We start from the raw sequence: 53856 nt of genomic DNA on the forward strand, positions 1-53856 counted from the left end.
ACCACCATGGTCGTGCCGCCCGCAAGACCGGCGCGGGTGCCGCTTTCGAAATCATCGGCCGAATAGGTGCCCATGAACGGCATTTCGAGGTGGACATGCGGGTCGATGCCACCCGGCATGACGAAGCAGCCTTCGGCGTCGAGGATCTCGTCACCGGAAAGGTCAGGGCCGATCTCGACGATCGTGCCGCCTTCGATCTTCACATCAGACTTATATGTCAGGTCAGCGGTGACAATTGTCCCGCCCTTGATCACTGTGCTCATTACTGTTCCCTTTTAAATTTCCAACGGGCGGTTTTCCGCTTCTCGTTCTTCAAATCATCAGGACCATCGCCAGTTTCTCGGCGGTGGTGTGTTTGCTGGTGTCGGTGCCGCCTGTGACGACGCTGTCACCTGAATGCTGCCGTGGCTTTTGCCCGGGCCGGCGGATTGGTTTGCCTTGACGTCAGATGCAACGGTCGAGGCTGGTCTGGCTCCGATATAGCCGATCGAGCGCAGCCCGGCTTTAGCGTCTTTCGTCGTGCTTTTCACGATGCCACCCTTTGCTTCACGGGCTCCGGTGATGTCGCGCCCGCCGTCATATCCCTGGTCATGAACAGGCTGTAGGGGTTGTCTTCATAATCGGCGAAGGGACCGCACTGGGAAAAGCCGCGCGTGCGATACATCTGCACGGCCTCGGTGTTGAGCGGTCCCGTTTCAAGAAAGAGGTGTCTTACGTTTCTATCTCTCGCCAGCGTTTCGAGAAAATCCATGATACGGCCACCGAGACCACGACCGCGCGCATCTTCAGCAACGAAGATGCGCTTCAGCTCGGCCGTGCCATCGGCAAGCCACTTGATTGCGCCACAACCCGCCGCGCGGCCATCAAGCCTGGCCACCACGAAGCTGATATCATCCTGCATCAATGCGTGGAGGTCGACGGCAAAATTGCCTTCCGGCGGGTAGAGCGTCGCCATATAGGCATCCGAACAGTCGAGAAGTGCTGTCACTTCCGCCTGATCGGGGCTTTCTATGGCGAGGACCAAGCTCACTCCACAATCTCCGCAGTTTTCAATACGGCCCTGAGCAGCACATCGGCGCCCGCCGCCGCCCATTCCTTGGAAATGTCTTCCGCCTCGTTGTGGGACAGGCCGTCAACGCAGGGGCACATGACCATGGTGGTCGGCGCCAGCTTGGCTGCCCAGCAGGCATCATGACCCGCACCGGAGACGATGTCCATATGGCTGTAGCCGAGCTCAATGGCGGACTGGCGGACATTCTCGACAAGCTCAGGCGTGAAGGTGACCGGATCGAAATGCCCGACCGCCTCGACCGCGCAGCCAACGCCGAGTTCCTCGCAGATGGCTGCGGCCTGAGTCTCGATCTTGGCGCGCATTGTGTCGAGCTTCTCCTGGTCGACCGTGCGGATATCGACCGTGAAGGTCACCGTTCCGGGCAGAACATTGCGCGAATTGGGCGAGAAAAACATCTGGCCGACGCCGCCAACGGCATTGGGCTGGCTTTCCATCGCCACTTTCTGCACCATTTCCAGGATCCGGGCCATGGCAAGCCCGGCATTGACGCGCATCGCCATTGGTGTCGAGCCGGTATGGGCCTCCTTGCCGGAAAGCGTGAATTCCAGCCACCAGAGACCCTGACAGTGCGTGACGACGCCGATCTGCTTGTTTTCGGCCTCGAGGATCGGGCCCTGTTCGATGTGGTATTCGAAATAGGCATGCATCTTGCGCGCGCCGACTTCTTCATCGCCAACCCAGCCGATCCGCTTCAGCTCGTCGCCATAGGTCAGGCCTTCAGGATCCTTGCGGCCATAGGCATAGTCCATGGTGTGAACGCCAGCGAAAACGCCGGAGGCCAGCATGGCGGGCGCAAAGCGCGCGCCTTCTTCATTGGCCCAGTTGGTGACAACGATCGGATGCTTTGTCTTGATATCAAGGTCGTTCATGGTGCGCACCAGCTCAAGCGCCGAAAGCACGCCGAGTACGCCATCATATTTGCCGCCGGTCGGCTGTGTGTCGAGATGGCTTCCGACATAGACGGGAAGCGCGTCGGGGTCGGTGCCGGGGCGGGTCATGAACATCGTGCCCATCTTGTCGACACCCATGGTGAGGCCCGCATCCTCACACCATGTCTGGAACAGCTTGCGGCCTTCAGCATCGGCGTCCGTCAGGGTCTGGCGATTATTGCCGCCGGCAATGCCGGGGCCGATCTTCGCCATGTCCATCAGGGCGTCCCAAAGGCGGTCGCCATTGATCCGCATATTCTCACCAAGTGCTGCAACCATTACGCTGCTCCCCAATTCTCTGCTTTCGGCGTTTGTTATCAGTCGTTTGATCTGTCGTTTTTAGAAATTTCAAGTTGGCCGATGCTACGCCATTGCTATTCTCGTGAAAACCGGCAAGGATTTTGACCGGTTGGTAAACTTTACAACTTCCCCGCTGTCACTCAAGAGTGGAAAGTCAATTTCAGGCGACATTTTTATAAAAAATAGCCTAAAGATTGGGCGTGATTTGTTTTTGTGCACATTGGTGCGGGTAATTGGAAAGCGAGGCGAAGGCATGACGACAGCGAGGGCGGCCAGAACACAGCGGCGGACCCGGATACAGGAGGCCAAGGAGGAAGTGATTCTCGAAGCCGCACTCGATGTCTTTTCTGCCAATGGTTTCAAAGGGTCGACGGTGGATCAGATTGCTGAGGCCGCGGGCATGTCGAAACCGAATGTGCTTTATTATTTCCGCACCAAGGAAGCGATGTTCTCAACGCTGATCGAGCGGGTCATGGAGGTGTGGCTGGCACCGCTGCGTTTCTTTGACGCAGGCTCCGATCCCGAAAGCGAAATCCGCTCCTATATCCGCCGCAAGCTGGAAATGGCACGGGATTTTCCGCGGGAGAGCCGGCTCTTTGCCAATGAGGTGCTGCAGGGTGCTCCCAATGTCGAGCCTATGCTGAAAGGCCCGCTGAAAGATCTGGTGGATGAAAAGGCCAAGGTGATCCGCACCTGGCAAAAGGCTGGAAAGCTGAGAAAGGTCGATCCCTATCACCTGATCTTCTCGATATGGGCAACGACGCAGCATTACGCCGATTTCGACGTCCAGATCCGCGCCGTTCTCGGTGACGGGCTTTATGGCGAGGGACGTTATGAAGATGCAGCCCGCTATCTCGAAACACTCTTCGTCAAAGGGCTGGTGATTGACGGCCAGTCCGGTTGAGTCGCGGTGAGGGCGCGGCCCGGTTGCGCCAGGCATCGAAGTGAAAAAGGCCGGCGGAGCGATCCGCCGGCCTCTCGTCAATATCAGATCACGGAGGAATGAGGCTTTAGTTCGCCTTCTCGTCCGTCTTTGTGTCGTCTGTCTTGCTGTCCGTTGTTGCGGCCGCCTGGGTCTGCTGCTCTTCGCTCTGCAGCTCTTGTACTGCCTTGTTCGGGTCAGCAGGGTAGGACGGATCGGTTTTCGTGCCTTCGATGAGATCGATGGCATATTGCAACTGGACATCATCCTTCGGATCTTGTGGCACATAAGCAACCGAACCGGAGCCGGAATCCGTCTCATCGGCACCCTGAATGTGGCCGCGCAGGCTCGATTCGCCTTCCGGCACGACGAGATCCTTGATGTCGTCGGGAAGCTTCTGCTGGACGATAATGTCGGGCTCAATACCTGTGCCCTGGATCGATGTACCCGACGGCGTGTAGTAAAGCGCCGTCGTCAGGCGCAGCGAGCCCTCATTGCCGAGCGGCACGATGGTCTGGACGGACCCCTTGCCGAAGCTGCGGGTGCCGACAAGCGTTGCGCGCTTGAGGTCATGCAGCGCACCGGCAACGATCTCAGATGCCGAAGCCGAGCCGCCATTGATCAGCACGATCAGCGGTTTGCCGTTGGTCAGATCGCCCGGACCGGCATCGAAGCGGCGGGTTTCCTGCGGGTTGCGCCCGCGTGTGGAGACCACCTCGCCACCGGTAAGGAACGTATCGGATACGGCCACAGCCTGGTTCAGGAAGCCGCCCGGATTGAGGCGCAGGTCGAGGATATAGCCCTTCAGCTTGTCTTCCGGCACCTCGGACTGGATCTTCTCGATTGCATCCTTGAGGTTTTCGTCAAGCTTCTCGTTCATGAAGGTCGAGATGCGGATATAGCCGACATCGTCGTTTTCGACACGGGCCTTGACCGAATTCATCGGGATCACGCCGCGTACGATCGTCATGTCGATCGGCTTGTCGACCCCGTCGCGCATAATGGTGACATCAATCGGCTCGCCGACATTGCCACGCATCAAGTCCACAGCGTCGTTGAGCGACATGCCCCGCACGCTTTGATGATCGATCTCGATGATCTTGTCGCCTGCCATGACACCGGCCTTGGCAGCCGGTGTGTCGTCGATCGGGGCGACAACCTTGACGACTTCGTCTTCCATTGTGACTTCGATGCCGAGGCCGCCGAACTCACCCTTGGATTCGTCACGCATTTCCTCCGATTCTTCGGCGGTCATGTAGCTCGAATGCGGGTCAAGGCCGCTCAGCATGCCGTTAATGGCATCTTCGATCATTTTCTGCTCGTCGGGCGGCGTCACATACTGGGCGCGCACGCGTTCGAACACGTCTCCAAACAGCGACATTTCCTTATAAGTGGAATCGTCGCCCGCTGCGCGTGCTGGGATGTCGGCCGAGAAAATGACCCCCGTTACCGAAGCGCCAATCGCGACGCCAGCCAACAGAAGCGTAGCTCTACGTATCATTGCGTGCCTTTCCATTTTTGTCTTCCGCCCACCAGGATTGCGAATCGACCGGTTTTCCGTCATGCCGGAACTCAATGTAGAGTGTCGGCTTCTCCGTTTCCAGCGCTAGCGTTGCTGCACTTGCAACCCGTGTTGCGCCCATGGCCGCCAGGGGTTCGCCCGAGAAAATGAAGTCGCCCTGCCTTACCTTTAAACCATCCATGCCCGTCATGACGATATGGTAGCCGTCGCCGACATTGAGAATGACCATCTCACCATAGCTGCGAAAACGACCTGCATAGACCACTGTACCATCGGCGGGTGCCGTTACCAGAGCACCGGGGCGTGTTTCGACTGTTATACCTGTCGCATTATGCCCGGTTCCATCCGGATCGCCGTAAGAGCGGAGGATTTTGCCGTCGACAGGCAGAATGAGACGATCTTTTAGATCAGAAAACGGATATGCGGGCGTAATGCGGTTTTTATCGGGCGGAATTGAGAGCGCCCGTTCGCGGGCCGCGTTTTTCTGCGCTTCCGTCATGCTGGATTGACGGGCTGCTTCTTCCGCCGCCAGCTTGGAGGCGTTTCGCGCGGAAGAGATCTCCGTCTCCAGCGAGGCGATCAGGCTGTTGAGGTCGGTGGCTTTGGCCGCAAGTGCTTCAGCCTGGCTTTGCTCTGCGGCGAGCGTATCTGCACTTTGCTGGCGCGAACGGTCGTTCTCCGCCATCAACAGGTCCATGCGCTTTTCCTCCTCGGCAATGGCGTCGAGGGATTGTGCCAGGCCATCACGCTCGCTGACCAGCTCCGTCTTGACCGATTGCAGCGCCTTCAGATCTGCCAGTACACCATCCAGCTTGTCGCGCAGTTCCGGCACGACGCCGTTCAAAAGGATGGCGGAGCGTACCGAGGCGAGCGCATCGCCCGGCGAAACCAGAAGGGCTGGCGGTGGATCACGCCCCATGCGCTGCAACGCCGCCAGCACATCGGCCAGCACATCGCGCTCGGCGTTGAGCGACTGGTGAAGGGCGTCTTCCTTTGTCGTCAGGTCCGCTATCTTCTGCTCGCTGTCGCCGATTTTTTCCTCAAGCGCGCGCCGCCGGGCGGCCGAATCCACCAGGGCCTGTTTCAGGCTGGCATTGTCACCAGCGAATTTGTCGATCTCGGCCTGTAGCTGACTGATCCTGCCGGATGAAAGGGTGATGTTCTGCTGCAGCTTGTCAAGCTCGACCTGCTTTTCGTCGCGCTCGTCGGAGAGCTTGCTCACCAGCGCCTCGGCATCGCTGGTTTCCGTTCCTGCCGCATCGTCCGCCATGGCCGGAAGCTGGGGCAGGAGTGGCAGGCAGAAAACGGACAGCAAGGCGAGCGAAAGCAAGCGCTGCTGCGCTGCCCTGCCGATCCTGCCTGGCCATCTCATCTTCATCGCCGCTCTTCTACCGATTTTCGGGTCGAGCTTTGACGGATAGCGGTTAATGAAGACTAAACCAAGCCATTCCTGCCTGCTCAACAATGTGTGAGAGTTTCAGGCGCGGTGATAGGGATGACCGGCCATGAGTGTTACAGAGCGGTAGAGCTGTTCGGCCAGAAGGATGCGCACGATCTGGTGCGGCCAGGTCATGGCGCCGAAATTCACCGTCATACTGGCGCGTTCCCGCAGCGAAGGATCGAGACCATCGGCGCCGCCAATGGCGAAGATGACTTCGCGCTTGCCGGAATCGCGGATCTTCTCGATGGCTCCGGCAAAACTTTCACTGTCATGCGATTTACCATGTTCATCCAGAAGGATCAGCACCGTGTCGGGTGCAAGGCTGCGCAGCAGAACATCCGCTTCTTCGCGCTTGCGCGTGTCGGCATTGCCGGCACGGCTCTCGCTCACTTCGTTGACGCGTGTAAACTCAATGCCGTGAGCGCGTCCCATCTTGGATAGCCGGTCGAGATAGCGTGCAACGAGCTCTTTTTCCGGGCCGGATTTCAGCCGCCCGACGGCGAATATACCGATCTGCATAATGTTCAGTCTTTTCTGTTCCGGCTGCAATGCGACCCGACTGCGGGAGAAAACCGGTGTCGCCCGCTTCGTGCCGCGTCCTGCCCTTGCACAATCGCTCCGGCGAGAAAACGGTCTCGCGTTCCGCGCCGATGCGTCCCGGCAGGCTTTGGCCCATTCCGCTCTAGGCCGACAAAGAGGCTGATGCCCTACCGGCACACGCAAACCGTTGGACCGTCAAGCCAGACGGCCCCGATACATTGTTAACCTTGGCGCAAACAGCCTTCTCTGCCCGTCGCAAAACGATGCGATGCAGTTACATGCCCATCGTCGCGCCGGGCGCTGACGGCCTAATGCAGTCTTCCTTCGCCCATTTCCGGTGCCGACCACATCCGCTCGATATTGTAGAACTCGCGGACTTCGGGACGGAAGACGTGGACGATGATGTCACCGGTGTCGATCAGAACCCAATCACCGGCATCTGCGCCTTCGACGCGCGCCGGACCAAGACCGGCATCCTTGATGTCGCGGACCAGATGATCGCAGATCGCCACGACATGACGGTTCGAGCGGCCCGAAACCACGACCATATGGTCGCCGAGCGCCGATTTGCCAGCAATGTCGATGGTGACAATATCTTCTGCTTTCGAATCCTCGAGGCTGTCGAGGACGACGGAGAGAGCCGCGTTGGCGGACTGTGTGCCGCTGTTGGCGCTCTTCGGACCGGCTTTGTCAGCCTTGTCCTTGGCGTGCAATGTTGTCAGGGGTCTTCCTTTCTTCAATGACCGGAACAAGCACGAAACACGACTCGTGTGCCAGAGCGAGCCGTGAAGGTAGAATACCTGCCAAATGGCCTGTCTTGCAAGATGTGTGGCGCATTGTGCTGATATCTGCGTCGGCGCTATTTGGCTTTCACCTTGTTATTCAAGTGCAAATAATACCGCTGTGGCATCGTCGGAAACCTTGAAACGGGGGAATTTCTGCCCGTCCGGGTCGACCGTGCGCTCGATATCGCGCAACGCGTTGATGAGTGGCAACAGGCCGTGGGAGCGTGCGGCGGAGACAAGACTGCCGGGATCAAACAGATCATAGGCATCGCAAAGTGCGGCAAAACCATCTGAGCAGACCAGTCCATAGGCGGGCAGGGCAATGGCGATCTCCGTGCTGACAATATGGTCGGCAGCATCCGGCACCAGGCCAAGGGTCCAGATTCGTCCACCTTCGGTATTGTGTTTTTCCCGGCCCGCTCTCAGGCTTGCAAGTGTTTCGGGATCACGGTTGAGCCTGCCGAGACCGGCCAACCCGCCGACGCGCTCGATATGGGCGGCGGCCGAGGCGGTTTCCCGTTCGCGATTGTCTTCAAGAGCGCTTGCCTGAAAGATGTTTTTATTGGCATCAAGAAGAAACAGACGACAGTCGCCCAGCCCGTGAGTGACCAGCCGGTTGCCCTCGATCCTGAGCATCTGAAAGGCCGCTGCCGGCCAGCCATGACGCGGTGCCGCTTCGCCCTCTGCTGCATGGCTGAACTGCTGTCCGGCCCGTTCATTCAGCGCCCGCACGGTATCGGTGAGCGCCATGCCGTCAGCCTTCTCGAAAAATTCCGTGGCCAGATGGGCAAGCCAGGCAGCGTCGCTGCCATGTCCCGCCATATATTGCCGGTCAGCAAGACCCGTTGCGCCATCGATAACGAAGACGCTTTCTTCCGTCCAGCCGCAACTGTCATCATTGGTGCCGCCGGCTGTTCCAGGGTCAGTGATATGGTCGATAATCGTCAGGCGCGTCATTCGGTATCCCGGCGGTCGTCTGCGCGGTTCAGGCCGATGCGCAGAGCGGTTGAACTCAATGGCGATCGCGGGCCGTGGATGAAGGTCCAGGCTGGCGGCTGTCTGAGGTGGAGCGTGGCGGCATTGCGCTCATGCACGCGATAACGCGCGAAGGTGCGCGCTGTCTTTGATGACAGATGGGCCAGACTTGATCCGGGCCGGTCGATGACGGCCATCGGCACCATCCGGGCAATCGCCTTCCATTGCTGCCAGCGATGAAAATCGGCCAGATTGTCGGCGCCCATGATCCAGATGAAGTGGACACCGGGGTGGCGCGCCTTGATGATGCGGATGGTTTTGGCGGTGTAGCTGGTCGCAAGTCCCTTCTCCAGCGCCGTCACCTTGATGTGCGGATCGCGCGCAAGGCGGCGGCTCTCGCCAAGGCGTTCAGCAAGGGGCGCACTGCCCGTCTTCAAGGGGTTGCCGGGGGTGACCATCCACCAGAGCTGGTCGAGGCCAAGGCGCTGGATGGCAAGCTTTGCCACCAGCAGATGCCCCTCATGCGGCGGGTTGAACGAACCGCCGAAAAGCCCGATCACCATGCCCCGTTCGCAATGGGGCATGGTCAGATAACGGCGCTCGATCGTCGTTTCGCCCACGCCTTACGCCCTTGTCTGGCCAGTGCCGTGAACGCGATATTTGAACGAGGTCAGCTGTTCCACACCGACCGGGCCGCGCGCATGCATCTTGCCGGTTGCGATGCCGATCTCCGCTCCCATGCCGAACTCGCCGCCATCGGCAAATTGCGTCGAGGCGTTGTGCAGCAGGATGGCGCTGTCGATTTCGTTGAAGAAACGGGCAACGACAGCGGGATCTTCGGCGATCACGGCCTCGGTGTGATGCGAGGAATAATGTTCGATATGGTCGATGGCGCCGGAAATGCCGTCGACCAGCTTCACCGAGATGATGGCATCGAGATATTCGGTGTACCAGTCATCCTCGGTGGCTTCGGGCCGGCCGGGCAGGCTGCTCGAAAGCGTAGGGTCGACACGGACCTCGCAGCCGGCCTTTTCCAGCGCTTCCACCAGCGGCAGCAAAAGACGCTCGGCGCCGGCGCGGTCAACCAGCAGCGTTTCGGCTGCACCGCAAATGCCGGTGCGGCGCATCTTGGCGTTGACGACAATCTTTTCCGCCATGGCGAGATCAGCGGACTTGTCGACATAGACATGGCAGAGCCCTTCCAGATGGGCAAAGACCGGTACGCGTGCCTCGCGCTGAACACGGCCGACAAGGCTCTTGCCGCCACGCGGCACAATCACGTCAATGGCGCCATCAAGACCGGCGAGCATGGCGCCGACAGCGGCACGGTCGGTGGTCGGCACGATCTGGATTGCATCTTCCGGCAATCCAGCCTGACGCAGCCCCGCTTTCATTGCTTCATGAATGGCGCGGGCCGAGCGGGCCGAATCCGAACCGCCGCGCAGGATCACGGCATTACCGGCCTTCAGCGTCAGTGCACCGGCGTCGGCCGTCACATTGGGGCGGCTTTCATAAATCACGCCGATGACGCCAAGCGGCGTGCGAACGCGCTCGATCTTCAGGCCGTTGGGCCGGTCCCATGCGGCCATCAGGTCGCCGACCGGATCTTTCAGCGCCGCGACAGCACGCAAGCCTTCCGCCATGGCAGCAACGCGTTTCTCATCCAGTTGCAGCCGGTCCATGAAGGAGCCTGTCAGCCCGTTCTTGCGGCCATCGGCAACATCGTCTGCATTGGCTTTGAGAATATCGGCCATATGCGCCTCGATCTGGTCCGCCATGGCCAGAAGGGCGGCATTTTTCTGTTCCGTTGGCGCAATCGCAAGCGCATGGGATGCGGCCTTTGCCCGTCTGCCCATGTCGAGCATCAGGGTGCCTACGTCACTCATCGTTGCGATATTCTCAAGCATGGGTTCCATCCTTGTTGCCTGCCATTTCATGCAGGGTCATGACCAGATCGTCGCGGTGTACCATCGCCGCCCGTGCTGGATAGCCCAAAATGGCCTCGATGCCACCCGTTTTCTGCCCGGCAATCAATCTGGCCTCGTCGCTGTCATAGCCGGACAGGCCTCGGGCGATCTCGCCGCCGAAGCGGTTGACGATGGCAACGGTGTCGCCGCGGGAGAAATGCCCGTCAACGGCGCTGACGCCTGCCGGCAGCAGCGAATTGCCGCGCTTCAGCGCCGCAACCGCGCCATCATCGATATGGATCGTCCCGGCAGGCAGAAGCTGACCGGCAATCCAGGTCTTGCGGGCATTGACCGGGCTATGCGAGGCATGAAACATCGAATGGCGCGCGCCGTCTTCGACTGACCTTAGCGGATGATCGATCTTGCCGGAAGCGATGATCATGGCGCAGCCGGCCGTGGTGGCGATCTTGCCCGCCTCGATCTTGGTATGCATGCCGCCGCGCGAAAGCTCAGAGGCCGCACCACCGGCCATCGCCTCGATCTCGGGGGTGATGACGGGAATTTCCGCCAGGAATTTCGCGCTCGGGTCCAGATGCGGCGGCGCTGAATAAAGCCCGTCAATATCTGAGAGCAGGATCAGCAGATCGGCGCCGATCATGGTGGCGACGCGGGCGGCCAGCCGGTCATTGTCGCCATAACGGATTTCCGACGTGGCGATCGTGTCGTTTTCATTGACGATCGGTACCGCGCCGGCCTTCAGAAGCTGGCGGATCGTCGCGCGGGCATTGAGATATTGCCGGCGTTCCTCTGTGTTCTGCAGCGTCAGCAGGATCTGTCCGGCGAGAATATCATGCGCCTTCAGGGCTTCCGTCCATGCACCGGCAAGGCCGATCTGGCCGACAGCCGCCGCCGCCTGGGCTTCTTCCAGTTTCAGGGCGCCCGGATGGGTGTGCAGCACGGTGCGACCGAGGGCGACAGCGCCGGAGGAAACCACCAGCACCTCTACGCCCTTTTCCTTCAGCACGGCGATGTCATCGCAAAGCCGTCTCAACCAGTCGCGCTTCAACCCGTTTCCACGCTCGACCAGAAGGGCCGAGCCAATCTTGATGACGATCCGGTGATAATGGGCGAGCGCCCGTTTTGCCCCGTGGGTCATTTCAGGGTTCCCACTTGTCGTGCCGACCCTTGTCCCCGCTGCTTGGTTTTGCGGCAATGCCAAGCCGGCTTTCTTCTGCCGTGATGACCGAGAGAAGCTGGCGCAGCGCCTCCGGCACACCCTTGCCTGCGACGGAGGAAAGGGTCAGGATCTTCGTCCCGCACGCCTTTTCCAGCGCCGCCTTCTTTTCGGCAAGGGTCTCGTCATCGAGAATATCGATTTGCGACAGGGCGACGATTTCCGGTTTTTCGGCGATCTCATTGCCATAGGCCTCAAGCTCGCCGCGTATGGTCGTATAGGCCTTGGCGACGTCTTCCTCCTGGGCGGAGATCAGATGCAGCAGCACGCGGGTGCGTTCGACATGGCCGAGGAAACGGTCACCGATGCCCACACCTTCATGTGCGCCTTCGATCAGGCCGGGAATATCGGCCAGGATGAATTCGCGCGTATCAACCGTTGCGACACCGAGATTTGGATGCAGCGTGGTGAAGGGGTAATTGGCAATCTTCGGCCGGGCACGCGTCACTGCTGCCAGAAAGGTCGACTTTCCGGCATTGGGCAGTCCTACCAGACCGGCATCGGCAATCAGCTTCAGCCTGAGCCAGACCGTTTTCTCCTCGCCCTCAAGGCCGGGATTGGCCCAGTGCGGTGCCTGATTGGTAGAGGTCTTGAAATGGGCATTGCCAAAGCCGCCATTGCCGCCGGCGGCAAGGCGGAAGCGCTGGCCTTCCTCGGTAATGTCGCAGATCAGGGTTTCATTGTCTTCCTCGAAGACCTGCGTTCCCACCGGCACTTTCAGCGTCACATCGGCACCATTGGCGCCGTTTCGGTTGCGGCCCATGCCGTGAATGCCGGTTGAAGCCTTGAAATGCTGCTGGAAACGGAAGTCGATCAGCGTGTTGAGACCATTGACGGCCTCAACCCAGACATCGCCGCCGCGGCCGCCATCGCCGCCATCCGGGCCGCCGAATTCGATATATTTCTCGCGTCGGAACGACACGCTGCCGGCGCCGCCGTCGCCCGAGCGGATATAGACTTTTGCCTCATCGAGAAATTTCATGTTTCTTTCACTTGTGTTCGTCAGTCGGCGGTTGCAAAACCAGCCGCATCGTTATCGTTCAGTCGGGCGGAGGTCAAAGGGTATCATGCGTATCGCGAGCTATAATATCCAGTTTGGGACCGGTTTGGACCTCAAATATGATCTTGCGCGCATTGCCGCAAGTCTTGAAGGCGCGGATCTGATCGCGCTGCAGGAGGTGACCCGCGGTTTCCCGAAGAATGGCGAGCGCGATATGGTTGAAGAAATCGCAGCGCTTTTCCCGGATTTCTTCCTGGCTTATGGTCCGGGCTGCGATATCCATCTTGATCATTCCCGTCAAGATGGGCGCATTGTCGAGCGGCGGCTGCAATTTGGCAATATGATCCTGTCGCGCTTTCCGCTGCTTGCAACCCGCCATCTGCTTTTGCCGCGCAGCCGCACCTATGAGCGGATCAATTATCAGCGTTCAGCGCTTGAGGCCGTCATCGACACGCCGGTGGGGCCGTTGCGCTTTTATTCCGTTCATCTCGACCATGTCTCGCCGCGTGAGCGGATTTCCCAACTGCGTTTCCTGAAAGATCGCCTGTTCGGCTTTGTCCATGAGGGCGGTGCGGTGACGGGGTCGATGGAATTCGGCCTTGCCGATCCGCCCATGCCGGAAAATTTCCTGATCATGGGCGACTTCAACATGGAGCCGGAAACGCCTGAATATCTGGAGATGGTGGGCGAAAGGGACACGGGCGGCTGGCGGAGCTTGCGCGATGGCGTCGCCGTCGATCTGCTCGACCGGCTGAAGACACGGGATGAGAAAAGCATCACCTGGACGCATCAAAGCCTGGCGGAAGGCGAGGGCATGTATCTCGATTACGCCTTTGCCCATCCCGGCCTCGTGCCGCTGGTGAAATCCGGCCATGTCGATCTCGCCGCCAAAGGCTCCGATCACTTCCCCGTATGGGTGGAGCTGCAAATTTAGTGGTTGAGCGCCGCGCCTGCCATCAGCATAGGGCTTCAAAGGCCTGCCTTTAGGCGCGTAAGCCCCGGTTCGTTTGCGCTTTTTGACTGCAAAATTCACGTAATCGCTCCGGCTCCCTGCCCGTGTTGTCACTGGCAACAAGGATAAGCCTCACGTTGCGGGTGGGGATAAAGGGGGATGAAAAAGGCCGGATATGGGGGCGTTTCAGTCCGGTTTGTGGAAGGCAAGTAATTTTGTGCCGCAATACCGGGTTTCCCCCCAGTGGCCCTCCTGAAGCCAATAATAGATGCCATAGAGATTAGTCATGAACAGGCTTTCCCCCAATGGGTGACTCGGACTGTTCCACCCTTCGTTGGAAATGATCGGCATGATCTTTCGTCCGTCCATGGACATTTCGCCACCATAATAGCGCATGACGATCTGGCCCGGGTCGGTGGGGTGCCGGTATATCTCGATGCCGGGGGTGCCTGTCAGAACCAGTTGTCCGTCCGGCGCTAGCCGCCGCATCTCGGTTTCATGGCCGTCATAGAACTGGAACATCGCGACCCGTCCCAACAGATAGCCATTGGGGAGGACAATGCAGGAGGCGCGCTGATTGAGGATCGTCAATGCGAGGATGACGACATAGACGACGATTGCGGAAAACAGCATTTTGAGGGCGATGACCACCATACGCATCAGCAGGCGGAGCGTTGCCCTAAGGCTTCTTATAAAAAAAGCGGCTGTTGCTGCGATCAATCAGGATCCTCCCGCTATGCCGTTTCGAAGATGCGATAGTAGCGTTTGTGACTGGGATATGCAGTTTATGCGCGCTTTCGGTCGCGCCTTTCTGAAGGCCTGACAGGCTTGCATGTCCCATATTGACGCCTGAAGACTTGGCATCAATCCGGCTTGTGTAAGGCGAAAAGCGGGGTAGGGCAGCTTCCTGCCGGGTATTTTCCACTGTTCAGCAGCCGGTCATGAATGAGGTTGGTGCCGACAAGCCCGTAGTCAGTTCGGTCTGGATCGCCGCGCTGCTGCCAGGCTTTCGTGACGAAGCCAAGCGCGAGTGCGTCGACGAAATCCGCACCTGGAATGGAGACTATATTTACGAGCAGGATGTTGTCCGGCTGTTTCGGGTCTTTCATGAGCCGTTGAAGGCCGCTTGAATCTGCAATCAGCGTACTGCCAGGGCGCTTCAGGACAATATTCAACCCATCATCGCGGTGAGTGAGAAGGATGGCTCTGTAGCCAATCATGCTGCCGTCAGGCAGAATAATGCAGCGTTCCCGCGTCAGATAGGTTCCGAGTGCGAGGAAGGCGGTGGCAAAAACGACGATTGGTGCTGAAACCTTGAAAATCGCAATCGCAGTGGGTTTCATTGCCGGTCCTTGGCTTCAGCATAACGGCTCGTGCTCGCGTCGGCCAGTATACGCGCTGAAAAGGTTGCTTCCCATATTTCAGTTATACCATAGGGTGAGCTGAAGGGAACCTCGACCGGTATATACGAGAGCAGCGCCCGAGACCTGTTCCGGCTGTCGTTCAAAGCGCTTACGGCCATCGCGAATACATAATTGTAGAGAGACGGACCGGGATTGCCTAATGTCTGCGAAATTTCAGCTGCGATTTCTGATGCGTCTTCCAGGCCGCTGGCGATCAATTTTACGATACGGTCGCCAATCATATTGTCGTAGGTCAAAATTCGATCTTCGAGTTCAAAAGGGTCACGGAACATGTCTTCGAACGTGAAATCTATGCTTCCGCTGAGGTCTATCATTGGGCCTTTCTGTCGACGTGTCCCGTGAATTTCTCCGCGGATTGATGAGTTGCCGAGGCTGTAGGAAACATTTTTCATCGGATAGTAATTGTCAAAACCGTCACCAAAGGATCCATCTTTTGTCGTCCGCGCTTTGGTTGCAATCTGGCCCGGAAGTCGGTGGGGATTATCGATTGCAATAGCTCTGAATTGATTGGCCACCGCCTGTAGAAGGCCTGCTTTCTCAAGGGAAACTGTTTCGTCATTGCCGAAAAGATAATGGCCTACGAAATTCCACCAAGGCCATTTTGAGGTGGTTTGCGGAATGTTCTCGAAGCGGATATCGAAATACTCCTCCGTTGAGGCGTCATAGGGCTCGGCGATGCAGCGGCAGCCATAGGCATCGCCGGGATTGCCGGTCGCAGGCGGGTTGTCAAAGGCGTAGATATTGCCCTCATTGGCGGCATGGGACGGGCGGACCTTCGCATCGCGGCGGGTGCGCCAGATGCCAAGCGTTTCCAGGAAAAGTGGCCGCCGGTTTTCCGTCCGGAAACGCTTAAGAAGACAATGTGGGACGCCGGGCTTGGCCCGTCCTTGGTTTCAAGCCTGATCGGCGTGCCATAGCGCAGATAGGCCTCGAAGGCCCTGCGATAGGCTTTTGTCGACCGGTCGGTGGTTTTTCCGCAGAACCCGCACATGACTCTCGCCCCTTTTTCCGTTGTGACCCGCAAAGGATAGGGGTGCTGGCTGTTGCGGAGACCGGTGGGGAGAGGAAAGGACCGCCCCCGCTTCGTCATGGTCATAGAAAACGGCAGGCGCCCGTTTCGAGAAGAAGAAATCACTGTTCCTCCACCTCATCGGGGCGGGTGAAAGGCAAATAGTTTTGTTCCGCAATGTCGGGATTTTCCCCAGTGAGCCTCCTGGAGTCGAAAGTAGATGCTGTAAAAATCCGTCCCGAACAGATGCACTCCCAGCGGCTCATTCGGGCTGTTCCACCCCTCGTTGAACATGTTGCCGGCGATGATCGGCATGATCTGTCGCCCGTCCATGGCCATCTCCCCGCCCGGATACCGGATCACTATCTGTTGCGGGTCGGTGGAATGCCGGTATAGCTCGATATTGGGGGTGCCCGTCAAAACCAGTTGTCCATTCGGAGTGATCAGGCGTATCGAGGTATAAATGCTGTCATCAAGCTCGAACATGGCGAGGCGTCCCAGACAATAGCCATTCGGGAGAATAACGCAGGAGGCGCGCCGATCGAGGATTGCCAATGCGAGGATGACAACATTGACGACGATCGCTGAAAACAGCATCTTGAGCACGATGACCACGATACGCTTCAGTAGGCGGAGTGTTGCCCTAAGGCGTCGTAGAAAAAAAGCGGCTGTCTCTGCGATCAATCAGAATTCTCCCGGAAAAGTTGCCAGCCCATCTGTCTTCGATATCATAAGGTGTTGCGAAGAAAACCTCTCTCGGCAGAAAATCGAAAAAGTCCTGAGAAAAACGACGACTATCCCGCAGCGCGGCGTCAGCCATTTCGAGCACCAGCGTAAAAAGCGGCCTGTCGCCATTGCCGAGTTGAGCCGAAACGCGACCGGCAATCTCGGTTGCGCTGTCCAGTCCGGATGCAATTGCATCGACAACACGACCCGCAGCTTCATGTAGCCACTTATAATAGCTTTCCGCGTCATAGGGATCGCGAAACATGTCGGTCAGTTCGAAGGTGATGTCGCCATCAAGTTCGAGCATGCCGGCTTTTCTGCGGCAGCTTCCAGACGCCGTGCCGCTGATCGTCGTCGTACCGATGCTGAAAACGATCTGCTGCATTTCATAATTGCCCGCGAAATCGTAAACGAAATCGCCTTCTCCTGTGGTGCGTGCGGTGTCTGCAATCTGACCCGGCAGTCGCAAAGGATTGTCGATCGCCTCTTGCTGGAACTTGAGAACGACCTCGGACAGATAACCTGTTTCGCGCACCGTCACCGGCTTTCCGTGGCCGGTGAAATAATGACCGGCGAACCTCCACCAGGGCCATTGTTCCACCGCATCTGACACACCGGACAGGCGAATATCGAAGTATTCCCCCGTCGAGGCATCATAGGGTTCGGCAATGCAGCGGCAGCCATAGGCATCGCCGGGATTGCCGGTCACAGGCGGGTTGTCGAAGGCGTAGATATTGCCGTCATTGGCCGCATGGGAGGCACGAACGCGATCGTCGCGCATGGTGCGCCAGATATAGTGCGAGGTGCGGCTCGGTGCCGCTTTGGTCTCAGGCGGGATCGGCGTGCCGTAGCGCAGATAGGCCTCAAAGGCCTGCCTGTAGGCGCTTGAGCCCCGGTTCGGTTGCGCTTTCTGACTGCAAAAATTACACATCGCTCCGGCTTCCTGCCCGTGTTGTCGCTGGCAACAAGGATAAGCCTCACGCTAAGGGCGGGGATAAAGGGGGATGAAAAAGGCCGGATATGAGGGGCGTTTCAGCCCGGTGGGTGAAGTGCAACTCGCGGGGTCGGGCGGCTTCCCGCCGGGTAGTTCCACTGTTCAGCAGCCGATCGTGAATGAGGCTGGTGTGGGCGTGGCGATCAACTGTGATCGGACGGCCGGGCGGGATGGCCCGGCCGTCTCATCTCAGGCGAATTCGAAAGGCTGAAATTCGTTCGCTTTCAGTTCGGTTGTGACCTCCGGGATCATCTGGCTGGTGGACACGGAATAGAGGTCGCGAAGTCCGGTGACGCGGAAGCCGAGCTTCTCCTGTACCCGTTGCGAAGCCCGGTTCTCAGCATAGGCGCCGGAGTGAAGCGCGACATTGCCGTGCCGGCTGAAGAACCGTTCGATCAGCCCGGAGGCGGCTTCGCTCATGAAGCCGCGGCCCCAGTAATAGCGATTGAGGTAGTAGCCAAGATGCCAGGCCTGTTGCCGGTGCTCGATCGAGATCGTGCCGATGTGAACGTCGTCCGCCGGCTGGGTGATGGCAAAATGCCAGCCGTCATCCGGCGCCAATATCAGGTTCAGCCAGTCGCGGGCGTCATCCTCGCCGTAAGGGTAGGGCACGCGTGCGAGCATGCGCGTGACCCTGAAGTCCGAAAGCGTCTCGGATATCGGGCCGCAATCGCTGAGGCGATGCGGGCGAAGCCTTAAACGCTTCGTGTCGATGAAGGGCGGCAGGGGCGCGTTGATGTGAATGTTCATCGGGGTGCCCCCCAGCTCTTCAGTGACATCCAGGTCCGCCGGTCGAGCCGGTACCATTCGACCGGCACACTGCCGCCAACGGCCAGTGACTGCGCCATGCCGGCGCCTTGATACTGGAAACCGCACTTCTGCAAAACCCGGCGCGAGGCGGCATTGACAACCCGGCAACGGGCATCGACCGTCTCGACTTCCTCGCGGGTGCGAAACACCATGTCGATCAGGATCTGTGCTGCTTCCGTGGTATAGCCCTTGCCCCAATAGGGTTCGCCGAGCCAGTAGCCGATCTCGACGACACTGTCGTCATCGGGGATGGTTTCAACCGCGCAGCAACCAAGAAAAGCACCGTTATCGGCTTTTGTGATGGCATAGACGCAATTGCCGATCACGCCCTCTTGGCCGCGTCGAACAAAATTCGCCGCGTCATCGATCGTGTAAGGGTGCGGCATGCGCGACACCATGGTGGCGATTTTGTTGTTATTGGCGAGATGGGCAATGGCGTCGATGTCATCTTCGTGGGGGCCGCGCAAAACGAGCCGTTCCGAAAGAAGGACGGGGCAATCCCGTCTTGACCGATCCGGCCTTAGCCGCTCGCGGGATAGCCGTGATTGGCTCTCCCTTTGTAGATCATCCTGCATTGTCTGGTCCTTTCCTGGGTTGAAAACAAAAAGGGGAGATGGTGGCGTCCCATCTCCCCTTTTGATTTCTCAGGTCTGAACCAGAATGCTCAGCCGGGTCGATGAGACGCCGGCTGTTTATAGCGGTCCGGCTTATTCCGCTGCTTCTGCCTGTTTGGCCGCCACGGACACGTAGACTCGGCCATTGGCGCGCGTACGGAACGTGACATTACCTTCTGTGGTTGCAAAAATGGTATGATCCTTGCCCATGCCGACATTGGTGCCGGGATGCCACTGGGTGCCACGCTGACGAATAATAATGTTGCCCGGAATGACAGCTTCGCCACCGAACTTCTTTACGCCAAGGCGCTTGGATTCAGAATCGCGACCGTTGCGCGAGGAACCGCCAGCTTTTTTATGTGCCATTGGAGTGCTCCTTTAAATCTCTTAGAGAACTGCTCTTAACCGATCAGCCGGCAATGATGTCGGTGATCTTGACGACCGTGAAATGCTGGCGGTGACCGCGCGAGCGCTTCGAGTTCTGGCGACGACGCTTTTTGAAGGCGATGACCTTCTTGCCGCGGGTCTGTTCGACAACTTCTGCCTTGACGACGGCGCCTTCAACGAAGGGAAGGCCGATCTTGGCATCGGCACCTTCGCCGACCATGAGAACGGAATCGAATTCAACCGTGGCACCAGCTTCAACATCGAGCTTCTCGATGGAAAGCGTGTCCTCGGCCTTAACGCGGTACTGCTTACCGCCGGTCTTGATGACTGCGAACATTTTTTGTCCTTTCATGTTCGGTCCGGCTTATGCCTTCGAAACCGAAGGCGGCCGTCTTTTTATCAGTCTTGTTTGAGCAGTGTTCTCAGCGTAAAACCCTTGAGAACCGGTCTGCCGGTGAATGCCCGGCAAAGCCGGGCGCATCGCGCGCATCAACCAGACACACGCGTCCGAAAGCTTCGATATGGAATTGGTGCTGGCAAGTCAAGCTGAAAGGTAAAAAAAGACGTCATTTTGCCCTTGCATCGCCGCCCTTTGCCCGCTAAGAGACACCCCGCGCTCACAAGCGCTGACCACATGGATCCTGGAGAGGTGGCAGAGTGGTCGAATGCACCGCACTCGAAATGCGGCATACGGGTGACCGTATCGAGGGTTCGAATCCCTCCCTCTCCGCCAGACTTTCTCTTTATGTATATGATTTTATTGAATTTATTTTGATTTTGATTTTTCGATCCTAATTATGATCCTAACGGCAAAAACGCCTCATCTTGAGGGTTGGAGCGTGCTTATGAGCTGCCGGATGCTCGCGTTCAGTTCCTGTGTCTGGTCTTTGAAGCCCTTCATCTGCTCTTCGATGCGGGCGAGGCGATCAACGGTATCGTCGCGATACTCTTCCATCCGCGAGAGACGGGACTGAAGCGCCTAGGTCTCGGCTTTTGTCGAGCTGTCTTGCTGAAGCTCTCTGATCGAGGCCTTTATTTCCTGAATGTCTTTCTGATTGGCTTCGGCATTGTTTTTCACGGCGTAGTAGCCGCCGACAATCGTAACGATGAAGACGAGCGCCGTCAGGATATTTCCGAGCGAAATGCGCATGTCGAGCTTTGGCGTTGTCATTCCCAGCACCCCATTCTCTGGCCAGCGCGGTCATTGCCGATGACGTTGGTTGCGCCCTGAGGGTCGGCCTGAATAAGCGCGGCAGCCCCGCTTGGGGAGAGGTTATTTTTGCGGAAGGGCGCGCAGCTCGTTGCACTCTGGCACCCTGCCAACGTAAGACACGCAAAGATCATAAGGAGACATGGCTTGTAATTTGGCATCGTCTTTCGTCCTGTCCTGCCAGGCCTCAAGGGCTTTTCGCGCGACGGCCGCACGTTCGTCGAGCACGCCCTGGTGATGTGCCCTCGGTATGAAAATCACCACGCCCAATATGACGACGACCGCCGCGCCAACGGCGGCGGAAGCAAGGGCGATGACCATGCTTTCGATCTTGTCGAACATCACGCGGTCTCCAGCGCATCCTTGTTGGCGGCAGCTCTGCGCTTCGCCCAGAGTCGATAGACAAGCGCGCCAAGCATCACGGCGACGCCAAGGGCGGCCAGTGCGGCGGAAACTCTGTTGATCGCATCGATTGATGCGAACGGCGCGAGCTGGTCCTGCGCCTGTGACAATGCCGCCGTGACGGCACCGGCTCCAAGAGCGGCGTCGGCGGGCGCGACGGGTGGCGCCTTTTTGATATCTGCGGTGCTCGCCTTGGCGTTTGCCCCTTCGATCGACTGAACCGTCATGATCGCGCTGGCGGCACCGTCGGTTGCGGGGCGCCCATTGAACTGGACGCTGCTCGCCTCAGTCATCGTAAGTCCATTGGCGCGCATATGAGACACCCGCGCGGACCAGCCGCCCTTAAAGGTTGGCCAGGTGGAAAGGCGTTTCAGCATCGCGAGGCGTCGGTTGCAGATATGATTGACCAATGCCCGGTGGTCGGGGCAGCTAACAATCGCGTTCAGAGTCTCCGGCCCGATCAGTCCGTCAACGCCGATTTGCGAAGATGAAGAACGCAGGTCGTTTACGGATCGCTGCAGCCATTTGACGGATTGGGCCGGGCCGGAATTGACGGCGCCGTCAAAGACGACGAGGTCGATGCCGGGCGGCAGTCGATCGCCGTGAACGAGGTTCCAGTAGCGTTCGCGATAGATCGCCTGCAACTCGTCTTCGGAAATCTGGCGGACGTTCTGTGTCGCGAGCCCTTTGGACTGGCGATAGGTGTCATAGACGCGCTGGATGACGCCACGCATGGTCGCGCCACCAGGGTCTTTGGGGTGGTTGGAATAGCCGCCTTCTTCAGCCAGAATCAGGGCCAGGCATTCGGTGAACCGCGACATCTCAATATCCTTTTTGCCGAGCGTAAATGCAGCCGGTCGTGGTTTGGATATCATACAATGGGTGATGCCAAAATAGCAACGATGCTGAAGAGAATGGGTGGTGGGGACTGCTCTGGCTTTAGTCTGTCAAGGGCGGCGTATGGCTTCCGTCGGCCGCGCGCCAGATCGCAGCGATCATCTTCAGAATTGGGTCGCTCGCGCAACGGGCTGCATATTCGCCTTCTGACAGATTCGCTTGTGACGGACCCAGCTCATCCCATAAAAGATGCGCTACAGCGGCAATACCGTTGAGTGTGGTAGGAGTTAGCGCTAGCAAGGCATCCCTTGCTTCAAGTTCTCTGCGCTGGATGGCATCAAGGTTTTTGACGGTTGTCTGTCCGCCTTCCACTTGAACGAGCGCGCGGCACCACTCCGCGCGAACGGCACGCCAAACCCGGTAATGAAAAAGTGTCGGATCGATCGCCGGTGGCGCACTTGCGTCGGTATCTGGTCCCGCTTCTGAGAGCGTGTTGCCGTTCAACGATGAATTAGCCATGTACAATCTCCTGGCCGGGCCGGGCGGAAGGTTGCTTTTGTTGCTACATCCACCTCGAAAACACCCGGTCCTGTCGCCTATGTTGTCAAAACCGGAGGCGTTCTGGCCCGAAGAGCAATAACTGACAAACCAAGGTCAGAGCGATTTATCTACCGGAGATTGCAGCTTAACATGTGGTGACGTGCAAGCCGCAAGTGCGGATGCGGTTAGGCGCGCATCAAGTTTGTGATGAACGTCGGGGCGATGGTTTCCACGCCGCGATAGGTCTTGCCTTCCTTGATCATTCCGATGCCGCGCAGCATGTTCTCGACTATTCCAGGCGCCGCGCCGACAACCTGTCCCAGCCAATAATTGTACGAATCCTCGCCCTCAAGCTGGCGATCGGGAGATCGGAACCAGAGGTCCGGCATGCCAACGCGTCCGCTAAGGGACGTGTCCGTGAGGTATCCGGGGATGCCGTCCATTGCCAATCCGGCCATCATCGGACCGACAGCCTCGACCATGGCCTTTTTCAACTCCTGCTCCGGGTCGTCGCCGTCATCGAGAAAGAAGCCGGCGAGCACCATGGCGATACCGAACATCCATGTCCCCTTGATGCCGGCGTTGGCCATCATCATTGCCGTGATGCCGGAAAGCTGGGTTAAGGCTTCCCGACGGATTTCTTTGCTTTCGCCATGAAGCGCCTGGTGCGTGTCGCGGAAGAGGCGGTAGAGCATGTTGACGTTGTAATTGCGGAAGACGAGCAGGGCCTTGGCTGTGTCGGAGTGCATCATGCGGGGCCGGCTGGTGTTTTGATAATCGAAATGCGTCTTCCACGTCAGATCGCCGGCCTTGAGCACTGCGCCTTCGTGGTCGAGGCCCTTTTGCCGCGCGATACGGTAGGCGGCGAGGAACGTGACTTCGCGGTTCAGCCGTTCCGCATGATGAAATGCCCACGAAATAGCCGCCATCACCTTGGCGCGACCGGGGCGATATTCTACGCCGGTCTCCCCAATGCCGGCCAGATCGTGAGATTGAGTGCGGTCGATAATGCCTGTTCTGTAGCCCGCATCCATCGCGCGCTTTTCGTCTTCCGTGAGATGCCTCGAGCGTTCCGCCTGCCCTCCGCCAAGTGTGAAGTCCTTCAGCGCGCCCATGAGCTGGGCGCCGGCGCGCGCAAAACCCTTCGCGCCGCCGTGATAGGCCGCCAGCACCGGTACCCCGATAATCACGGTCTGCGACAGGTTCACCAATGCCGCTGCCGGGCTCACCGCCAGATAGTAGGTGAACGCGGCGGATGTGGTGGTTTGCACGGCGCTGCTGCCTGTCGGGTTCATAATAAATTCGTGGCGTTTGTTGATCTCGTTCGCTACCAATCCGGCGCGCGTCGCCTTCGATCAGAATGCAGGTGAACATGCTCCACGAATTCAGAACGAATTTCTTCGATCGCCACAAAAGCTCGCCATAGGGTTCCGAAATCGCGTCCCATTCATAGACGTCGACGCCGTTGCGCAGGATGAAAAGCCGCCCGGCACCGACTTCGAAGAACATGGCGTCGGCATCATCGCTGGCGCGCACCAGAAAGGGTGTTCCGCCGGACAGGTCCATGATCATGATGCCCCGGCGGGCGACGCCTTTTTCGTCGGCATAGTCGTAGGAGGCCATATAGCGGCCAGCGAACTGGCCGGCGATAAAGGTTTCCGGCTGCATGAAGCGCCATTGATCCATGGTCAGCACGGTTTCCGACGCGACGACGGCACCGTTCTGCGATACGGCGACAAGGCCGCGCGGCGATGGGTAGGCGACAGCATAGCCGAGGTCCACAATGCCTTCAGCGGACAGGCGTGGCAGGTTCACGCGCAACCGGTCCATCACCATGTTCTCCGGCGCTGTGCCCTGTGCCACATAGGGCGATCCGGTCGTCAGGATCGCGACGGAAGAGCCGAAGCAACCGAGGCCGACAATGTCGTAGTCCACCGTCAACACGTATTTTTCCGGCCATGCGTGCGGCTTGTAGGGCTCTGAGAAATAGACCTTCTTGCCGGAGAACGCCGCCATCATCCCGTTGGGCATGGCGATCAGCCCGGACAGCTCGTCCGGCGGCGCGTTGAAGTCGGTCGACGGGATGACTTCCTGAATGGGATTGTCAGCGATCACATCCACGAAATTGCCGGTCTGGGCGGTACGTTCGGCGATGAAGTAGAGTTCGGTCGCGCCAAGGGCTGAGGTTTGCGAACGATAGATGCGCATTCGGTTGACGCGCCGGCCTGCCGGCGGGTCGGCAAAGCCGTTCAGCGTCACCGTCGCGCTGGTATCCACCAAAACCTCGTTGGAAAGGTCCGAGGGCTCGCTTTCCTCATCCAGCGCCGTCACCCAGGTATAGGCGTAGAGCACGGTAAAATAGGTGTCCTCGTCAATCTCGGAGCCGGTCGATGCGACAACCGGGCTTGTCGGGCGTGAGAGCGCAAGCGGTGTGGTCTGCCCATCGGCCGTCACTTTCGGCGCGCCGTCGCCGGTGATGTACAGGCGATCGGAGGCGACCGGCCCCGGAACGACGTGAACATGCGTTGCCCAGGCAAGCCAGCGATCGCCGGACTTGTAAATCGTCTTGGCGGCGTCATCGAGGCGGGTGACAAACCGGCCGCGCCGGATCGGCAGAAGATCGCCTTCCTCAAGCTTGGTGTTTTGCGCGATTTGCGCAAAATTCTGCTGAAGCAGCCGTGGGATCAGGCGCGGAATTTCGCCGGCAAAGGAGGCTATCCGGATCGCCATCAGATACCCTCTACTACGACCGACGAGACGGAAAGCCTCGGCAGGTTTTGGTCGCCGTCACCGATCGAAAGTGCCATGAGTGCTGCAACAGTCAGGCGCAATTCGAATGCATCACCGGCAGAATAGGCGCGGGCCATCGAGCCTTCCTGTCCGCGCGCAACGGTGATGACATCGCCATTCCTGGAGGTGGCGCGGCAAAACTCGATCTCGCCATTGACGTTTTCGAGCGCAACAGGAAATGCTTCTCGCCACTGATCTTGATCGGCAGCAGATTGGCGTTGCGCGGGTCCTTGGCGCGCATCATCCGGGCTTTGTTGGCCGCGCGCTCGATCATCAGGCGCGACATCTTGTCATCGGCGGTGATCGTTGCCTTGCTGGCAGCATCGCCGCCAAACAGGATGTGCTGGCCATCCGGCGCCCGCAGCTCGTTGCCGGCATGGCCGTCATAGTCGAGCGGGAAGGCTTCATAATCCTCGTTGATGCCGCGCGCGCCCGACATATAGATGAAGAACAGCTGATCGACATATTGCGACCACCAGTCGGAAAGACGGTCCTTGGCGACGCGGCGCAGATCGTGCGCGGTGCGCTTGCGGGTCATCTTGCCGCCGGCCGAGACCGACTTGCGGAGCTGGTCGATAATAACCTCGTCGGTGAAGAATTTGAGCTGTTCTTCCGTGCCTTTCAGGCGGTTGTCGCCCGATGTCGGCCCGCCGCGCAGCTGCACCGAAAGGTCAAAGGAAATGCGGTCGCCCGCATCGGATTCCAGTTCGGTCTTGCGCTGGATCACGGCGTTTTCGGAAGTGCTGATAAAGCGCTCCCAGTAGCTTTTCGCCAGCGTCTCGACCAGCAGACGGCCAGACCATTTCATCTGGGCCTTCGGATCGCCGAAGGGGATCGTGGTTTGTCCCATAATTGCCACCCTCAAAGTGCGGTTTTGGAGCGCCGCACGTCCTGCGCAGCAATTGGATACGATGCTATTATCGTTGAAACGATGCTGAAATGCAAACAGTAGGCCGAAACTCCCCCTAGACATGTTTTTGCGCCCCTTCGACGCCTTTCAAAAAAATGAATTTGATTTTCATCCAATTGGATGCAGTATTGGTTATGAATAGCCAAAAAAAGGGGGAAGATATGGTAGGCAAGAACGAAAAACCGGCAGTAGGAAAGCTTGAGAACTTCTTCGGGATTCCCGCTGCTGAACTGTCTTATGCGGCAAGCACGATGAGCGTAATTGGCGGAATTGCATCTGCAGTTGGCTTTTTTACATCACGATCTGAAAATCGAAAAATCCTTGGTAAGCTGGAAGATATCCAGAAATACCTCCGTGAGATGGATAGCAAGATAGAGGCCATACAAAGTCAGAACCGTGAAATTATTCAAAAGATAGATGATCTCCCAAGAAAGATTCACGCCATTGTAGACGAAGTAGTAGGTGCCCACCTCCTGGAAGAAAAGTACGCTATACTTCAATCTATTCAATTAAATTATTTCAACTTAAACTGGCTTTCTCGGCGACGTTATCGCATCAATACTGTCGGATGGGACCGTTACAGTGAGGCCCTGACCTATTTAATGACGCGAGAAAATCGCATCAGCAAACTTCCCGAGCTTCTGTTTTGGTGCGAGTTCGCGCTGATCATCACGGAGGGACGAGCGATAAAAGTTGTAAATAGCCTCGTTCTTGACAAAGGCGGCATGGTGGTTCCGCTGTTTCAGCAGCTTCGCGATAATCTTAGAAAGTCTCACAATAAGCTGGATGCGATTTTGTCGTCCAGCTATGTAAGAAAGCACAATTTTTCTCAAAATCTGGGTGACTTGAGTAAGTTAAAATATTCTTTGGTTCCGGATAAGAGAACGGAGCGCCCTGTGGTTGCATTGATCTGTCCGGAAGGACAAATTCCGAACGGTGGTTGCAAAGAGGTTGAAACAACTCGGGCCCTTCCCGAAAATATAAAATTCAATGAAAATAAAAAGAGATTTCCAAAAAAGATAAAAAAACAGTTAGAAATTTTGAAAATGGATTGCATGTATTATGCAAATGCAAGGGATGCACTTTTGTCTCTGGCTCGATATTCCGAGATTATTTCGGAAGATGCTTTGACGATTTCTGAATTGCACCTAACGACAAAAATCGAGGATGATTTTGAGGTTTCGATGACAGAGCCGCAGTTCGTGTTGATGGCTTGACGTACCTTTGATTGCAAAATCAAGATGAGTTTCGAACATGGCGCATTCGTTGTGTATCGACAATGTGCTTCTCTCCCGATGAGGGAGCTTACAGCTTTTCAGTGGCGGCGCCGTTCTGGTCGTTGGAGGTGATGATGACCTCCCTCGGCGCATCAATCACCAGAGTCGCCACTCGTCCGGCCTTGCGAACCAGCTTCAGGCGGGCTTCCCCCACCTGAAGCGTTTCACCGATGCGTAAGTCGATTTTCAATGCCACGGGCTTTGTCCTCCAAAGGCCATTCACCGCGAATTGGCATAGGCCTCGAATTCGGCCTCGTTCATCTTGGCGATCTCTTCCTCATAGGCCAGCGGATCGCTCTCGCTCAGCCGGTCGAGCGCGGCATATTTACCGTCATCGGTCTGCTCCAGACCGGCGGCGGGTACCTTTGCCAGCGATGGCGGAATGTCTGGCTGTTTGGGTGCGGGGTTTTTCGGGGCGGGTGCCGGATTGGGCGCCGGCTCCGCCTTGATGCCAAGGTCTGCGGCCCATTGCTGATAGGCCTTTTCAATCTCGGCCTGGCCCGGCCATCCGCCATTGGCAATCACTTCACTCGTCACCTTGCGCAAAACGGCGTCGAAACTGGCATAGCGCGTCTCGTTGGCGGCAATTTCGGGGTGCTGCTCAAGGAAGCCGTTGGCGGTGTTGTACCAGGCCTGCTCACGCTGGCTCTGGGTGCTCTCCTCGGAAAGCTCGGCCTTGTGCACCTGCCATTCCAGCGTGGAGCGCTCCTTGTTCACCTTGCGAAGCTCGGCATTGTATTCGCGCGTCGTCAGGTCGCCGTCCTCAAACCTGTCTACGAGCGCGTCTTCCTTGGCGTCCAGCGCCTTGAGCCGATCACTGATATCTTTCGGAACATCGGACTTGAACAGCGGGACTTCGGGCGGGGCAGCCTTGGCCTTGTCCGGCGTCGCTTCATGGCCCGGTTCCTTGTCTTCGCCCGCGATTTTACCTTTTGCCGGCTCTTTGGCGGGTTCCTTTTTGGGCTCCGCTTCCGGGTCCGCTTCGGGCTCTGGTTTGGCCTTCGCCTTGTCTTCAGGCTGGCCTTCGTCCGCACCGCCGATGTCTTCGTCGCCGATGTCACCATCATCGGCTTCCAGCCCGGCGCGTTCGGCCGGCGTCAGCATTGCAAGCTCTTCGGGGCTCAGCCCGTGTTCATTGTCCATGTTGGTCTCCTGCTTCATCGGGTTACGGGTTGGGCGCGGTGCCGGGCGGCATGGAAGGTGGCCCGCCTTGCTGCGGGATGCCTAGTTGATCCTGCGGCGGCGGTGGCTGTTGCGCCTGCCGGGCCGCGAGCGCCTGCTGCCGCGCCGCCTCATCGCGCATATTGTCGGATTGCATGATGGCCGCCTGCCGCTCGGTTTCTTCCTGCTCGGATCGGCCCATAAAGCCGCTTTCATGCAAAATGCCGTCGGCAACAGGCACGGCGGCGGGGGCAGAGAGGGCGGCCATCGCGGCCTCGAGCGCCCGTATCTGCGTATCGACATTCTGGCCGGCGAGAGAGGCGAGCACCTGCCGCGTCGCGGCCTGCTCTTTCGCCGATGACACGATGTCACGCTGCACGCTGGCGGCGGATTTTTGGGCGCTGGCCTCGTCCTTGGCGATCTTGGCCAATACCGCGCGTTCCTGAATCTGCTGCTGGCGCATTTTCGCCTGCTCGGCGGCCTGTTCTTCCGGCGTCATCTCTTCGGCGTCGGGGTCGCGCTGTCCGGTGATCTGGCGAATGCGCTTGACGAGTTCTTCGCGGCTGTCGATATCCATGCCCTCGACCAGAAGATCGAGCATCACCAGCACCACCTGCGGCGCCACAGGGCCGATCTGTTGCAGGAGCGCAAACAGTTCCTCGGTCTGGGCCTGCCGCACGCTGGCGCGCCAGTCGGTATCGGAGATGATGAAATCGGCCTTGGAGCGGATGATGTCGTTTTCCGGCAGCCCGTCATTCACATCCACCCATTCCGGCGTGCCGCGCGTGTTGGTGATGCGAAATTGCTTTGGCTGCGTAAAGAACTGCTCGATCGCGGAAAGCTCCTTGCCACCATGGATCAGCACGGCAAGGCGCAGATTGTCGAAAATGCCGGCGGTCGCCAGCGAGCCCTGGTCCTGCCGCGCGGTGATCGCCCGGCCGGAAACCGCATTGGTGGTGCGCCCCAGGCTTTCATCGGTCACGCCGGAAACCGACTGGATCATCGAAATGTCGCGGCTCATCATGTCGAGATGGGCGGCGGCCAGCTCGCGCTCGGCATTGATGGTCAGGTCATAACCCTTTTTCTTGACGAGGATCGCGTCCGGGCGGGCGGCTTCCTCGCGAAATTCGTCAAGGTTAGACGCGCACGCCGTCGGCAAGCGCCGCGCGCGCCAGCAATCCGCGCCGTTCGGGAAACATCGCGCTCGCCACATCCAGATCGACCCATTTCGTGCGGAAAATATAGCGGCAATCGGAAAGGTCTTTTTCGGTGCAGGCGCTGTCCCACAGCATATTGCGCCAGCTCTCGGAGCGGACATAGACCGGCTCGCCTTCGTCCTGCGCCTGCAATCCCACCTCAAGCCAGCCAATGCCGGTCTTGACGCTTTCCTCAAAGGCGTTGGAACGGTGAAACGGCGAGCGGTTCACATCGCTCAGATATTTCATCAGCTGGGTTTTGCGCGTGGCGGGCTTTCCCGCCTCCTTGCGCCGGGGCAGGATTTTATAGTCCGTGCGGCCGCGCTTCTCGGTGCCGATAATCCAGTTGACGGTGGTGTTGATGACGTTGAAGACCAGCGCCTTCTGCCCGCGCTCTTCCAGTTCGCGGGCGTTTTCCTCGCTCCACTGGATGGAGTCGTAGAAATCCTCATCGAGCGCCTGCTGCGCCCGGTTTTCCGCCTGCCGCTCCAGCTCGTTCTCGTAAAGCCCCAAAAGCCGTTTCAGCCGCGCGACGGCCCTTTCGCTGTCCAGCCTGTGCAGCGCCTTGCCTTCCGGCTGCGCCGTCTCGTTCCGGTCCCACGGATCGGACGCGCGCACCATCCGCCCGTTCCGCAAGTCCATGCCGCTTTTGGTATCCGGTTCAAACACGGTCGATGATCTCCGCATGCGTCTCCTTGCCCGTGTCGTGATCGACCTGGAGAACATCGGCCACGACACGGGCAAGACTTGCCTTGGGAGGAATGGAGATGAGATCGCCCAAATGGTCATGGATCAGCGAGACGACGCGCATCGCGCTGCGCATATTGCCGAAATCCATGCCGTTGACGTCTAGAAACTGCTGCACCATCGCCGCATTCGTTTCCGGCATGGCATCAGTATCGTCCGGGTTCCACTGCCACGCATCGTCAATGGTGATCACCAGAGGCCGGCACCGATCATGCCCAATGTGGTTCGTCGGCACGACCACAAGGCACGGCCGCGCCTTGTCGCCATACCATGTGCCGTAAAGCGCCAGCTCGCCCTGGCGTTTTTGAAAGTGGTAGCGGGTCAGGTCGATGGCGTAGCGGATCAGCGCGGACATGAAATCGGCCTCAGTTTGAATAGCAATGATGCCAATATAGCAACGATATAATCGAACAGCCATGAAGAAATTCTATTGCATTCCCGCGATTTAATTTTGATGTTCAGGCTGAAGCGTCACTGCAACTCTGAAGTTGCAGTTTCCCTGACTGCGGCAATTGTCGCCAATCTGCCGGAAGGAACAATGAACAACAAAGACGAGAAAGAGATTTTTGGCGATCTGTCACAACATGAACGTGCCGATGACGCGCTGCTGCGAATATGTGCGGGAATTATGCGGGACTTCCCTCGTGAGCGGGAATATGAACGCTTTTACCTAATGGCCGCTATTCGGAGAACATTGTCGCTGGGCTTAGCTTTCCGGCAGGCAATTGAGAGCAACAACGGGCAGATGGCAATGATTTTGGTCCGTCTGAACCTAGATACTTTGGCGCGCATTTACGCCTTGTATTGGGCAGAGCAGACCGAAGGAATGACCGCTGAAAGCTTCTCGCGGGATATCGCAAATGGCAAAAAAATTGGAGATATGAAACTCAAGGGAGCCAAAACTAAAGCGACCGATAAGTGGCTCATTGAGCAGATAGAAAGTCTTGGCGTTTGGATATCTGAAGCCTATCAACGAACATCCGGAGCTGTTCATTTCTCCGACTTCCATATCCATCAGCTGCTGCAGCAAGCTCGCCCCCTTGAGGATTTACCGGATGGTGCACTGCTTTCTGAGATGATCGTCGGGCCTTGCGAGCTGAATGCAGACCCAGAGCTTTATCGAGAGCTCAAGCAGGCTTTTCTGCATATTTCGTTGATGCTTTTGGAAGTCGTTCGCCAACGAACTTCGAGTGGAAGAGGCTAGGTCGCATCATTCAAAAAAGCTGCTGTTGTCTACTCTGAGCTCGACATCTTCATTTTTAATTTCGAAAGGCTTGGCCGCTCGGGCAGTAATGAACGCGCTATATGGATATGAATCTCCCATAACATGTCCCAGCCCTTTACGAACATCTGAGTTGGATCCGTACTGCAAATCGACTTCCACTTCCCCAATTACCTCGTAGGTGATCTGGGCTTCGTCCAGATCAACAATCTCGATTGATTCGACGTATTGCCCGCTAACGGAGGTGTGCGTGGATAACTCATCAAGGTCTTGAATGGTTTCCGATATAAGCTTGTCGAGCATAGCTCCCTGCATGACTTCGACGATTGCATTCTTTAAATCGTCTTGGGCATCGTCGGCCGCCTTGAGTATGGCCAATAGCCCATCGACAACCCCCACCATGATATCTTGCACCTCGTCATGTTCATGAACAATGGTTTCGGCGCGAACGTGGGTGAATTTGCTGAGTTCGTCGAACGCCTCCAGCAATGGATCTATTTGATCTCTAACGTCAAACCCAATCGTGTTGTTCACGAAATCATCAGGCAGGCCTGCTTGAATTATAAATGTTGCCCTCTGGCGCCTTGTGACTGTCGTAGTGCCTTGCGTCTGCTTAAACCAGACGCATGCTCTTACGCTTTCGTCCGGAGCGAGTTTATGCAGCACATGCCCGATCACTTCTCGTAAGGCACTTGCAATCAGATTCCCACGAATTGGATTATCCGCGTCTATTGCGACGCGCCATGTGCCGACCAATAAAGCTTCTAGGAACTCGTCACGGGGAAATTTGCTGATTAATTCTGAAATACTGGATTCGAGTGCTTCCCAATTGTCATCCGTACTCATGGTATTCGGGCGCTCTGCTTAATGGTTTCGCTGGATATTTAAGGGCACCATCAGCTCTGATTGTCAAAGAGCATTTGCTCCTGTCGCTCGGTCACCCAATGATTTAGTTTGCTATACCGCCATAGCTGACTTGTTCCGCCGCTTCGGCACCCTTTGCCGCTTGCTTCCCGCGCCAGCATCGCTGCCATAGACCTGCGCCCATTGCCTGAGTGCGTCGGCTGCCTCCGAATTGCCGTCGCTCTTCACCGGCTCGTCACCGAAGGCGCCAACGCTCGCAATCCATTTCTTGCGGTAATTGTCGACATGGTCGATGCCCTCCTTGCAGTTCTCGGCATCGATCCACGCCAGCGCCAGCATGTCGCGGGTGGCCTGAATGCCGTGCTGCAGTTCTGCTACGCGTTCGACGATCTCAACATTGCGTAGCCCCAGCCGCTCCAGCATCTGCTTGGGTGTGAGGTTGCTGTTCTCGCCCTGCCGCTCGTGGTTGCCGTCATGCGGCAAATAGTGTCGGCCCCAGGTGTAGCCGAGCGTCTGCATCGCGCTCACAAAGAAGCTATAGGGCTCGCCCCAGCCTTCGAGAAAATGGATAAACCGGTGCTGCTGGCCGACCTGCTGGTGAAACCAGATCGCGGTGCCGTCGGAATTGCCGATATCCCAGAAGGTGTTGACCGGATAGCCGGGCGTAAACGGCACGGTGGTGATCCGCCGCTCCTTGCGCATCCGCGTCATCTGAACGGTGTAGTAGCAGCCCTGCGATGATTTCTGGAACGCCTCGTCGGGTGTGGACGGGTATGGGCGCTGCCGATCCCCTCACCATGGCAGCGCGGGCAATCGTCATGCGGCAGCTTGCTGGCGTCATAGCCATAGCCGCCTTCATCGCCCGGCAAGTCGGGTTCCACATCGCGCGCGCGCGCCTTGTCGGCAACCTTCTCGCAGGTGTCGAGATACTCCGTCTCGTCCACCCACTGAAAACCGTGATCGATCCCGTAGCAATGGCGGCACGCGCCGCGCCGATATTGCACCAGCTCATTGGCGTCAGCGGTCAGCATCGCATAGAGCCGGCGCACAACGTCATTATGCTCAATGGCGACAGCCTCGCGCCGTGCTGCCATGGCGGCGTCGATGGCTGCTTTGACCTTAGCATTTTTTAGCAATTTCGAGGCGCAAACAGCAGCGGTTCGCTCATTCGGCTGCCGAAACGCCCGCATATAGGCATAGGTCGCGCGCATATCCTCATCGGCCAGCAATGCGTCAATAAACGCCTGCTGTCGCGGTGTCAGCCGCGCACGCCGCCGCTTGGGTGCGGCTTTGCCGGGATTGTTCGCTTTTCTAGGCATGGCCGGATTTGCTTCCCTCGGGACGGCAAGGTGTTCCGGCTCTAATTTATCGAAGCGATGCTATTTTAACAACAATGACGATCTTTGGTCTCTTCCGAACTCCGATGGCGCTCTTTTTCATTTTGCTCCACTCGACCGGCGCCTTTCCAAGAAAAGGCGCATTCAGCAGGGCTCGCGATCAGTCATTGGCGGGATATTGCTGTGGCGTTCAGGCTCCAGAGACTGTACCAAAGTTACTCCAGTTGTCCGGTTTTATTGATGCACGTAGAGTTTACAGAATGAACCTTTTCAATCTTAAGACCCTGAAACGCCATGTGAAGGTGGACCCGATTCCTGCCAAACACCTGGAGGCACTGGAAGCTTGGGCAGAGTTGATCAACTCGGGCAGAATTGAGCGCTTGAAGGAGACCGCTCTACACGGGCAATTCGCGTCGAGGATTGTTGAAGGCGTCCTTGGCTACCACGGCCCGGCCGGCGGTGCGAATTACAACGTATCGACAGAGCAGGCTATTTTGCGGGGAAGTGTCGATCTGGCACTCGGTCGCTTCGGTGGCAAGACGCCTGACATCGTAGCCCCGTTCGAACTGAAGGGCGCGGATACCCGCGATCTCGATGCGATTATGCCGGGCCGCAACAAGAGCCCCGTTCAGCAGGCGTGGGAATACGCCATGAACGCGCGCGGCGTGAAATGGGTTCTGGTCTCGAACATGATCGAGCTACGGCTCTATGGTTTTGGAGAAGGCACTTCGGCCTATGAGGTGTTTCGCCTCGACCAACTGACGCAGCCTGCTGAATACGCGCGCTTCATGCTGCTGCTTTCGGCGGAAAACCTGCTGTCCGGCCGCACTGCTGATTTGCTTCAGGAAAGCCGCCGCGAAGATAAGGATATCACCGATAGCCTGTATCAGGATTACAAGACGTTGCGCCTCAAGCTCCTGAGCGCCGTTCAGAACGACGATGCAGCGATCAGCCCGCTCGATGCAATTGCGGTCGCGCAGAAAATCCTCGATCGGGTGTTGTTCATCGCATTTGCAGAGGATACCGGCCTTCTGCCGGACAATACGCTTGAACACGCGTTCGACGCGCGTGATCCTTACAATCCGCACCCCGTCTGGGACAATTTTAAAGGCCTTTTCCGCGCCATCGATCTCGGCAATACCGATCTGAAAATTCCGCGCTACAATGGCGGGCTGTTCCGCCAGGACGATACGATCGACACTTTAGAGCTGGCCGATGATATCTGCGAAGGCTTTAAAACCTTGGGGACCTATCGGTTCGCTTCCGAAGTTTCGGTCACCGTCCTCGGTCACATCTTTGAGCAGTCCATCGCTGACGTTGAACGTTTGCAGGCAATCGCGCGCGGCGAAGAGGAGGAGCCCGAGAAAACCACCGGTACAAGCGGGCGACGCAAGCGTGACGGGGTGGTTTATACCCCTGACTACATCGCACGTTTCATTGTGGCCGAAACCCTCGGCGTGCATCTCAGGGAAATCTTCGAGGCCATCCTGCGCGATTATGCCAGGAAGGGGGTCGATGTCTCCGATTACGAAAATATCGTATGGCGAAGGAAAACGGCCGAACTTGAAGCCTGGCAAGCCTATCGCGATCGTCTGAGGTCTCTGCGCATTGTTGATCCTGCTTGCGGTTCCGGCGTGTTCCTGATCATGGCCTTTGACTTCATGAAGGCCGAACTGACCCGTGTGAACGACAAGATCAAAGACCTTCTGCCCAAGGCCGAGCATTTTGGCGATCTCCTCGACTATGTCCCTGATAGCGAGATTCTGACCAACAATCTCTTCGGCGTGGATGTCAATGAAGAAAGCGTCGAGATCACCAAGCTGTCGCTCTGGATCAAGACCGCACGGCGCGGCAAGGTGCTTGATAGCCTGTCGGGTAGTATCCGCGTCGGCGACAGTCTGATCGAGGATAGCAATTTCGCCTATCTCGACCACGCTTTCACCTGGGAAACCGCATTTCCAGGTGTTTTTGCAGAAGGCGGCTTCGACGTGGTGCTGGGCAACCCGCCCTATGTGCGCCAGGAACTTATTTCCGATCTCAAGCCATATCTGCAAGGGCGATTTGAGAGCTACCACGGTGTGGCCGACCTGTTCTGCTACTTCTACGAACGCGGGCTGCGTCTGTTGAAGCCGGGTGGGCGCTTGGGCTACATCTCTTCTAACACTTTTTTCAAGACCGGTTCGGGCAACCCGCTGCGTGAATACCTCCTGAAAGAGGCCACCATTGAAAGCGTTGTTGATTTTGGCGACCTGCAAGTGTTCGAGGGCGTGACCACGTATCCGGCTATTCTGACCATGAAACGCGGGGCCGCACCCAAGGGGCACGAATTGCGCTTCTGGAAGGTGCAGACTTTGCCGGACAACAACTTCCTCGCCACATGGGAAGCGGCAGCTGGACCGCTTCCTCAATCGGCCTTGAGGGCAGAATCATGGGGATTGGAAAACCCCGCCCTCCGCGCCCTGCGAGACAAAATCAGGGGTGGCAGGAAAACGTTGAAGGAAGTCTATGGATCACCGCTTTACGGAATCAAGACCGGTTTGAACGCGGCCTTCGTGATCGACGACGCCACCAAGGAGCGCCTGTGTATCGCAGACCCTAAGTCCTCCGAGCTAATCAAACCCTTCTTGGAAGGCAAAGACTTGAAGCGATGGCGCGCTGAACCCCGTAATCTCTGGTTGATTTTTACCAGGCGAGGAACGGACATTGATGCGTATCCTGCGATCAAGGCGCACCTCGAAACAATGCGAGAAGCACTTGAACCCAAGCCAAAAGGTTGGAAGCCAAAAGACAGAAATGACAAATGGCCTGGGCGTAAGGCAGGAAGCTATCGGTGGTTCGAAATTCAAGACACCGTTGACTATCATGAACAGTTCACAGAACCGAAAGTTCTATACCCCGAGTTTTGCGACAAACCCCAATTCCAACTCAACGTGTCGCACTACTTCAATAACAAGTGCTATTTTGTTTCTACATCGGATGCTTGGCTCGCGGCTTATCTGAACTCCAAGTTGGGATGGTTTGTAATTACTGAGCGGACTGTGCCTGTTCGTGGTGGTTTTCACCAAATGCACTCACAGTTTATCGAACAAATTGTACTACCAGAGGTCTCAGGCCGAGATCAGGTGAAACTAGGTGAACTGGCCTCCCATTGTGAGCGACTCGCTTCCAACCGTTTGAACCTTCAAGCCGCCCTAATACGCCGCATCCCCGATCTTTGCCCACCCGAACGCGACCCCAAGCTGACTGAAAAGCTAACGGAATGGTGGACTTTGCCCGACTTCGCTGCCTTCCGTGCCGAGGTAAAAAAGACCTTCAAGGCCGATATCCCACTGGCCGAACGCTCGGATTGGGAAGATTGGATCAATCGCGATCGCGTCGAGATAGCCCGTCTGACGGCCGAAATTGCTCAGGCCGAGGCCCGGATTGATAGCATCGTCTATGACCTGTTCGGGCTGACCGAAGACGAAATCGCTCTGCTGGAAAGCGTTGTGTAATTCACCACACTGATCTTGAGCAAGAGCGGTCATTGCTGCATCAACAATGCCGCGTCACCTGCACCCGTCGGGCCCAGCTTAACACCAGTCCTTCGCGCTCGCGTCCGTCCAGCAGCGTCACCCGAAAAACGCCACGCTGCTTGCCGTAGCGGACAATGCCGAGCATTTGCGATCCGTCATCGGCCTGCACCAGGGCCAGCGCATCGAGCGCGCCTTCCGGCGGCGCCTTGCCGGTAACGAAGAAGGCCCAGCCATCCATATAGGAAACGCTTGAACCGGCGACCTGCGCAATGATCGCCTCGATCCCATCCGGCAGGCCGTCAAGCGTTTGCACGCGCTCGCCCTGTTTTGCCGGCAGAACCGTCATCTTGGGCGTCAGGTATCCGATCACCGGGCTGGTGCGTTGGCGGGGCGGCGGCGCATTGATGCCGGATTCAGCAATTATCTCATCCACCGTAACGCCCAGAAGCACGGACAACTCGACGGCTTCTTCGATTTTCATCCTGCGGTGCCCGGAAAACGTCCGCGATAGCTGCGAAGACGCGATCCCCATCTGGCGCGCGAGACCGCGCATCGTGAAACCTTTTGCGGCGATACGGCTTTCGAAATAGGACTTGTTCAAGGCTTTCCTCTCGGTCTCCCTGGCTGGTTTCAACGCCGTGCGCTGGACCGGACGTCATGTTGCTCTGCATTCACTTTGAAGTGCTGCTAATAGAACCCAGCGATAGGCGAAAATTGCCAAAATAGCAACCGATAATGGGTGTATCGGCCGAAAGGGTTAAGGCAAGCCTGTTGTCGGATGGTTGACTTGGCGTCTTGTCGGGTGTGAAAATAAACCCCGCATTCATGAAGGCGAGGCATCGTGCGTAAAGTCCTGAGCGAGGCGCGGCTCCTCTGCGCGATCATGAACCCGCTCTGGTTCGCGCGCAGTCTGGCGGACGGGTCTGTCGATGCCTTCGAGCTGGTCTGGTACATTCCGGCCTTCCTCGTCTTCTGGGCTGGCGTTGCTTTCCCGTTTTTCCTTGTTTATCTAATGGCATCAGCGATCTTTTATTAAAGGATGCGCCGCCATGCGCTGGACCGAAGACGACTACAACCAGATCATGTCGCGCCGCAAAGCCGGTTCGGCGGCAGCGTCCTTTGCGACCAGTCAGCCCCCGGCCGCCGGGAAAGGCAAGATGCAGGCGCTCGGCCGGCTTCCTCCCGGCAAAATGAACCGGACAGAGGCGCGCTTCGCCTCCCACCTTGATGCTCTTATGACAACGGGCGATCTCCTGTGGTGGCGCTTCGAAGCCATCAAGCTGACGCTCGCCAAGAACACCACGATCACCGTCGATTTCGCAACGCTTCCGGCGTCCGGCCTTCTGACAATGATCGATGTGAAGGGCTCCAAAGCGATCTATACCGACGATGCGCGTGCGAAAATGAAAATCGCCGCTGATATTTTCCCCTTCGTCTTTCAGGTCGCCTACCCGAAGGACAAGGGTGCTGGCTGGAGGATCGAGACTATTCACGCCTAGAATGTTGCCAAAACAGCAACGTTTGATATTTTTGGTGCATTGATTCTGTGGGTGTGAGGCCTTGAGGATCAGGAATGCATCGATCAGCGGCAGGCAAAAACCGCCTTGCTGTGTCGTGTCCCCGTCCGATTGGCCCTGGCCGCTGATCTTGATCGGATAGCCGCAATCGCGCGTGCGCGCGAACACGGTCTCCTCGGTCACGGGCGCGCCGAATCAGGCGATGAAAGATCGTTGACAGATCGCAATGATGTTGAAATCGAAACGAGCTTGAAGACTGCTGAATCCGGCGTTGTCTCTCTTTCTTTGGCCGGTATCGGCAGAAAAAATAAATAGAAAACAGATAAATACAATAATTACGAGCAATTTTCTATCGCCGGTATTGCCTTGGTATTGGAGGTTGTGCTTATTTTGAAACTGTTAAATATGATAACATAACAGCATCATTCGTTCGGCTCGATCAGTGATCGTGTTCGAGGCTTGTGAGGCTCGGGGCGGACAGTCAGCGGTAGCGCAACGGCGTCCGAATTGCGTCTATCGTGATGCTTTTTTGTTAATTGATGCAATATTTGCATCGTGAAACTGGAGGCTGGATATGTCGGATGCACACGGCGTCGCGCGCGACCAACTCAGGTCATTTATCGAGCGGATCGAGCGCCTGGAGGAAGAAAAGCGGACCATCGCGGACGACATCAAGGATGTCCGCAGCGAAGCGAAAGGTCTCGGCTACGACGACAAGATCATCATGAAAATCGTAGCGTTGCGGCGCAAGGATGAGCAGGCGCGGATGGAAGAGGAGGCCGTCCTCGATACCTATATGATCGCGCTCGGCATGATTGGCGCGTCCGAAGACGTGCCAGAAGGCGAAGGTGCGTGATGGCCGGTCTGGTCGTGTTTGATCCCGTCACCCTCGAACTGGACCTTGATGACGTGCTGGAGGCGCTGGAAGCTGCGTTCTTTGGCCCCGTGGACGGTTCCCTTCGTGACCTGTTCGACAAGGTCGACACTGAAAAGCCGGTGGCGATCTCGATTGAGCAGGAGACCTTTTACGAAAAGGTCGCCGATGAAGCGTTGATCGAGGAGTTGAGCAATCGCGATATCGGCGTCATTCCCAACCGACTGCCGCCAAGCACCTACCAGCTTCTCGCGGACATGATCGCTGGTGGAGAAACCCGCGATGCCCTTGACCTGCTGGCGGACCTCGCGCCGGAAGAGGCAAATCTTCTTGCCGCCCAAACCACGTTGCGGCTTGCTGCCTTGAGACGGGGCGTGTCCGAATGAGCCTCTTCACCGTGGAAAAGCCGAAACTCGTTTCAGCGCTTGAACGCGCCCGCAATGCTGTCGAAAAGAGCATCAATATCCCGATCCTCGAAAACATCCTGATCGAGCGGGCGGACGACGGCGAGGGCTTGAGTGTCCGCGCCACCAATCTCAATATCGAGGTCAGTTGCCGGTTCGAGGCGAGGGTGGACGAGGCGTTTGCGGCCTTCACGCTTCCGGCCCATCGTCTGTTCGACATCGTCAAGACATGGCCCGATGGCCGCGAAATCGAGTTTGCCTGGTCCGATGAAACCAGGAACAGCGTCGTTGTAAAATCGGGGCGCTCGCGCTTCGTCCTGCCGGCGCTCCCGGCGGAAGATTTTGTCCGGATGCGCCGAGAGCCGAGCGCCGCCGCCTTCACCATTGACGCCGGGCAACTGACAACGGCGCTGTCGCAAACCGCCACAGCATTGAGCCGTGATAGTCCCTGGTTCGTAAATCGGGATCATGGAACCGCGCCGGGTTTGCCGGAGACCCCAGCTCGTGAGAAGTACCGCTACGGCAAGCAAGGTGACCAATCAATATTCGCCAGAGGTCCGTACCCAAGCTGTTTTGACGGTGATGGAGCACGCGGCAGCACATCCTCTTGCATTGCAGTGCAATGCAGGCATGGTCTTGGCCTTGCAAAGGTTCTATAGATTGAGTTTAAGGCTGCTGCCGGCAGCGGGTCCGGTGGTTCCGGGGCCCTGCGGCTTCGAAAGGCATCCGCCATGTCGGGGTGCTTATGTGGAGAGAGTTTGCGCGATGGACGAAAGACATCCTGAGAGGAGCGAGTTCAGGGTTCCTTACCGGGATATCGATATGCATGGCCGCATGCATACCGCTGCCTATATCGAACATGCGGAGGAGGCGCTGGCGAATTTCTGGCGCTACCGCCCGGACGTCGCCAAGGAGCCTGCTTATGTGGTGCGTAAGGTCGGGTGCACTTTCTATCGCGGCCTGCGTAACGGTGAGATGGCGCGCCTGACAGTCAGAACGGCCAAGATCGGCGGCAAGACGGTGGGTTTCAACGTGGTGATGGAAGCCGGCAACGAGATTGCAGCCGAAGTCGAGCTTCTCTGGGCCGCTGTCCAGTATGAGACCGGTGAAGCTGCGCCTCTGCCGGAAGCGACACGCGACTGGCTTTATTCCTTCCTCGATTGAGGCACCTGGCGCGGCTTGCAATGGCGTCTATAAGCGGGCGGGACGGCGGTGTCCCGCCCGTTTTTCGTCAGGCCCGCCGTGGCAGCAAGGGGTAGCCGATCATCACTGCACGGGCAGCCAGGGCCGCCAGCCCCGCCTTGATCAGATCGCCCGGAATGAAGGCAAGGCTGGAAACGAACGCGGCTGGAAGCCCCATGCCGACACCGAATGCAAGCCAGGCCATGCCGCAGGCATAGACCACGACAATGCCGCCGATGGCCGCAGCTGCGAAAAAGCCCGTCAACTGGGCAAGCGGACGGCTATTGCTGGCAGCGCGTTCCGAGATCAGGCCCGCAACAAAGGCGCCGGGGATCCAGCCAATGAGATAGCCGACCGTCGGGCCGGCGAAGACGGCGAGGCCACCACGGCCACCCGACAGCACCGGCAGGCCGATGACAACGAGCAGGATCACCAGGAGAACGGCGAGCGTGCCGCGTTTTGCTCCAAGGATCAGGCCGGCCAGCATGACGCCCAGCGTCTGCGCGGTGATCGGTACGGGAATGAAGCCAAGCGGGATCGGCGGCAGGGCGCCAAGCGCAACGATGATGGCGGCAAACAGGGCCACGAGAACAAGATCGCGGGTGCTCATTCGGTTTTCCTTCTCTTTTGCGGGCCTCGGATGCCGCGCGCATCGATGGCGGCGGCAACCTGATCCGCATCCTTCAGGGTCAGGATCAGTAGCGGGATTATGACGCTTCCGATTTTCGGCGCAAGACCACGGGCGCGGTGTGCATCACGGATCGCGCCATAGCGGGTCAGAATTTCGGGGACAAATCGGATCACAAGGCCGACGGAAAGGCCGATATCGGCGGCGTTGACGAGGCCCATGCGCTCCAGTGGCTGTGCCCAGCGTGTGATGACATCAATGAAATCGGCAATCGTCGTCGTTGCTGTCACCGTCGCGCCGAACAGCATCAATGCGGTCAGGCGCGCGACCACGATAGCCGTCGGCACAGGGCCGGAGAAGATGAGATTGACAATACCAACCAGCAGGATCGCACCCAAAATCGGCAGCAGCCGAGCGATCGAGGCCCAGAGACCAAGCGGTAAAATGGCATAGCTTGCCAGCGCAAAGAGCAGAAAGGCACCAAGCGCAAAGGGATTGGTGCTGGCGAAAAGCGCGACCGAGAACACCACCAGCCCGGCGATTTTCACACCCGATGAAAGGCGGTGGACAATCGTATTGCCGTCGACAAAGAGCGTCTGCATCAGCCGTTCATTTCTTGGTAGCGGGCAATCACGGTTTCGGGCGCGCCGTCTGCGACGATGACGCCCTGATCGAACAGAAGTATGCGCTCCATATCAGCCATCAGAGCCAGATCATGGGAGATGACGATCAGATCTTCGGCGAGCGTGGTGATGGCGGTGCGAACTATAGCACGGTTCCTGAGATCGAGCTGATTGGTCGGCTCATCGAGAATGACAAGGGAGGGCCTGGGTGCAAGAACGGCGGCAAGGGCTGCAAGCTGCAATTCGCCACCGGATAGTTCATGGGCGCGCCGCTCGGCAAGATGGGCAATGCCGAGCCGCTCCAGCGTTTCGGAAATGCGCGCGTCGCGTTCACCTTTGGCAAGGCCATGCGCCTTCAGACCAAGGGCGATATCGTCTTTCAGAATCGGCAGGATGATCTGGTTCTGCGGGTTCTGGAAGACAAATCCCGCATCGGCCATCACCGCTTGTCGCTCTGTCACCGTATCGCGATTATTGACGGTGACGTGGCCGGAGGTCGGCACGGAAAGTCCGTTGATCAGCCGCGCGAATGTGGTTTTTCCAGAACCGTTAAGGCCGATAATGCCGATCCGACGCTCGCGAAGCGACAGGTTCAGCGGATGCAGAACTGTCCGCCCCTCAAGCGTCACGGACGCATTTTCAAAGATGATCTGCACAATCTGCCTCCAGTTCGATTGCTGCTTCTTATAGAAGTCTGCTGGCGGTTTCGATAGCCGCCAGCATCGCTTTGAACAGGCAGGCGTGGCGACACCTTCATGGATCGGGAATAGACGACGGTAGTGTTCACCTTTTGTCCGAATCGCCTTATCCTTTCTGAATGACCATAAAAATCGCCAATGAAGATGCGCGGCGCATCTTTCTCGCCCGACAGGGGCTTTGCGAGCGGATCCCGGCAGGCGCCGGGCGACAAGGGCTCTTGTCGTTGATCGAAATGCTCGGTTTCGTGCAGGTCGATTCCATCCGCACCGTCGAGCGGGCGCATGATCTTATCCTGTGGTCGCGCTTTCCCGGCTATCGCCACGCCCAGCTTGCGGGCCTCCTGGAAAAGGACCGGTCGCTGTTTGAGCACTGGACCCATGATGCGGCGATCATCCCGACGCGGTTCTATCCCTACTGGAAGCACCGTTTTGCCCGCGAGCAGGTCCGGCTTCTGGAGCGCTGGCGCAAATGGCGGGCCGCGGGTTTCGAGGAGGTCATCGAGGAAACGCTGGCGACGGTGCGCGATAGCGGGCCGATCATGGCGCGGGATCTGAAATCAGACGATCATGTTTCGGGCGGCTGGTGGAACTGGCATCCGGGCAAGACGGCTCTCGAATATCACTGGCGTACCGGAAATCTTTCCATCTGCCATCGGGTCAATTTTCAAAAGGCCTATAATCTATCTGAACGGGTGATCCCGGATGTGTGGCGAAATGCCAGTGTTGACCATGACGCCTTTGTTGACTGGGCCTGCCGCGCAACGCTGACGCGGCTCGGCTTTGCCACGCCGGGCGAGATTGCCGCCTTCTTTGATATCATCAGCCTGCAGGAGGCACGGGCCTGGGTCGAGGCCAATCATGACGGGCTTGCCGATGTCGAGATCTCGCTGGCGGAAAAGGGCAAGAGCCGGCAGGCGGTGGCGCTGGCCAATGAGATCGCCAGCCTTCACGATGTGCCGGAGCCGCCATCACGCGTCAGGGTGCTGAGTCCCTTCGACCCGCTGTTGCGCGACCGCGCCCGCATCGAGCGGCTGTTCGGCTTTTTCTATCGCATCGAAGTCTTCGTGCCGGAGCCGAAGCGGCAATATGGCTATTACGTCTTTCCGCTGCTCGAAGGCACGAAGCTGATCGGCCGGATCGACATGAAGGCGGAGCGCAAGCGGGATGTGCTGGAGGTGAAGCGGCTGTGGCTGGAGCCGGGCGTGAAGGCGAGTGCCGGGCGTCTGGCAAAGCTTGACGCCGAGCTTGCCCGGCTTGCCCGCTTCACCGGTGTTGCCCGGGTCGAATATCTTGATGGCTGGCAGCCCGGCTGATCAGTCGAGCCGGCCGGTCTGGCCGCGATCGCGCAGATAATGGTCAGCGATAGCGCAGGCGAGCATGGCCTCGCCGATCGGCACGGCGCGGATGCCGACGCAGGGGTCATGGCGACCCTTGGTTCTGAGATCGACATCATGGCCGTCGCGGTCAATCGTGCGGCGCGGTGTCAGGATCGATGAGGTCGGCTTGATGGCGAAACGCACGACAATCGGCTCGCCGGTGGAAATGCCGCCGAGAATGCCGCCGGCGTGGTTGGACAGAAAAAGCGGTTTGCCATCATTGCCCATGCGCATTTCATCGGCATTTTCCTCGCCGGTCAGTTCGGCAGCATTAAAGCCCTCGCCGATTTCGACGCCCTTGACCGCATTGATCGACATCATCAGCGAGGCGATATCCTGATCCAGCTTGGCGTAGATCGGCGCGCCAAGGCCAGCGGGCACACCTTCGGCAACCACTTCCACCACGGCGCCGACGGAGGAACCGGCCTTGCGGATGCCGTCGAGATAATCTTCCCAGACGGGCACCATCTCGGGGTCCGGGCAGAAGAAGGGGTTGTTGTCGACTTCGTTCCAGTTCCAGTTGGCGCGGTTGACCCTGTGCTTGCCGATCTGGGTCAGTGCCGCGCGATAGGTGACACCGGGCAGAACCTTTCGGGCAATGGCGCCAGCGGCAACGCGGGCGGCCGTCTCGCGGGCGGAAGAACGCCCGCCGCCGCGATAATCGCGGATGCCATATTTGACGTCATAGGTGTAATCAGCGTGGCCGGGGCGGTATTGCCGGGCAATCTCGCCGTAATCCTTTGAGCGCTGGTCGGTATTTTCGATCATCATCGAAATCGGCGTGCCGGTGGCAATCATCGTCACGCCGTCCTCGTCCATCATCACGCCCGAAAGCACCTTCACTTCGTCGGCCTCGCGGCGCTGGGTGACGAAACGTGACTGTCCTGGCTTGCGGCGGTCAAGAAAATGCTGGATTTCGGCAAGCGTGAATTTCAAACCGGGCGGGCAGCCGTCGACGACGCAGCCGAGCGCCGGACCGTGGCTCTCGCCCCAGGTGGTGACACGGAAGAGGTGACCGAAGGTGTTATGTGACATGAAAGCCTTCTCCAGCGCGGTTCCTTGATGAACGCTGCAACGCTGTAAAGCAATTGCCGCTTGAGGAAAAGGCTTTGGCGCGTGATTGGCTCAGTCGAGCCAGTCGATCGTGTTTCTGACAAGGTCGATCTTCAGCACTTTGTCCTGCGGGATATCGGCCATGGCGGCTGCATCGGGTTCAAGCCCGGCGATCAGGCGGAACATGGCACGGATCACGCCGCCATGGCAGACGCAGACTGTCGGGCCGACCACATCCTTCATCCATGCACCGATCCGCCAGGAGAGGATTTCATAGCTTTCCGCAGTGTCGCCGGGTGGAACAAAGGACCATTTGTCGTGCTCGCGCTCAGCGATCAGCTCCGGGTAATCGATCGACAGTTCTTTCAGCGTGCGGCCTTCCCAGTCGCCAAAGGAAAGCTCCTTCAGGCGATCGTCGGTGCGATAGAGCGCGGGCGTCAGCCCCATGGCGGCACGGGCGCGCTCCATGGTTTCACGGGTTCTGGACAGCGGGCTTGCAACAAAATCGAAGAGGCCGGTATCGGCACCCAGGATTGCCTTCAGCTTGACGCCATTGCCGCGGGCCTGTTCCCGGCCGGTATCGTTCAGCGGAATGTCTTTCTGGCCCTGCATGCGGGCTTCGGCGTTCCAGTCCGTCTGGCCGTGACGGATCGCGTAGATCAGCAATGTGCCTGTCCCTGTATGGTCTGGTCCGGCAGTTGCCGGTAAATTTATCATCGCTTAAAACAATTTCGGCGCGGATCAGGTTCCGCGCCGAGAAAAGGTGATCAGTCCTTGGCGACTGAAATATCCGGCGCATCGACCGACTTCATGCCGACAACGTGGTAGCCGCTGTCTGCGTGGAGGACTTCGCCGGTAATCGAGGTCGACAGATCCGACAGCAGGAAGAGGGCGGAATTGCCGACTTCTTCGATCGTGACATTGCGCTTCAGTGGCGAATTATATTCGTTCCACTTCAGGATATAGCGGAAATCGCCGATGGCGGATCCGGCCAGCGTCTTGATCGGTCCGGCGGAAATGGCGTTGACGCGGATGCCGCGACCGCCGAGATCAACCGCCATATAGCGTACACTTGCCTCGAGAGCGGCCTTGGCGACGCCCATGACGTTGTAATGCGGCATGACCTTTTCCGCACCGTAATAGGTGAGGGTGATCATTGAGCCGCCGTCATTCATCATCTTTTCGGCGCGGTGGGCAACGGCGGTGAAGGAGTACACCGAGATGTCCATCGAACGGGCGAAATTGTCACGCGAGGTGTCGATATAGCGGCCGGTCAGCTCTTCCTTGTCGGAAAAGGCGATGCAGTGCACGACGAAGTCGATCTTGCCCCAGGCGGCTTCGAGGTCATCGAAAACCTGGTTGATGGTGTCGGGGTCGGTCACGTCGCAATGGCCGATCAGCAGGGCGTCAAGCTCGGCTGCCAGGGGTTCGACGCGCTTCTTCAGGTTGTCACCCTGCCAGGTGAGCGCGATCTCCGCACCTGCATCACGACACGCTTTGGCAATACCCCATGCGATCGACCGGTTGTTGGCGACACCCATGATGATGCCGCGTTTGCCTTTCATGAGGCCGGATGCTTCAGCCATATATCGGTGCTCCTTGAGACTGTCTTCCACTTTGCCTATGGCATAGGCAGCAATGCGGTTCAAGCAGTGTGAACCCGGTGGCGATCGCTTTAGCCCCGGAAAAGCCTATTGCCAAGCCCCTGTGAATTGTGCTCACTCCCTTTGAACCTTCGGGGCGCGGATTGCTTTTGTAAGTGAGTCCTTTGAGGCAGGTTCCCTTCTTTGTCGTTGTCCTTGCGCCAGTCGTTCCGATAAGGCAACGCTTTTGTTCCAGGGAGTAGCACCATGGCTGATGTACAAGGGAACGTCGCTGATTTTACAGCGGAAAACGACCCATTCGAATTGTTCGGAAAATGGCTGAAAGACGCCGAAGCCAGTGAGGTGAACGACCCGAATGCTGTGGCGGTCGCCACTGTGGATGAGGACGGTCTGCCTGACGTTCGCATGGTGCTGATGAAGGGCTTCGATCTCGCAGGTTTCGTATTTTACACAAATTTTGAAAGCCAGAAGGGCAGGGAACTGCTCGGTCAGCCGAAGGCGGCCATGTGTTTTCACTGGAAATCGTTGCGCCGGCAGGTCCGGCTGCGCGGGCCGGTGGAGGTGGTTTCCGATGCCGAGGCGGACGCATATTTTGCCTCACGCGCCCGTGGAAGCCGAATCGGTGCCTGGGCTTCGAAGCAGTCCCGCCCGCTGGAAAGCCGTTTTGCGCTGGAAAAGGCGGTCGCCCAATATACCGCCCGCTACGGCGTTGGCGAGATTCCGCGCCCGCCCTACTGGTCAGGCTTCCGTCTGAAACCGATCGCGATCGAATTCTGGCGTGATGGCAAGTTCCGCCTGCATGACCGGATGGAGTTCCGCCGCGAAAATCCTGAAGGCGGGTGGCAGAAAGTGCGGATGTATCCCTAAAAGGGGTAGAAGCGAATATCGAAGGGAGGACGATATGGCAGTTGCAGAATTGACCGAGGCCGAGGTTGCCGCGCAGGAAGAACGGCTGACCTTTTCCGAATTTACCGAGATGACGGCTTTTGAGGTTGGCTGCCATCTCGTTGAAAAGGCGCGGGCGGAAAATGCGCCGGTGGTGATCGATATACGCACGCCCGACCGGACATTGTTCCATGCAGCCCTGCCAGGAGCGTCGCCTGCCAATGACATCTGGGCGATGCGGAAATCCAACGTCGTCTTCCATTTTCACCGTGCCTCCATGGCTATCCAGCTGATGCATGCCCGCAAGGGCACGGTGATCGGTCCTGAAATCGGTCTCGACCCGATGGATTATGCCGATCATGGCGGCAGCTTTCCGGTTCGCGTCGCCGGGGCTGGCGTCATTGCCGCCATCACCGTATCCGGTCTCGCCAGCGCCGAGGATCATGGCATGATTGTCTCGGTTCTGGAGGGGCTTGAAGGCTGATCAGACGACCGGTGGTTTTCCGCTCTGCTCGCCCGTGGTGCGTGCCCTGACCTCCGGTGAAGCAAGGCATGAGGCGAAGGCCTCATAGCCGGCGGCGCCGCGAAAGGGCGGCACGATGATGGGCGGGGCGTGGTTGGCCGGGCACAGGATCAGTGATTCGGCCGGTGTCACCGCGTCGAGATCAAGCATGGCCGTCGAGCGCGTCATCAAAAAGAGCGGCGGCGCCGATGACGGGCGTTGCCTGAGCCATGCGGCAAGCGCTTCCTGGGTCGGGTGATCGAGTGCTTCTTCAACCAGGTCCACCACCAGTGCAGATGGCTGATCCTGGCAAAGGGCAACCACGAGAGCGAAAAGTGCGGGCGATGCCGATGCGCCATCAGCAATCAGGCTGCCGACGATCGCCTCCGCGCGCTCCCTGGAGCCGGGTTCCGCCGCGATCTTGCGATCAAGACGGATCTCCAGCGCGCCGGCGAGCGCCTGCGACAGGGTGCGTAAAAAGCGGGTTTTTCCACTGCCGAGCGGCCCGGTCACCCAGGTGATCGGCTTGATTTCAGTAAGTTCGAACAGCTCTCCGTCCCATGGCCAGGGCAGGGGGAAGGCAATCGCCGGTTCGGCGCGGGTTCCTGTCAGGCGCATCACGGCGGCAATGTCAGCCCTGGCGCCTGCAGCAATCTCGCCGCGCAGATTTGCCAGCCGTGCGATCGTGTCGCTGAGATTGGCCAGTTCGCCTTCAAGCTTTATTTGCTGGCGCGCCAGTACCGGCTCAAGTTCGGCAGCGTTACCCTTCATGATGCGGCCAATGGCGGCAAGGCCAAGGCCAAGCGCGCGCAACGCCGCAATCTCGCGGGCGCGAACCATGTCCTCGGGGCCATAGACCCGCCAGCCGGACCGGTTGCGGCCGGGATGGATCAGGCCGTGCTCCTCGTACAGCCTCAGCGCCTTTATCGACGTGCCAAGCCTCAGGGCCGCTTCGGAGGGCGAGAAAAAACGAGAAGGTTGGGGCATGGAATCACTCCTGAAGGCCTGGGTCCCGTCCTTAATGCCCCCGTCCCCGGGGGGCGGGTCAAGAGGCTGATCCGGCGTCCATATTGGTCTCTACAGGACCCCACCCTTCAGGCTTTGCCGTCGCATAACGGCGCGGCCGGGCTGTCGTCATGCCTTTTTGCATCAGGATCAGCGCGAAAGGCAGGCCATTATCGTCGGTTTCGCGGCGGCGGATGCCTGAAAATCCGTGGCGGCGATAAAAGGCAATGGCGCGGCTGTTGCGGGCATAAACCTCCAGCGCCAGCTTTCCCCGCAGATTCCAGGCGTGGCCGAGAAGGGCCGTGCCGACACCGTAGCCCTGACAATGCGGATCGACAAAGAGGCCGCCGACAAAGTCGTCAATCAGCCCGATAAAACCGAGCGGCGTTTCGTCACAGGCGGCGATCCAACACTCGGTTTGCCCCAGAAAACGCTCGGCAATGATGCGCCTTTGTCTGAACAGAAGCGCTTCAGGAAGAAAATCATGCGATCGCAGGGACGCATCGTGCCAGATCCGGCACAGGGCCTCTGTGTCGGCTGCGCGAAAACGGCGAATCTCGAAAGGCTGGTGGATCATGTCAGAACAGAAAACCGGCTACGCAATACATGGCCGTATTCAGCCCCCAAAGCTGTAAAGAAACCACTAAGGCACGAAGATCCCATGGCCTGCATTTTCGGCTTGAATTTTATATAACGTGATATATAACAGGTTATATAAAAACAAAGGAGACCGGGCATGGCGGATCTTGTCAAAGAACTGGGATATCTGACCCTTGGTACGCGGCTGCGTCGCCTTGGCGAACGGCTTCAGGCGGAAACGCAGCGGATCATGGACGAAGCCGGGCTGACGATACAGGCAGCGCAATTTCCCTATCTGGCGGCTCTGGATCGTGACGGGCCGCTGAGCGTCGGTGACCTGGCCGCTTTGCTTGGCATTAGCCAGCCCGGCGTCACACGGACGCTGTCACAGCTTGCGCGGCAGGGGCTCGTGGAGACCGTTATCTCGAAGGAGGATCAAAGGCGGCGGGTTGTGGCGCTGAGTGATGAGGGCCGGGCGCTGGTGGCATTTTCCAGGGATCAGGTCTGGCCGAAGGTTGAGGCGGCGGTTCGCGGGCTTTGCCGCGATCTCGATGGCTCGCTTCTCGATCAGCTGGCAGGGCTGGAACAGGGATTGGACGGCATCTCGCTGGTGCGGCGTGCCGCGACATGGGGGCAACAGTGATGAAAATCCTTGATCGCCCCGTCTGGAATGCTCTGACGACCCGTCACGCCCACCTTGCTGAAGGCGACGGCCAGGCCCTGCGCTATCCTGCCTCCATCATCCCTTTCGCAGCAATGCGGGACGCAGATGCGCGTTCGGGGCAGTCTCTGGCCGAGATGCTAAGGCCCGGCGATACGGTCATGCTTGTCGAACATGCGCCGATCATCGTGCCGGAGAAGCTGGAAATCCTGAAGCGCGCACGGATCACCCAGATGGTCGGGGCGGTGGCCTTTGAACCGGTGCCGGATGAAAGGGTCTCGCGTCTGGGGCCAGGCGATGCTGAGGATATGCTCGAACTTGCGCTGCTGACGCGGCCTGGCCCGTTCAGCCTGCATGCGCAGACGCTTGGTCCGTTCTGGGGCGTGCGGGTTGATGGAAGGCTTGCCGCAATGGCAGGGCAGCGCATGCATGTGGATGGCTTCGTCGAACTCAGCGGTCTTTGCACCCATCCGGACTATCGTGGGCAGGGGCTGGGCGGATTATTGCTTCGCTTTGTTGCAGGCGCGATCGCAGCCGGGGGCGGTGAGGTGTTTCTGCACACCTACGCCGACAATATGGCTGCGATTAGACTGTATGAAGGGCTAGGCTTTCGCAGACGGATCGATCTCGATTCCTGCCTGGTTGAACGCCGATAGGGTACCCGCCTTCAAGCCTTGGTGCCGCCGACAGTGACCTGATCGAGCCTGAGATGCGGCTGGCCGACGCCGACCGGAACCCATTGACCAGCCTTGCCGCAATTGCCGATGCCATTGTCGAGTTTCATGTCGTTGCCGACCATGGAAACGCGCTTCATCGCGTCGGGGCCGTTGCCGATCAGCATGGCGCCCTTGATCGGCGCGCCGATTTTGCCGTTTTCGATCAGATAGGCCTCGGTGCAGGAGAAGACGAACTGGCCGGAGGTGATATCGACCTGACCGCCGCCGAAGGCGACGGCATAGATGCCCTTCTTCACCGAGCCGATGATCTCTTCCTTGGTCTTGTCGCCGCCCAGCATATAGGTGTTGGTCATACGCGGCATGGGCAGTTCCGAATAGCTCTGGCGGCGGCCGTTGCCGGTCGGGGCAACGCCCATCAGCCGGGCATTCATGCGGTCCTGCATATAGCCGGTCAGACGGCCGTTTTCGATCAGGACATTGTAGCCCGACGGCGTGCCTTCATCATCAATGGAGATCGAGCCGCGCAGGTCCGGTATTGTGCCATCGTCGACAATGGTCACGCCGGGGGCAGCGACCATCTCGCCCATCAGGCCGGAAAAGGCGGAGAGCTTCTTGCGGTTGAAGTCGCCTTCGAGGCCATGGCCAACCGCTTCATGGATCATGACGCCGGGCCAGCCATTGCCGAGCACCACATCCATGGTGCCGGCCGGCGCCTCAATGGCTTCGAGATTGACAAAAGCCTGACGCATGGCTTCCTCGGCGCCGCTCTGCCAGTCCTGACGGGCAAAAAGATCGGCAAAGCCGATCCGGCCGCCCAGACCGAAGGAGCCGGTTTCCTGCCGGTCGCCCTCGCCGACAACGACGGAGATGTTGAGCCGCGTCATTGGCCGGACATCGCCGACCCTGTAGCCATCGGCCCGCAGGATCTCGACCACCTGATGGCTGGCGGCCAGCGAAGCGGAGACCTGGCGCACGCGCGGGTCACGGGCGCGGATATAGGCATCGATCTCGCCGAGCAGCTTGACCTTGGCTTCGAATGTCGGCTCGCCGATCGGGTTTTCAGCGCTGTAAAGCTTCGTATTGGTGCCGCGCGGCGGCTCGGCATAGGTGCCGGAATAGCCGCTTGTCACGGCCTTTGCCGTTGAGGCGGCGCGTTTCAGCGCCGACATGGACAATTCGCCCGCATGGGCAAAACCGCTGGCCTCGCCAGCAACGGCGCGCAGGCCGAAGCCGTGGCCGGTGTTGAAAGAGCCGCTCTTCAGACGTCCGTCATCGAAGCTCAGGCTTTCATTCTGGGCATATTCGACATAGAGCTCGCCGTCATCGGCATCTTTCAGCGTGTCGGAAACGAGGGCACGGACGGTTTCCTCATCGGCATCGAATTGGCTGAGCAGATCGCGATCGGTCATGGCGGACTCCGGAAGTTTCAAGGGGCGTATCTCACCCATATAGGGTGTCAGGGCAGCGCATCATAGCCCTCGGCAAAACCGGTCAGGTCCACCGGGATGCCGATCATGTCTTCGTCAGCGGAAAAGCGCAGCGTGAAAATGGCTTCCTTGCCATTGCGCAGAACCTTCATCAGGTCGTCATCGATCTGCACTTCAACATAGCAGCCATCGAGATAGCAGCGCGAGAAATAGGCCTTGCCGATATTGTTCCCGTCCACATAGAGCCCCATGCCATCGGGAATGAGCACGCCAAGCGGGGTTAGGACGCGCAGCAGTTTCGACTTGCGGTCGGCGGTTTTCAGAACCGCAATCGACAGGCCGACCTCGGGACGGTCATCGGCCATGACATTCTGCATCAGGGCGCACTGGTCGATGCTGGAGCCCGGCGGCTTGTCGCAGATCAGCGACCAGGCACCGTGATTCTCCTTCACGATGCTGGTCTGGGTGGTGTTGGTGCCGGAAAGGGGCTGGCTTTGCGTGGACTGTGCATCAGTGGCGGCATTCTCGCCAGGTGCCGGCGTGGGAACCGGTGTGCTTTCCTGCGCAAAAGCCATGCCGGACAAAGCAAGGAGCGTAAGCCCGGTGAGCG

65 protein-coding genes, 1 tRNA gene and 1 pseudogene (1 of these 67 running past the window's edge) are annotated in these 53856 nt (G+C 58.4%); 20 read left to right on the top strand and 47 right to left on the bottom strand.

Features of this window, described 5'->3' with window-relative positions; translation table 11 throughout:
• From hydA to FJU08_RS06650, 3 genes are all read right to left on the bottom strand, one after another.
• Nucleotides 1-263, bottom strand: partial view of a dihydropyrimidinase gene (gene hydA / locus FJU08_RS06640; protein ID WP_141148205.1) — the 5' end (the start) only. Its footprint begins 1192 nt before the window's first position; only the first 263 of its 1455 coding nucleotides appear in the window; its start codon is at nucleotides 261-263; its stop codon lies off the left edge, out of view.
• A gap of 263 nt (nucleotides 264-526) precedes the next feature.
• Nucleotides 527-1030, bottom strand: a complete 504-nt coding sequence (locus FJU08_RS06645) for a GNAT family N-acetyltransferase (protein ID WP_181409772.1) — start codon at nucleotides 1028-1030, stop codon at nucleotides 527-529.
• Nucleotides 1027-2280 carry a Zn-dependent hydrolase gene (locus tag FJU08_RS06650; RefSeq protein ID WP_141148207.1) on the bottom strand — a complete coding sequence of 418 codons (1254 nt, stop codon included), beginning with the start codon at nucleotides 2278-2280 and terminating at the stop codon, nucleotides 1027-1029. Before FJU08_RS06650 ends, FJU08_RS06645 begins: the two co-directional genes overlap by 4 nt.
• Before the next feature lie 274 nt (nucleotides 2281-2554).
• On the opposite strand from FJU08_RS06650, the gene FJU08_RS06655 reads away from it, so the two are divergent.
• The gene (locus tag FJU08_RS06655; protein ID WP_141148208.1) at nucleotides 2555-3205 is read left to right on the top strand and encodes a TetR family transcriptional regulator C-terminal domain-containing protein; all 651 of its coding nucleotides are present in this window, start codon (nucleotides 2555-2557) and stop codon (nucleotides 3203-3205) included.
• Nucleotides 3206-3311: 106 nt separating this feature from the next.
• Here the strand turns inward: FJU08_RS06655 and FJU08_RS06660 are convergent, their stop codons facing one another.
• The 9 genes from FJU08_RS06660 to obgE all read right to left on the bottom strand — a co-directional run bounded on the left by FJU08_RS06660 (nucleotide 3312) and on the right by obgE (nucleotide 12609).
• Entirely contained in the window at nucleotides 3312-4724 is a 1413-nt protein-coding gene (locus tag FJU08_RS06660) for a S41 family peptidase (RefSeq protein ID WP_141148209.1), read from the bottom strand.
• Nucleotides 4714-6123: a murein hydrolase activator EnvC family protein gene (locus tag FJU08_RS06665; RefSeq protein WP_235890612.1), complete on the bottom strand. Its 1410-nt coding sequence runs from the start codon at nucleotides 6121-6123 to the stop codon at nucleotides 4714-4716. The genes FJU08_RS06660 and FJU08_RS06665 overlap by 11 nt, the downstream gene beginning before the upstream one ends.
• A gap of 99 nt (nucleotides 6124-6222) precedes the next feature.
• Nucleotides 6223-6705, bottom strand: a complete 483-nt coding sequence (gene rlmH, locus FJU08_RS06670; RefSeq protein ID WP_141148210.1) for a 23S rRNA (pseudouridine(1915)-N(3))-methyltransferase RlmH — start codon at nucleotides 6703-6705, stop codon at nucleotides 6223-6225.
• A 329-nt stretch (nucleotides 6706-7034) separates the two neighbouring features.
• On the bottom strand, nucleotides 7035-7478 hold the full coding sequence (gene rsfS / locus FJU08_RS06675) for a ribosome silencing factor (RefSeq protein ID WP_141148211.1): 444 nt from the start codon (nucleotides 7476-7478) through the stop codon (nucleotides 7035-7037).
• A gap of 126 nt (nucleotides 7479-7604) precedes the next feature.
• The gene (locus FJU08_RS06680; protein ID WP_141148212.1) at nucleotides 7605-8468 is read right to left on the bottom strand and encodes a hypothetical protein; all 864 of its coding nucleotides are present in this window, start codon (nucleotides 8466-8468) and stop codon (nucleotides 7605-7607) included.
• The gene (locus FJU08_RS06685) at nucleotides 8465-9070 is read right to left on the bottom strand and encodes a nicotinate-nucleotide adenylyltransferase (protein WP_141148594.1); all 606 of its coding nucleotides are present in this window, start codon (nucleotides 9068-9070) and stop codon (nucleotides 8465-8467) included. Before FJU08_RS06685 ends, FJU08_RS06680 begins: the two co-directional genes overlap by 4 nt.
• Nucleotides 9071-9109: 39 nt before the next feature.
• The gene (locus tag FJU08_RS06690) at nucleotides 9110-10393 is read right to left on the bottom strand and encodes a glutamate-5-semialdehyde dehydrogenase (RefSeq protein ID WP_141148213.1); all 1284 of its coding nucleotides are present in this window, start codon (nucleotides 10391-10393) and stop codon (nucleotides 9110-9112) included.
• Nucleotides 10386-11549, bottom strand: coding sequence for a glutamate 5-kinase (proB, locus tag FJU08_RS06695; protein WP_141148214.1), 1164 nt, complete (start codon nucleotides 11547-11549; stop codon nucleotides 10386-10388). The genes FJU08_RS06690 and proB overlap by 8 nt, the downstream gene beginning before the upstream one ends.
• Nucleotide 11550: 1 nt before the next feature.
• Entirely contained in the window at nucleotides 11551-12609 is a 1059-nt protein-coding gene (gene obgE / locus FJU08_RS06700; RefSeq protein WP_141148215.1) for a GTPase ObgE, read from the bottom strand.
• Nucleotides 12610-12694: 85 nt separating this feature from the next.
• Between obgE and FJU08_RS06705 the strand changes: the two genes are divergently transcribed.
• A complete protein-coding gene (locus tag FJU08_RS06705) occupies nucleotides 12695-13561 on the top strand; it encodes an endonuclease/exonuclease/phosphatase family protein (protein ID WP_141148216.1) in 867 nt (288 codons plus the stop codon).
• A 204-nt stretch (nucleotides 13562-13765) separates the two neighbouring features.
• Here FJU08_RS06705 and FJU08_RS06710 read toward each other — a convergent pair whose 3' ends face one another.
• The 10 genes and pseudogenes from FJU08_RS06710 to rplU form a co-directional block, all read right to left on the bottom strand.
• Entirely contained in the window at nucleotides 13766-14299 is a 534-nt protein-coding gene (locus tag FJU08_RS06710; protein WP_141148217.1) for a hypothetical protein, read from the bottom strand.
• A gap of 143 nt (nucleotides 14300-14442) precedes the next feature.
• The gene (locus FJU08_RS06715; RefSeq protein WP_141148218.1) at nucleotides 14443-14922 is read right to left on the bottom strand and encodes a hypothetical protein; all 480 of its coding nucleotides are present in this window, start codon (nucleotides 14920-14922) and stop codon (nucleotides 14443-14445) included.
• Nucleotides 14919-15518, bottom strand: coding sequence for a hypothetical protein (locus FJU08_RS06720; protein ID WP_235890613.1), 600 nt, complete (start codon nucleotides 15516-15518; stop codon nucleotides 14919-14921). The genes FJU08_RS06715 and FJU08_RS06720 overlap by 4 nt, the downstream gene beginning before the upstream one ends.
• A 171-nt stretch (nucleotides 15519-15689) precedes the next feature.
• Nucleotides 15690-15818 (bottom strand): annotated as a pseudogene (locus FJU08_RS23295) (hypothetical protein); the annotation flags it as partial.
• Between the two features lie 332 nt (nucleotides 15819-16150).
• Entirely contained in the window at nucleotides 16151-16627 is a 477-nt protein-coding gene (locus FJU08_RS06725; RefSeq protein WP_141148219.1) for a hypothetical protein, read from the bottom strand.
• Between the two features lie 28 nt (nucleotides 16628-16655).
• Entirely contained in the window at nucleotides 16656-17669 is a 1014-nt protein-coding gene (locus tag FJU08_RS06730) for a phage minor head protein (protein WP_141148220.1), read from the bottom strand.
• Between the two features lie 252 nt (nucleotides 17670-17921).
• Nucleotides 17922-18482, bottom strand: coding sequence for a GNAT family N-acetyltransferase (locus tag FJU08_RS06735; RefSeq protein WP_235890614.1), 561 nt, complete (start codon nucleotides 18480-18482; stop codon nucleotides 17922-17924).
• Nucleotides 18479-19117 carry a GNAT family N-acetyltransferase gene (locus tag FJU08_RS06740; protein WP_141148222.1) on the bottom strand — a complete coding sequence of 213 codons (639 nt, stop codon included), beginning with the start codon at nucleotides 19115-19117 and terminating at the stop codon, nucleotides 18479-18481. Before FJU08_RS06740 ends, FJU08_RS06735 begins: the two co-directional genes overlap by 4 nt.
• A gap of 132 nt (nucleotides 19118-19249) precedes the next feature.
• A complete protein-coding gene (gene rpmA / locus FJU08_RS06745; RefSeq protein ID WP_141148223.1) occupies nucleotides 19250-19522 on the bottom strand; it encodes a 50S ribosomal protein L27 in 273 nt (90 codons plus the stop codon).
• 43 nt (nucleotides 19523-19565) lie between these two features.
• Nucleotides 19566-19880, bottom strand: coding sequence for a 50S ribosomal protein L21 (rplU, locus tag FJU08_RS06750; protein ID WP_141148224.1), 315 nt, complete (start codon nucleotides 19878-19880; stop codon nucleotides 19566-19568).
• 306 nt (nucleotides 19881-20186) lie between these two features.
• Here rplU and FJU08_RS06755 point away from each other — a divergent pair.
• Nucleotides 20187-20276 (top strand) — tRNA-Ser (locus FJU08_RS06755).
• 246 nt (nucleotides 20277-20522) lie between these two features.
• On the opposite strand, the gene FJU08_RS06760 is transcribed toward FJU08_RS06755, so the two are convergent.
• From FJU08_RS06760 to FJU08_RS06780, 5 genes are all read right to left on the bottom strand, one after another.
• Nucleotides 20523-20714 carry a hypothetical protein gene (locus FJU08_RS06760; RefSeq protein WP_141148225.1) on the bottom strand — a complete coding sequence of 64 codons (192 nt, stop codon included), beginning with the start codon at nucleotides 20712-20714 and terminating at the stop codon, nucleotides 20523-20525.
• 102 nt (nucleotides 20715-20816) lie between these two features.
• Nucleotides 20817-21095 carry a hypothetical protein gene (locus FJU08_RS06765; RefSeq protein WP_141148226.1) on the bottom strand — a complete coding sequence of 93 codons (279 nt, stop codon included), beginning with the start codon at nucleotides 21093-21095 and terminating at the stop codon, nucleotides 20817-20819.
• Nucleotides 21095-21976: a glycoside hydrolase family 108 protein gene (locus FJU08_RS06770; protein ID WP_141148227.1), complete on the bottom strand. Its 882-nt coding sequence runs from the start codon at nucleotides 21974-21976 to the stop codon at nucleotides 21095-21097. Before FJU08_RS06770 ends, FJU08_RS06765 begins: the two co-directional genes overlap by 1 nt.
• A gap of 118 nt (nucleotides 21977-22094) precedes the next feature.
• A complete protein-coding gene (locus FJU08_RS06775; protein WP_141148228.1) occupies nucleotides 22095-22511 on the bottom strand; it encodes a hypothetical protein in 417 nt (138 codons plus the stop codon).
• A 206-nt stretch (nucleotides 22512-22717) separates the two neighbouring features.
• A complete protein-coding gene (locus tag FJU08_RS06780) occupies nucleotides 22718-23866 on the bottom strand; it encodes a PLxRFG domain-containing protein (protein ID WP_141148229.1) in 1149 nt (382 codons plus the stop codon).
• On the opposite strand from FJU08_RS06780, the gene FJU08_RS06785 reads away from it, so the two are divergent.
• The 3 genes from FJU08_RS06785 to FJU08_RS22710 all read left to right on the top strand — a co-directional run bounded on the left by FJU08_RS06785 (nucleotide 23847) and on the right by FJU08_RS22710 (nucleotide 25388).
• Nucleotides 23847-24515, top strand: a complete 669-nt coding sequence (locus FJU08_RS06785; RefSeq protein WP_141148230.1) for a hypothetical protein — start codon at nucleotides 23847-23849, stop codon at nucleotides 24513-24515. The two genes, FJU08_RS06780 and FJU08_RS06785, sit on opposite strands and share 20 nt — an antisense overlap.
• Before the next feature lie 379 nt (nucleotides 24516-24894).
• Nucleotides 24895-25050, top strand: a complete 156-nt coding sequence (locus FJU08_RS22705; protein WP_181409773.1) for a hypothetical protein — start codon at nucleotides 24895-24897, stop codon at nucleotides 25048-25050.
• 2 nt (nucleotides 25051-25052) lie between these two features.
• Nucleotides 25053-25388: a hypothetical protein gene (locus FJU08_RS22710; RefSeq protein ID WP_210245194.1), complete on the top strand. Its 336-nt coding sequence runs from the start codon at nucleotides 25053-25055 to the stop codon at nucleotides 25386-25388.
• Here the strand turns inward: FJU08_RS22710 and FJU08_RS06790 are convergent.
• Entirely contained in the window at nucleotides 25354-26172 is an 819-nt protein-coding gene (locus FJU08_RS06790; protein WP_141148231.1) for a N4-gp56 family major capsid protein, read from the bottom strand. The two genes, FJU08_RS22710 and FJU08_RS06790, sit on opposite strands and share 35 nt — an antisense overlap.
• Nucleotides 26173-26393: 221 nt before the next feature.
• Here FJU08_RS06790 and FJU08_RS06795 point away from each other — a divergent pair, with 221 nt between their 5' ends.
• Complete coding sequence (locus tag FJU08_RS06795) at nucleotides 26394-27449, top strand: hypothetical protein (protein WP_141148232.1); 1056 nt, start codon at nucleotides 26394-26396, stop codon at nucleotides 27447-27449.
• A gap of 88 nt (nucleotides 27450-27537) precedes the next feature.
• Here FJU08_RS06795 and FJU08_RS06800 read toward each other — a convergent pair whose 3' ends face one another.
• From FJU08_RS06800 to FJU08_RS06815, 5 genes are read right to left on the bottom strand one after another with little or no spacing between them, the layout of a single operon-like run.
• Nucleotides 27538-27705, bottom strand: a complete 168-nt coding sequence (locus FJU08_RS06800; RefSeq protein WP_141148233.1) for a carbon storage regulator — start codon at nucleotides 27703-27705, stop codon at nucleotides 27538-27540.
• Between the two features lie 23 nt (nucleotides 27706-27728).
• Nucleotides 27729-28652 carry a dihydrolipoyllysine-residue succinyltransferase component of 2-oxoglutarate dehydrogenase complex gene (locus tag FJU08_RS06805; RefSeq protein WP_141148234.1) on the bottom strand — a complete coding sequence of 308 codons (924 nt, stop codon included), beginning with the start codon at nucleotides 28650-28652 and terminating at the stop codon, nucleotides 27729-27731.
• A gap of 22 nt (nucleotides 28653-28674) precedes the next feature.
• Nucleotides 28675-29829 carry a portal protein gene (locus FJU08_RS22715; RefSeq protein WP_181409775.1) on the bottom strand — a complete coding sequence of 385 codons (1155 nt, stop codon included), beginning with the start codon at nucleotides 29827-29829 and terminating at the stop codon, nucleotides 28675-28677.
• Nucleotides 29807-30535: a portal protein gene (locus tag FJU08_RS22720; RefSeq protein ID WP_210245196.1), complete on the bottom strand. Its 729-nt coding sequence runs from the start codon at nucleotides 30533-30535 to the stop codon at nucleotides 29807-29809. Before FJU08_RS22720 ends, FJU08_RS22715 begins: the two co-directional genes overlap by 23 nt.
• On the bottom strand, nucleotides 30528-30968 hold the full coding sequence (locus tag FJU08_RS06815) for a hypothetical protein (protein WP_210245197.1): 441 nt from the start codon (nucleotides 30966-30968) through the stop codon (nucleotides 30528-30530). The genes FJU08_RS22720 and FJU08_RS06815 overlap by 8 nt, the downstream gene beginning before the upstream one ends.
• A 75-nt stretch (nucleotides 30969-31043) precedes the next feature.
• On the opposite strand from FJU08_RS06815, the gene FJU08_RS06820 reads away from it, so the two are divergent.
• Nucleotides 31044-31817, top strand: a complete 774-nt coding sequence (locus tag FJU08_RS06820) for a hypothetical protein (protein WP_141148235.1) — start codon at nucleotides 31044-31046, stop codon at nucleotides 31815-31817.
• A 6-nt stretch (nucleotides 31818-31823) separates the two neighbouring features.
• Here FJU08_RS06820 and FJU08_RS06825 read toward each other — a convergent pair whose 3' ends face one another.
• From FJU08_RS06825 to FJU08_RS06835, 3 genes are all read right to left on the bottom strand, one after another.
• Nucleotides 31824-32681, bottom strand: a complete 858-nt coding sequence (locus tag FJU08_RS06825) for a pPIWI-associating nuclease domain-containing protein (RefSeq protein ID WP_141148236.1) — start codon at nucleotides 32679-32681, stop codon at nucleotides 31824-31826.
• Between the two features lie 111 nt (nucleotides 32682-32792).
• The gene (locus FJU08_RS06830; protein WP_141148237.1) at nucleotides 32793-33401 is read right to left on the bottom strand and encodes a hypothetical protein; all 609 of its coding nucleotides are present in this window, start codon (nucleotides 33399-33401) and stop codon (nucleotides 32793-32795) included.
• Between the two features lie 5 nt (nucleotides 33402-33406).
• On the bottom strand, nucleotides 33407-34018 hold the full coding sequence (locus tag FJU08_RS06835; RefSeq protein WP_141148238.1) for a terminase small subunit: 612 nt from the start codon (nucleotides 34016-34018) through the stop codon (nucleotides 33407-33409).
• A gap of 278 nt (nucleotides 34019-34296) precedes the next feature.
• Between FJU08_RS06835 and FJU08_RS06840 the strand changes: the two genes are divergently transcribed.
• The gene (locus tag FJU08_RS06840) at nucleotides 34297-37530 is read left to right on the top strand and encodes an Eco57I restriction-modification methylase domain-containing protein (RefSeq protein ID WP_141148239.1); all 3234 of its coding nucleotides are present in this window, start codon (nucleotides 34297-34299) and stop codon (nucleotides 37528-37530) included.
• 40 nt (nucleotides 37531-37570) lie between these two features.
• Here FJU08_RS06840 and FJU08_RS06845 read toward each other — a convergent pair whose 3' ends face one another.
• Nucleotides 37571-38152, bottom strand: coding sequence for a helix-turn-helix domain-containing protein (locus FJU08_RS06845; RefSeq protein WP_141148240.1), 582 nt, complete (start codon nucleotides 38150-38152; stop codon nucleotides 37571-37573).
• Between the two features lie 240 nt (nucleotides 38153-38392).
• On the opposite strand from FJU08_RS06845, the gene FJU08_RS06850 reads away from it, so the two are divergent.
• The 6 genes from FJU08_RS06850 to FJU08_RS06875 all read left to right on the top strand — a co-directional run bounded on the left by FJU08_RS06850 (nucleotide 38393) and on the right by FJU08_RS06875 (nucleotide 41510).
• Nucleotides 38393-38587 carry a hypothetical protein gene (locus FJU08_RS06850; RefSeq protein ID WP_141148241.1) on the top strand — a complete coding sequence of 65 codons (195 nt, stop codon included), beginning with the start codon at nucleotides 38393-38395 and terminating at the stop codon, nucleotides 38585-38587.
• A 13-nt stretch (nucleotides 38588-38600) separates the two neighbouring features.
• Nucleotides 38601-39050 (top strand): DUF1064 domain-containing protein, encoded by a 450-nt coding sequence (locus FJU08_RS06855; RefSeq protein WP_210245198.1) that lies wholly within the window; start codon nucleotides 38601-38603, stop codon nucleotides 39048-39050.
• A gap of 592 nt (nucleotides 39051-39642) precedes the next feature.
• Nucleotides 39643-39924, top strand: a complete 282-nt coding sequence (locus FJU08_RS06860; protein ID WP_141148242.1) for a DUF2312 domain-containing protein — start codon at nucleotides 39643-39645, stop codon at nucleotides 39922-39924.
• Complete coding sequence (locus tag FJU08_RS06865; RefSeq protein WP_141148243.1) at nucleotides 39924-40328, top strand: hypothetical protein; 405 nt, start codon at nucleotides 39924-39926, stop codon at nucleotides 40326-40328. Before FJU08_RS06860 ends, FJU08_RS06865 begins: the two co-directional genes overlap by 1 nt.
• Entirely contained in the window at nucleotides 40325-41005 is a 681-nt protein-coding gene (locus tag FJU08_RS06870; RefSeq protein WP_141148244.1) for a beta clamp domain-containing protein, read from the top strand. Before FJU08_RS06865 ends, FJU08_RS06870 begins: the two co-directional genes overlap by 4 nt.
• A gap of 106 nt (nucleotides 41006-41111) precedes the next feature.
• Nucleotides 41112-41510, top strand: a complete 399-nt coding sequence (locus FJU08_RS06875) for an acyl-CoA thioesterase (protein WP_141148245.1) — start codon at nucleotides 41112-41114, stop codon at nucleotides 41508-41510.
• Between the two features lie 67 nt (nucleotides 41511-41577).
• Here the strand turns inward: FJU08_RS06875 and FJU08_RS06880 are convergent, their stop codons facing one another.
• Genes FJU08_RS06880 through FJU08_RS06890 form a run of 3 tightly spaced genes read right to left on the bottom strand, consistent with a single transcriptional unit; the run spans nucleotide 41578 to nucleotide 43435 of the window.
• A complete protein-coding gene (locus tag FJU08_RS06880; RefSeq protein WP_141148246.1) occupies nucleotides 41578-42138 on the bottom strand; it encodes a biotin transporter BioY in 561 nt (186 codons plus the stop codon).
• Complete coding sequence (locus tag FJU08_RS06885; RefSeq protein ID WP_141148247.1) at nucleotides 42135-42758, bottom strand: energy-coupling factor transporter transmembrane component T family protein; 624 nt, start codon at nucleotides 42756-42758, stop codon at nucleotides 42135-42137. The genes FJU08_RS06880 and FJU08_RS06885 overlap by 4 nt, the downstream gene beginning before the upstream one ends.
• Complete coding sequence (locus tag FJU08_RS06890) at nucleotides 42758-43435, bottom strand: energy-coupling factor ABC transporter ATP-binding protein (RefSeq protein WP_141148248.1); 678 nt, start codon at nucleotides 43433-43435, stop codon at nucleotides 42758-42760. Before FJU08_RS06890 ends, FJU08_RS06885 begins: the two co-directional genes overlap by 1 nt.
• A 161-nt stretch (nucleotides 43436-43596) precedes the next feature.
• Between FJU08_RS06890 and FJU08_RS06895 the strand changes: the two genes are divergently transcribed.
• Complete coding sequence (locus tag FJU08_RS06895) at nucleotides 43597-44790, top strand: winged helix-turn-helix domain-containing protein (RefSeq protein WP_141148249.1); 1194 nt, start codon at nucleotides 43597-43599, stop codon at nucleotides 44788-44790.
• On the opposite strand, the gene aroC is transcribed toward FJU08_RS06895, so the two are convergent.
• From aroC to fabI, 3 genes are all read right to left on the bottom strand, one after another.
• Nucleotides 44791-45888 carry a chorismate synthase gene (gene aroC, locus FJU08_RS06900; RefSeq protein ID WP_141148250.1) on the bottom strand — a complete coding sequence of 366 codons (1098 nt, stop codon included), beginning with the start codon at nucleotides 45886-45888 and terminating at the stop codon, nucleotides 44791-44793.
• 90 nt (nucleotides 45889-45978) lie between these two features.
• Nucleotides 45979-46572: a histidine phosphatase family protein gene (locus FJU08_RS06905; protein WP_141148251.1), complete on the bottom strand. Its 594-nt coding sequence runs from the start codon at nucleotides 46570-46572 to the stop codon at nucleotides 45979-45981.
• A gap of 101 nt (nucleotides 46573-46673) precedes the next feature.
• A complete protein-coding gene (fabI, locus tag FJU08_RS06910; protein WP_141148252.1) occupies nucleotides 46674-47492 on the bottom strand; it encodes an enoyl-ACP reductase FabI in 819 nt (272 codons plus the stop codon).
• Nucleotides 47493-47756: 264 nt separating this feature from the next.
• Here fabI and pdxH point away from each other — a divergent pair, with 264 nt between their 5' ends.
• Both pdxH and FJU08_RS06920 read left to right on the top strand, forming a co-directional pair.
• Nucleotides 47757-48377 carry a pyridoxamine 5'-phosphate oxidase gene (gene pdxH, locus FJU08_RS06915; protein WP_141148253.1) on the top strand — a complete coding sequence of 207 codons (621 nt, stop codon included), beginning with the start codon at nucleotides 47757-47759 and terminating at the stop codon, nucleotides 48375-48377.
• 34 nt (nucleotides 48378-48411) lie between these two features.
• Nucleotides 48412-48879: a heme-degrading domain-containing protein gene (locus FJU08_RS06920; RefSeq protein WP_141148254.1), complete on the top strand. Its 468-nt coding sequence runs from the start codon at nucleotides 48412-48414 to the stop codon at nucleotides 48877-48879.
• On the opposite strand, the gene FJU08_RS06925 is transcribed toward FJU08_RS06920, so the two are convergent.
• A complete protein-coding gene (locus FJU08_RS06925; protein ID WP_141148255.1) occupies nucleotides 48880-49884 on the bottom strand; it encodes a MerR family transcriptional regulator in 1005 nt (334 codons plus the stop codon).
• A gap of 58 nt (nucleotides 49885-49942) precedes the next feature.
• Nucleotides 49943-50479 (bottom strand): GNAT family N-acetyltransferase, encoded by a 537-nt coding sequence (locus FJU08_RS06930; RefSeq protein WP_141148256.1) that lies wholly within the window; start codon nucleotides 50477-50479, stop codon nucleotides 49943-49945.
• 159 nt (nucleotides 50480-50638) lie between these two features.
• Between FJU08_RS06930 and FJU08_RS06935 the strand changes: the two genes are divergently transcribed.
• Both FJU08_RS06935 and FJU08_RS06940 read left to right on the top strand, forming a co-directional pair.
• A complete protein-coding gene (locus FJU08_RS06935) occupies nucleotides 50639-51124 on the top strand; it encodes a MarR family winged helix-turn-helix transcriptional regulator (RefSeq protein WP_141148257.1) in 486 nt (161 codons plus the stop codon).
• Nucleotides 51121-51798, top strand: a complete 678-nt coding sequence (locus tag FJU08_RS06940; RefSeq protein ID WP_141148258.1) for a GNAT family N-acetyltransferase — start codon at nucleotides 51121-51123, stop codon at nucleotides 51796-51798. Before FJU08_RS06935 ends, FJU08_RS06940 begins: the two co-directional genes overlap by 4 nt.
• Nucleotides 51799-51809: 11 nt before the next feature.
• Here the strand turns inward: FJU08_RS06940 and tldD are convergent, their stop codons facing one another.
• Complete coding sequence (gene tldD / locus FJU08_RS06945) at nucleotides 51810-53228, bottom strand: metalloprotease TldD (protein ID WP_141148259.1); 1419 nt, start codon at nucleotides 53226-53228, stop codon at nucleotides 51810-51812.
• A 47-nt stretch (nucleotides 53229-53275) separates the two neighbouring features.
• Nucleotides 53276-53821 carry an invasion associated locus B family protein gene (locus tag FJU08_RS06950; protein ID WP_141148598.1) on the bottom strand — a complete coding sequence of 182 codons (546 nt, stop codon included), beginning with the start codon at nucleotides 53819-53821 and terminating at the stop codon, nucleotides 53276-53278.
• Nucleotides 53822-53856: the final 35 nt, after the last annotated feature.

The sequence above is a fragment of the Martelella alba genome (genome assembly GCF_006516955.1).
In the GTDB taxonomy this organism is placed as follows: Bacteria; Pseudomonadota; Alphaproteobacteria; order Rhizobiales; family Rhizobiaceae; genus Martelella; species Martelella alba.

Excerpts from the sequence above, each read along its gene's own strand:
- FJU08_RS06650 (WP_141148207.1), bottom strand. The coding sequence starts at position 2,280 with ATGGTTGCAGCACTTGGTGAGAATATGCGGATCAATGGCGACCGCCTT.
- FJU08_RS06655 (WP_141148208.1), top strand. The coding sequence starts at position 2,555 with ATGACGACAGCGAGGGCGGCCAGAACACAGCGGCGGACCCGGATACAG.
- FJU08_RS06660 (WP_141148209.1), bottom strand. The coding sequence starts at position 4,724 with ATGATACGTAGAGCTACGCTTCTGTTGGCTGGCGTCGCGATTGGCGCT.
- FJU08_RS06665 (WP_235890612.1), bottom strand. The coding sequence starts at position 6,123 with ATGAAGATGAGATGGCCAGGCAGGATCGGCAGGGCAGCGCAGCAGCGC.
- rlmH (WP_141148210.1), bottom strand. The coding sequence starts at position 6,705 with ATGCAGATCGGTATATTCGCCGTCGGGCGGCTGAAATCCGGCCCGGAA.
- FJU08_RS06680 (WP_141148212.1), bottom strand. The coding sequence starts at position 8,468 with ATGACGCGCCTGACGATTATCGACCATATCACTGACCCTGGAACAGCC.
- FJU08_RS06685 (WP_141148594.1), bottom strand. The coding sequence starts at position 9,070 with ATGCCCCATTGCGAACGGGGCATGGTGATCGGGCTTTTCGGCGGTTCG.
- FJU08_RS06690 (WP_141148213.1), bottom strand. The coding sequence starts at position 10,393 with ATGCTTGAGAATATCGCAACGATGAGTGACGTAGGCACCCTGATGCTC.
- proB (WP_141148214.1), bottom strand. The coding sequence starts at position 11,549 with ATGACCCACGGGGCAAAACGGGCGCTCGCCCATTATCACCGGATCGTC.
- obgE (WP_141148215.1), bottom strand. The coding sequence starts at position 12,609 with ATGAAATTTCTCGATGAGGCAAAAGTCTATATCCGCTCGGGCGACGGC.
- FJU08_RS06705 (WP_141148216.1), top strand. The coding sequence starts at position 12,695 with ATGCGTATCGCGAGCTATAATATCCAGTTTGGGACCGGTTTGGACCTC.
- FJU08_RS06715 (WP_141148218.1), bottom strand. The coding sequence starts at position 14,922 with ATGAAACCCACTGCGATTGCGATTTTCAAGGTTTCAGCACCAATCGTC.
- FJU08_RS06730 (WP_141148220.1), bottom strand. The coding sequence starts at position 17,669 with ATGTGTAATTTTTGCAGTCAGAAAGCGCAACCGAACCGGGGCTCAAGC.
- FJU08_RS06735 (WP_235890614.1), bottom strand. The coding sequence starts at position 18,482 with ATGAACATTCACATCAACGCGCCCCTGCCGCCCTTCATCGACACGAAG.
- FJU08_RS06740 (WP_141148222.1), bottom strand. The coding sequence starts at position 19,117 with ATGCAGGATGATCTACAAAGGGAGAGCCAATCACGGCTATCCCGCGAG.
- rpmA (WP_141148223.1), bottom strand. The coding sequence starts at position 19,522 with ATGGCACATAAAAAAGCTGGCGGTTCCTCGCGCAACGGTCGCGATTCT.
- rplU (WP_141148224.1), bottom strand. The coding sequence starts at position 19,880 with ATGTTCGCAGTCATCAAGACCGGCGGTAAGCAGTACCGCGTTAAGGCC.
- FJU08_RS06760 (WP_141148225.1), bottom strand. The coding sequence starts at position 20,714 with ATGACAACGCCAAAGCTCGACATGCGCATTTCGCTCGGAAATATCCTG.
- FJU08_RS06765 (WP_141148226.1), bottom strand. The coding sequence starts at position 21,095 with ATGTTCGACAAGATCGAAAGCATGGTCATCGCCCTTGCTTCCGCCGCC.
- FJU08_RS06770 (WP_141148227.1), bottom strand. The coding sequence starts at position 21,976 with ATGTCGCGGTTCACCGAATGCCTGGCCCTGATTCTGGCTGAAGAAGGC.
- FJU08_RS06775 (WP_141148228.1), bottom strand. The coding sequence starts at position 22,511 with ATGGCTAATTCATCGTTGAACGGCAACACGCTCTCAGAAGCGGGACCA.
- FJU08_RS22710 (WP_210245194.1), top strand. The coding sequence starts at position 25,053 with ATGCGTTGCCCAGGCAAGCCAGCGATCGCCGGACTTGTAAATCGTCTT.
- FJU08_RS06790 (WP_141148231.1), bottom strand. The coding sequence starts at position 26,172 with ATGGGACAAACCACGATCCCCTTCGGCGATCCGAAGGCCCAGATGAAA.
- FJU08_RS06795 (WP_141148232.1), top strand. The coding sequence starts at position 26,394 with ATGGTAGGCAAGAACGAAAAACCGGCAGTAGGAAAGCTTGAGAACTTC.
- FJU08_RS06805 (WP_141148234.1), bottom strand. The coding sequence starts at position 28,652 with ATGGACAATGAACACGGGCTGAGCCCCGAAGAGCTTGCAATGCTGACG.
- FJU08_RS06815 (WP_210245197.1), bottom strand. The coding sequence starts at position 30,968 with ATGTCCGCGCTGATCCGCTACGCCATCGACCTGACCCGCTACCACTTT.
- FJU08_RS06825 (WP_141148236.1), bottom strand. The coding sequence starts at position 32,681 with ATGAGTACGGATGACAATTGGGAAGCACTCGAATCCAGTATTTCAGAA.
- FJU08_RS06830 (WP_141148237.1), bottom strand. The coding sequence starts at position 33,401 with ATGCGCAAGGAGCGGCGGATCACCACCGTGCCGTTTACGCCCGGCTAT.
- FJU08_RS06835 (WP_141148238.1), bottom strand. The coding sequence starts at position 34,018 with ATGCCTAGAAAAGCGAACAATCCCGGCAAAGCCGCACCCAAGCGGCGG.
- FJU08_RS06840 (WP_141148239.1), top strand. The coding sequence starts at position 34,297 with ATGAACCTTTTCAATCTTAAGACCCTGAAACGCCATGTGAAGGTGGAC.
- FJU08_RS06855 (WP_210245198.1), top strand. The coding sequence starts at position 38,601 with ATGCGCTGGACCGAAGACGACTACAACCAGATCATGTCGCGCCGCAAA.
- FJU08_RS06860 (WP_141148242.1), top strand. The coding sequence starts at position 39,643 with ATGTCGGATGCACACGGCGTCGCGCGCGACCAACTCAGGTCATTTATC.
- FJU08_RS06865 (WP_141148243.1), top strand. The coding sequence starts at position 39,924 with ATGGCCGGTCTGGTCGTGTTTGATCCCGTCACCCTCGAACTGGACCTT.
- FJU08_RS06870 (WP_141148244.1), top strand. The coding sequence starts at position 40,325 with ATGAGCCTCTTCACCGTGGAAAAGCCGAAACTCGTTTCAGCGCTTGAA.
- FJU08_RS06875 (WP_141148245.1), top strand. The coding sequence starts at position 41,112 with ATGGACGAAAGACATCCTGAGAGGAGCGAGTTCAGGGTTCCTTACCGG.
- FJU08_RS06880 (WP_141148246.1), bottom strand. The coding sequence starts at position 42,138 with ATGAGCACCCGCGATCTTGTTCTCGTGGCCCTGTTTGCCGCCATCATC.
- FJU08_RS06885 (WP_141148247.1), bottom strand. The coding sequence starts at position 42,758 with ATGCAGACGCTCTTTGTCGACGGCAATACGATTGTCCACCGCCTTTCA.
- FJU08_RS06895 (WP_141148249.1), top strand. The coding sequence starts at position 43,597 with ATGACCATAAAAATCGCCAATGAAGATGCGCGGCGCATCTTTCTCGCC.
- aroC (WP_141148250.1), bottom strand. The coding sequence starts at position 45,888 with ATGTCACATAACACCTTCGGTCACCTCTTCCGTGTCACCACCTGGGGC.
- fabI (WP_141148252.1), bottom strand. The coding sequence starts at position 47,492 with ATGGCTGAAGCATCCGGCCTCATGAAAGGCAAACGCGGCATCATCATG.
- pdxH (WP_141148253.1), top strand. The coding sequence starts at position 47,757 with ATGGCTGATGTACAAGGGAACGTCGCTGATTTTACAGCGGAAAACGAC.
- FJU08_RS06920 (WP_141148254.1), top strand. The coding sequence starts at position 48,412 with ATGGCAGTTGCAGAATTGACCGAGGCCGAGGTTGCCGCGCAGGAAGAA.
- FJU08_RS06925 (WP_141148255.1), bottom strand. The coding sequence starts at position 49,884 with ATGCCCCAACCTTCTCGTTTTTTCTCGCCCTCCGAAGCGGCCCTGAGG.
- FJU08_RS06930 (WP_141148256.1), bottom strand. The coding sequence starts at position 50,479 with ATGATCCACCAGCCTTTCGAGATTCGCCGTTTTCGCGCAGCCGACACA.
- FJU08_RS06935 (WP_141148257.1), top strand. The coding sequence starts at position 50,639 with ATGGCGGATCTTGTCAAAGAACTGGGATATCTGACCCTTGGTACGCGG.
- tldD (WP_141148259.1), bottom strand. The coding sequence starts at position 53,228 with ATGACCGATCGCGATCTGCTCAGCCAATTCGATGCCGATGAGGAAACC.
- FJU08_RS06950 (WP_141148598.1), bottom strand. The coding sequence starts at position 53,821 with ATGGCTTTTGCGCAGGAAAGCACACCGGTTCCCACGCCGGCACCTGGC.